Raw genomic sequence first — 49,893 nt, 5'->3', positions numbered from 1 at the left:
GAAGTCTCCCTCCCCCTTGTGGGGAGGGGTTAGGGGTGGGGGTACGTCGTAGAGCGAAAGCCTCGGCGTTCCATCTGCGATAGCCCTGCCCTCGAGGGGGAGATGTCGCCGAAGGCGACAGAGGGGTCGCCTATCCACGCGCGACGACCCCCTCTGGCCTGCCGGCCATCTCCCCCTCTAGGAGGGAGATCGATGCGCCATGGCCTTCGCCAATCGCCAAGGGCATTTTGTGCCGGCCGCAGCAACTTTGTTCTTGCTTTGTGCCGGCAGCTATGCTACTAATTTGGATATGGTGCCAATTGGCTCCAACGACCCGCCTCCCGAGGCGGGTTTTTCTGTTATGGCGCCATTCACGGCAAAATGGCCAAGCGGAATGCGATTCCGTTGCGGCCAATCAGCTTTCGTCTGGTTAGAGGATCCTTCTGAATCGACGGTCGCGGAGTTCGACGCACTCGTTCCGAGCCTTCAGCCGGTTCAATCAATTCGATCCCGAACTGTCATTTCTTGCTCGGATCGTCTGCCGGGTTGACGTAGGTGATCTTGAATGGCCCCTCGCCATGAACCTGGATGATCGTGTCGCTTGTCGTCCAGGCGAAGTGATTCATTCCGGCCGGCGCGACGCCGAAGCCGCCAGCAGTCAGTTCGACACCTTTCGACTCGTCGAGCTTATCGCCCATTCCAATATGGAAGTTGCCGGAAAGCACCGTTACGTATTCCGTGGTGGGATGATTATGTGCGGCAATTTTGTAGCCGGCGGGTGTCTTCAACCGCAGCACAAAGGCGCCGTCCTTTGAGGGGTCTCCAGCGACAACAGCCATTTCCGCGCCAGCGGGAATGACAGCAGGAGCAGGACCCCATTTGATGTCTTTGGCGTTCATCGGCATCTCATCGGCAAACAGAGGCGCCGTCCCAACAAGCAGCAGTGCCAGGGCAGAGGCAAGCTTGAGCATGACAATCTCCCAGTGTCTGTAGAGGACGGCGTCGAGTATCGGCGCGCCGATCCACTTGCCAATTGGAGTCTATCAGGGCAGAGCGCCCGAACGCATCCTGCGAACGGGGGACGCGCATTCGCGGTAGCCGCGGAAGCTGCCGCTAAAAACATTTCCAGGTGAAACGATTTTGTTTGTATAACTGTAGGTGATCGGCCTCGCTAGCTTCCAGATTTCTCTACGGCAAAAGACGGCTTGACGGCCCCTGCCCGGCATCTGAAAAGGACTGGCCTGCGGATGTGGCGGAATTGGTAGACGCAAGGAACTTAAAATCCCGTCCTAGTCCTTTGCACCCTCGCAACTAACCCCTCAAGGCTTGTAATTCCCCGGTTTGCGCCGGGGTTTTTCATTTCACCACTCGTGCAACGGATTTTGTGGGAAACACGCCGTTGTGGGAATCGTGTGGGAAAAGGAGAACCGACGTTCATGGCCAAACCAATCCACATGAATCTGCAGGCCGGCACCGACGACGAGTTAGACAACTACGCCAAGGGTGGCTCCAGAAGAGGAAATCGAATTAAATCAGCACAATCTTAGAGGTGCGTGAGGCGGTTTCTCAAGCACCAGCACATGACTGCCAAGAGGTGATGTGTGAGTGCTCTTAACCTTGAACCCCTCGTCAGAAAGCGTTTCGATAAATTCGCCATCCGTTCCAGGCGGAACGCGGGCAACGACGTTCGAGGTGCGCCTCACAATATTGGAAAGCACCCTTCGTGCCTTGTCCGGGCCGATGTTGCGCTGCATGTGCTGATAGACGGCCAGCAGCAGGACGATATCGTATTTCGGTAGAAGGATATTACCGAGGCGCCGGCTGCCGAGATTCAGGCGATCGAACCGGGCATGCACCGGGGAGCCGCTCAACAACATCTTTGCAGTCTCGATATGCGGCTTGGCAACGTCGATCCCATGGATCGAACTGGGTTTCAGCTTGGATATCTCATAGGCGACAACACCCATATTGCAGCCAACATCGAGAATGGATTTCCAAGCATAGTCGATCTCCAATGAGAATATCCCGTCCAGTCTATCCTCCCATGTTCCTGCAAAACCTCTTTTGAACCTTGACCACCACAAATCATATACTCGTAATATTAGAGATCGCCGAAATATAGCGCTCGTTACCTTCTACTATTCATAAGTCGTGGCCAAGAAAAGCCTGCCCCCCACAAAAACACAGAAAAACATCATGGACACCACGTTCAAGCGCGCTGCGAGGCGCCTTGCTGATCTCAACTTGCGGGAAACTAGGCGCCCGCATTGGAGTAGGAGAGGACGGTGTTTAGGACATCGCCTTCAAAGCTAGTCCAGCCAACCCCATTAACGCATCACGACTACGATCTCCTGGCAGTCGCCTGATGGCTCAGAACCGCAAGGGCATCCACCGTCTGATGCAGCACAGCGACGTCTGCGACATCGGCAAGTGGGAGGTCATAGAGGTGTGGCGCAGCATCCGCGAACACATCCCAGGACTGTCCGACACCGTGGTCTACACAACGCGGCATACGTGCTGCTCGTGGCAGATCATCCGTGGCATCGACATCCGGCGCGTCCAAATCTGGATGGGCCACAAGTCGATCCAGACCACCCTGAACTACGCCCACCTCGCACCCAATCACTTGCTCGACAACCTGACCGCCCTCGAAGGTGGCGCGGCTCCGAGGCTCGTGGTAGTGAACGGCAAATCCTAAGCCGACCGTGTGGGAAAGCCATGTGGGAGACCGGTGGGATTTCCCCACAATGTGGGAAGTGGGCGTGGCGGAACTGGTATACGCAGCAGACTTAAAATCTGCCGGTGTTTCAAGCACTTACGGGTTCAAATCCCGTCGCCCACACCAAGCCTCGCAAGGGACTTAATATCCCTCGATCTCTGATCGTACGGGTTCGATTCCCGTCGTCCGCACCAGCAACATCGGCGCCATTGCGGCCTAAAGCGTGTCGCGTTCGATCGGCCTCATGCGACGCGCTTTAGGTTCTTGTTTTTATGCATATCGTTATCGCAAAACCGCTGCACACTTTTGCGCGACATGCATTAAGCAAGAGCGTGAACTCGCCGCATACAGGCTGCCACATGCCATTTCTCGACCAGGAGCCGGCGAGCCGATGCGGGATCTGCGATATGCGTATTCCGGCGTCCGCATGTTCGTTTGCCAGCTTCCAAAGCGCACTCAGGCAAGGGCGGCGGTATCGGTCACACGCATCATCGCCAGCAATTTCGATATGATCTTGTCACATCGGCTGCTGTATGGTGGAAAAGGAGTCCGCCCATGCGAACCACCCAGCCGATAAGTATCACCCTCCCGCGCGACATGGCCGAGGCCGTCGCGCGCAAGGTCGAATCCGGCGCCTACGCCTCCGCCAGCGAAGTGCTGCGCGAGGGCGTGCGCGCGCTGCTCGACCGCGACGCCGCCGTTGAACGCTGGCTGCGCGAGGAAGTCGCCCAGAGCTACGACGAGTACAAGGCGAATCCGTCCAGCGCCATCCCTGCCGAGCAGGTGATGCTGCGTATCCGCGACCGCGCCGCCGCGCGGCGCGACGATGCCAATAAGGAATGACGCGCAGGGTTGTATTTTCCGCGCAAGCGGAGCACCGGTTGGGTGCGCTGTATCGCTACATAGAGGAATATTCCTCCACAGCCCGTGCGGAATCGTTCGTTGGCGGCATCGTGGCCTATTGCGGGGCTCACCCACCAATCGGGTTCAGCTTCAAATGCTGGATCAGGATAATCGTCTTGGCGTCGATGATCCGACCATCGTGGATGCCGGCCAGCGCCTCGTCGAGCGGCATTTCCAAAACCTCGATGTCCTCGCCTTCGTCATGGGCGCCGCCGCCGTCGGAAATGCGGTCGGCGGGCGAATAGCGGGCGACGAAGAACCAGAGCCGCTCAGTGACGCTGCCGGGGCTCATATAGGGCGAAAACAGCCGCTGCACGTGCTTCAGCCGGTAGCCGAGTTCCTCCTCGGCCTCCTTGCGGATGCAGGTTTCGGGATCGTCTTCGTCGAGCAGGCCGGCGCAGGCCTCGATCAGCGGCTCCTTGTGGCCGGTTACGTAGGCCGGGTAGCGGAACTGCCGCACCAGAAGCACCGTCGAACGCTCCGGATCGAAAGGCAGGATCACCGCGCCGTCGCCGCGATCGTAGGTCTGGCGGGTGTGCGTTTCCCATTTGCCGTCGCGCCGGCGGTAGTCGAAGACGGTCTTTTTCAAAACCGCCCATTCGTCGGAAAGGACTTCCTCGGAGCGGATGCGAATGCGATCTTCCATGGTGGACTCCCTGCTGCCGCGGCAAGGCGTAGCCGCGAACGGCGGTTCGTGCAATCGGGTCAGCAATTGGTCCAGGCATGTTGATATTCAGGTGATGCCGGCCTGACCTGAATTTCAAACATGCCTAGTGCGCCGGTTCACCGTCTCGTGTCTGGCGCTGGCACAATCGGCTGCCTAAATAGCGGCAACCCTCTCCGGAGTTTTTTATGACCTCATCGCTTTTCCAGCCGATCACCCTCGACGGCCTCACCTTCCCCAACCGCATCGCGGTCGCGCCGATGTGCCAGTATTCGGCCGAGGACGGCTCGGCCAGCGACTGGCATCTCTATCACTGGATGAACCTGGCGATGTCCGGCGCCGGCATGGTCACCGTCGAGATGACCGATGTCGAACGGCGCGGCCGCATCTCGCATGGCTGTCTCGGCCTTTATTCCGAGGACAACGAGGCGGCCGCGCGACGCACGCTGGATGCAGCCAAGCGTGTCGCCGCACCGGACACGAAATTCGGTACGCAGCTTGCCCATGCCGGGCGCAAGGCCTCGAACCGGAAACCCTGGGAGGGCGGCGGCCCGCTGCATGCCGATCAGGATCCGTGGCCGATCGTGTCGGCCTCGGCGATCGCCTACGACACCGGCTGGCAGGTGCCGCGGGCGCTGGAGGACGACGAGATCCTGCAAATCATCGAACGCTTCGCAGAAGCGGCACGGCGGGCCGAGCGCGCCGGCTTCGACTTCATCGAGCTGCATGCCGCGCATGGCTATCTGATCTTCCAGTTCCTGTCGCCGCTGTCCAACCGGCGCACCGACCGCTGGGGCGGCTCGCTGGAAAACCGCATGCGTTTCGCCGTCGAGATCGCCAAGGCGGTGAAGAAGGCGGTGCCGAGACTGATGCTGGGCGCGCGCCTGTCGATCAAGGAATGGGTCGATGGCGGCTTCGAGGTCGAGGATGCGATCGAAGTGGCAAAGGCGCTGAAGGAAGCCGGCGTCGCCTATCTCTGCTGCTCGAGCGGCGGCAATTCACCGTTGCAGAAGCTGCCCTCCGGGCCCGGCTACCAGGTGCATCTGGCCGAAGCGGTGCGCAAGGCCGTCGGCATCCCGACGCGGGCCGTCGGCCTGATCGACGATCCGAAACAGGCCGAGGCGATCGTCGCCGACGGCCGCGCCGACATGGTGGCGCTGGCGCGCGCCTTTCTTGCCGATCCGCGCTGGGGCTGGCGCGCCGCGGCCACCTTCGGTGAAAAAATCCACCCGGCGCCGCAGCTTGCCCGCTCGGTGACGACGATGCAGCACTGGATGAAGGCGGCGAACTGACGGCGGGTTCGTCTCGCTGGACGGGCCAGCACAGCTTCGCATGGATCCTCTGCCGGAGTAGAGTGGCCGGGGGCCGCGGCTGGGCGCGGCGGGTTGGGGGAGCAGAGACATGTCGTTCAGGGGGATTTCCATTGCGGCCGCCGCCGCGGTTGTGGCCGGGCTGTCGTTCGCCGCGCCGACGCCGGCCGGGGCGCAATATTGCGAAGGCACGGTGCACGGACTTTCCAGGCACTACAATCTAGCGACGGGAAGCGGCTTTCTCGCCGTTCGGGCCCGGCCGAACTCGTCGTCGCGCATGGTCGGGCAATTGTTCAACGGCGACCAAACCGAGATCTTCGACCGCCGCGGAAACTGGTACAAGGTCGATTTCGGCGGCCGCACCGGCTGGGCGAATGCACGCTGGCTGCGCAACGACTGCGGCTATTGAGCTATTTTCGCCTGAGCTAAAATAGCTGTTGCAACCAAATCGGCCGCTCCGCGTTGGCGGCGATGATGGACAGCAAGCCATTTGAAAAGCCGGTCGTGGTCGAACTCGGCCATGTCGGCAAATATCGGCAGATCCGCAGCGCCCAGGAGGCGGCGGAGTGCTTGATGACGATCTGGCCACTCAACCGCGGGCCGCGTCATCGTGATGCCCTCGACACTTGCCTAAAAGTGCTGGAAGGTTATCGTTCGACGGCGGATGCGCGCCGGGCACTGATCGAAGCCGCCAGGGAATCGGACGTGCTGGTCGCAGATGACAGGCTGCCAGACGACAGACTGGCCGACGACAGGCTGCATTGAGGCAACGGGCTTTCAACCGGAGGGTTTCATGGCGAAACTGACCTACAAGATCGTCGAGCATGACGGAGGCTGGGCCTACAAGGTCGGCTCGACATTCTCCGAAACGTTCCCCACCCATCAGGACGCGTTACGCGCCGCCGAGATCGCTTCGGCCGAACAGCAGGTCGCCGGCAACACCGACGGCATCCAGTACGAGGACGCCGACGGCAAATGGCACGACGAGCTCGCCGACGGCCGCGACCGGCCGCAGACCGAGGTTTCGGATTAGAGTGTGCGCCGATATCCAGGTGATGCCGGCGTGCTTTACAGGTCGGTTTGGTAGCGCTACCGTCTCACATCGCGCGTGACCGGGGAGGAGCCTGGGCGCCGTCGCGGGCCAGGCAGGAAAGCGGTTTCCTTCGAAGTCGTTGCAGGAATCAATCGGGAGGAGATCGATGGCGTCTGTCGCAATCGGCGATGTCTACAAATCATTTGGGACCGTCGAGGTCCTGCACGGGGTCAGCGTCGACATAGACGACGGCGAGTTCGTCACGCTGGTCGGTCCTTCGGGTTGCGGAAAGTCGACCCTGCTCAGGATGATCGCCGGCCTGGAAAAGATCTCGCGCGGCCAGATCGCGATCGGCAAACGTGTCGTCAACAACGTTGCGCCAAAGGAGCGCGACGTCGCCATGGTCTTCCAGAACTATGCGCTCTATCCGCATATGACGGTCGCCGAGAACATGGCGTTCTCGCTGATGCTCAAGGGCGTTCCCAAGACGGAGAGCGATGCCGGCGTGCGGCGCGCGGCCGAAATCCTGGGACTGGTGCCGCTGCTCGACCGCTATCCGCGCCAGCTTTCCGGCGGGCAGCGCCAGCGCGTCGCCATGGGCCGGGCGATCGTGCGCGATCCGCAGGTCTTCCTGTTCGACGAGCCGCTGTCGAATCTCGATGCCAAGCTCCGGGTGCAGATGCGCGCCGAGATCAAGGAACTGCACCAGCGCCTGAAGACGACGACGGTCTACGTCACCCACGACCAGATCGAGGCGATGACCATGGCCGACAAGATCGTCGTCATGCATGACGGCATCGTCGAGCAGATCGGGCCGCCGCTCGAACTCTACGACCGGCCGAACAACCTCTTTGTCGCCAGCTTTATCGGCTCGCCCGCCATGAATATGCTCAGGGGCGAGATCGTAAGCGACGGCTCGCCGTCGTTTCGCGGCGCCGGCGGGATTTCGGTCCCGTTGGCGTCTGCACTTTCCATCGGCAATGGTGAGCCGGTCGTGCTGGGGATACGGCCCGAGCATTTACGGCTGTCCGACCATCAGGGCATCCCGGTCACCGTCGTGGTGGTCGAGCCGACAGGGTCCGAAGTGCAGCTCATCGGCCGCACCGCCGGCGGCGAGGAGATCGTCGCCAACTTCCGCGAACGCCATTCCTTCACGCCGGGCGAAACCATCCGGCTTACGGCCGAGCCTGGCCTCATCCATCTCTTTCACGGCAAAACCGGACAGCGGTTCGAAACACCCATCGAGCAGTAGGACGGCAATGAAAATAAGCAGGAGGAAGCGAGCATGAAATTCACCAGACGCGACGTGATCCGCACCACCGCCGGTGCGGCGGCGGGAGCCTTGGGAAGCCGGCTCATCGGCTCTCCCGCCTTTGCCCAGGAGGGGTTGAAATACAAGCCCGAGGACGGCGCCAAGCTAAGGCTGTTGCGCTGGTCGCCTTTCGTGAAGGGCGACGAGGACCAATGGCTGGCCAACACCAAGCGCTTCACCGAAGCGACCGGTGTCGAGGTTCGCGTCGACAAGGAAAGCTGGGAGGACATCCGCCCCAAGGCGGCGGTCGCCGCCAATGTCGGCTCCGGCCCGGATCTCATGTTGGTCTGGTTCGACGACCCGCATCAATATCCCGACAAGCTGCACGACGTGACGGAATTGGGTGAATATCTGGGCTCGAAATATGGCGGCTGGTACGACGGACCGCACCAGTATGCGACGCGGCAAGGCAAATTCCTCGGCCTGCCTCTCGCCACCATCGGCAATGCCATCGTCTACCGCGAGAGCTGGGTGAAAGAAGCGGGTTTTTCGGAGTTTCCCAAGGACACTCAAGGCTTGCTCGAACTTTGCAAGGCGCTGCAGGCGAAGGGACATCCGGCCGGCTTCACGCACGGCCACGGCGTCGGCGACGGCAACAACTACGCTCACTGGCTGCTGTGGAGCCACGGCGGCCAGATGGTCGACGAGAGCGGAAAGGTAACGATCAACAGCCCGGAGACGCTCAAGGCGATCGAATACGCGCAGCAACTCTACAAGACCTTCATTCCCGGCACCGAAAGCTGGCTCGACGTCAACAACAACCGCGCCTTCCTGGCCGGCGAAGTCAGTGTCATCGCCAATGGGATTTCCGCGTACAACACGGCCAAGATCAACAAGGACAATGATCCGAAGCTGGCTGAAATAGCCAAGGACATTCGCACCACCAACCTGCCGATCGGCCCGGTCGGGAAATCCGTCGAGCTGTTCCAGGTGACCACGGCCGTGATCTTCGACTACACGCCCTACCCCAACGCCGCCAAGGCCTACCTGCAGTTCATGTTCGAGGATCCGCAAATGTCGCAGTGGATCACGTCGTCGGCAGGCTATTGCTGCCAGACGCTCAAAGCCTTCGACAACAACCCGGTGTGGACGGCCGATCCGAACAATGCCGCCTACGCCAAGGCCTCGGCGACGCTGCGGCCCAACGGCTATGCCGGCCCGCTTGGCTATGCCTCGGCAGCGACCATGGCCGATTATGTGCTGGTCGACATGTTCGCCAAGGCGGTGACAGGCCAAGCGACGCCGCAAGAAGCGATGGAAGAAGCCGAGAAGCGCGCAAACCGCTACTATCGCGTTTGAGCCGGGTTAAGCCGGGCAGCCATGCTGCCCGGCTTCGAATCGCGCATGGCCGCCCGGCCGTTCAATGAGACCTTAGAGGAGCCGACCCATGGCCGTGACCTCCGCTGCCGCTCAGCCACGCCGGTCGGCGCTGTCGCGCATTCTGACGTTCGTGTCCGAAAGTCATAACGCGCTTGGCTTCGGCTTCATGCTGCCGGCGGCGGCGCTGCTGCTGGTCTTCCTGACCTATCCGCTCGGACTCGGCGTCTGGCTCGGCTTCACCGATGCCCGCATCGGCCGCCCCGGCATCTTCATCGGTATCGAGAACTACGAATATCTGTGGGATGACGCCGTCTTCTGGCTCTCCGTCTTTAACACCTTGCTCTACACGATCAGCGCCTCGGTCCTGAAGTTTGTGCTCGGCCTGTGGCTGGCGCTTATCCTCAACCAGAACCTGCCGTTCAAGTCGTTCTTCCGCGCGATCGTCCTGCTGCCCTGGGTGGTGCCGACGGTGCTGTCGGCGATCGCCTTCTGGTGGATCTACGATTCGCAATTCTCGATCCTGTCCTGGGCGCTTATGGAAATGGGCCTGATCGACCATCGCATCAACTTCCTCGGCGATCCCGAGAATGCGCGGGCTTCGGTCATCGCCGCCAATGTCTGGCGCGGCATTCCTTTCGTGGCGATCACGCTGCTTGCCGGCCTGCAGACGATTCCGCAGTCGCTCTACGAGGCCGCCACGCTCGACGGCGCCAGCCGCTGGCAATTGTTCCGCTATGTGACGCTGCCGCTGCTGACGCCGATCATCGCCATCACCATGACGTTTTCGGTGCTGTTCACCTTCACCGATTTCCAGCTGATCTATGTGCTGACACGCGGCGGGCCGGTGAACGCCACGCATCTGATGGCGACGCTGTCGTTCCAGCGCGGCATTTCCGGAGGCCAGCTTGGCGAAGGCGCCGCGATCGCAGTCGCCATGATCCCGTTCCTGCTGGCGGCGATCCTGTTCAGCTATTTTGGCCTGCAGCGCCGCAAATGGCAGCAGGGCGGCGGAGATTGACATGACCGCGATCGAAACGAGCAAACGCCCGGAACTCGACGAAGGCGGCATGGGCTACCTGCAGAGTTTGCCGCGCCGCGTGGTGACGGTCTACCTGCCGTTGCTGATCTTCGTCATCGTGCTGTTGTTTCCGTTCTACTGGATGACGATCACGGCGGTTAAGCCCAACCTCGAGATGACCGACTACGCCAATTTCAATCCGTTCTGGGTGGTGCATCCGACGCTCGAGCATATCCGCTATCTGCTCTTCGAGACGTCTTATCCGGGCTGGCTGCTCAACACGATCATCATCTCGACCGCCGCCACGTTCCTGTCGCTGCTGGCTGCGGTGTTCGCTGCCTATGCGATCGAACGCTTGAGGTTCTCCGGGGCGCGGCAGGTCGGCCTCGCGGTGTTCCTCGCCTATCTCGTGCCGCCCTCGATCCTGTTCATTCCGCTGTCTGTGATGGTGTTCAACCTTGGGCTTTACGACACGCCCTTCGCGCTCATCCTCACCTATCCGACCTTCCTGATCCCGTTCTGCACCTGGCTGTTGATGGGGTACTTCCGCTCGATCCCGTTCGAGCTGGAAGAATGCGCGCTGATCGACGGGGCGAGCCGTTGGCAGATCCTCACCAAGATCGTGCTGCCGCTATCGGTGCCGGGCCTGATTTCCGCCGGCATCTTCGCATTCACGCTGTCATGGAACGAGTTCATCTACGCCTTGACCTTCATCCAGTCGTCCGAAAATAAGACTGTGCCGGTCGGCGTGCTCACCGAGCTGGTGCGCTCGGACGTCTATGAATGGGGGGCGCTGATGGCGGGAGCGCTGATCGGCTCGCTGCCGGTGGTGGTGCTCTATTCGTTCTTTGTCGAGCATTATGTTTCCTCGATGACCGGAGCCGTGAAGGAATAGCCGACGTGATTAAGTTCGGAGGTATTCCCGGCGGCCGGGATGCCCGGGGCGGGCACCCTGCCGGCCGAGACCGCGTTCCGGGAGGGTGTCAGCTGCTGGTGTCGGACTTCGGCGCAAATGCGCGGTCGGCAATGCGTTCTATGAAAGCGACGACCCGTTCCGGCTCGACGAATTGCGGCATGTGGCCAAGCCCCTCGACAGGCTCGAAATGCAGCCCGCTGATCTTTTCCATCACCGGCCAGCCGTGGATATCGATGCCCAGCACGCGGTCGGAAGCACCAAACAGAATGCCGGCCGGCAGGGTGATCTCGCGATAGCGTTGCTCGATGCGGCCAAGGTCATGCTCGATGGCCACGACATCGGTCGACGTTGCATAGAAATGGCTTGGCCTCAGCCCGCACCAGCCGCCGCCCTCGACCATATAGTCGGCCGGCGCCGTCTGCGGCGCGAAAATGAAGGCAAGCGTCGCTTCGGCATATTTGAGAGCCGCCGGGATCGCCACTGTATAAGCCATGATCCGGCGCCGCAGCGGCGACTTGACATATAGCGGGCCGAACTTCTCGCGCGCGTCCGGCTCCAGATGGGTCAGCGGTGCCAGCAAGGCGATACCGGAAATCGCCGTGGGATGCTCGATAGCCAGCGTCAGCGCGATGGCGCCACCCAGCGAATGACCGACGACCAGAGGCTTTTCCAGCCCAAGCGCGTCGATAAAATGCCGCACGACCTCGGCCTGCTCGGACAGCCGTCCGCTGGCGCCCCTGGCCCGCACCGAATAGCCGGAGCCCGGACGGTCGAGCGCGATCAGCCGATAGTTCGGGCCGAACCGTCCGAACAGCGTGTGGCCGAATTGATGAAGCTGCGCGCCGAGGCCGTGCAGGAAGACGATCGGCCGCCCCTCGCCCGTCTCGACATAATGGATGCGGTTGCCGTCGATCTCGATGAATCTGCCACTGGCCGGCACCAGCCTTTCGGCCTTCGCCGCGATCCGCAGCGTCGCCAGCATCGGATAGGCTGCCACGACGAGCGCCAGCAGAAACAGCGCGCCGGGTAGCCATAGCAGAATCGATGCCGGCATGTCTTGCTCAGGGCTCCAAACCGGCACGCAGCATCACCCGCCAACGGGTGTACTGCAAGGGAGGTGGCACAGGTAGATCCGTCGTTTGGCGGCATTGCCGCCGGCCGTTTGCCGCGCTATCTCAGGCGACCCGTTTGCCGGAGCCAGTCATGACCGAAATCGTCACCGCCGCCATGCTCGTCATCGGCGACGAGATTCTGTCCGGCCGCACCAAGGACAAGAACATCGGCCACCTCGCCGACATCATGACGGCGATCGGCATCGACCTGAAGGAAGTCCGCATCGTTCCCGACGAAGAAGACGAGATCGTCGCTGCGGTGAATGCGCTGCGCACCCGCTATGCTTATGTCTTCACCACCGGCGGCATCGGCCCGACGCATGACGACATCACCGCCGATTCGGTTGCCAAGGCCTTTGGCGTGCCATGCGAATACGACGCCAAGGCCTACGCCCTGCTGGAGGCAAGCTACGCCGCCCGCGGCATCGAATACACCGAAGCGCGCAAGCGCATGGCGCGGATGCCGCGCGGGGCAGACCACATCGATAATCCAGTGTCGGTTGCACCGGGCTTTCGCATTGGCAACGTCCATGTCATGGCCGGCGTGCCGGCGATTTTCCAGGCGATGCTCGACAATGTCGTGCCGACATTGCGGGCCGGCACCAAAATGCTGTCGGCAACCGTGGAATGCCCGTTCGGCGAAGGCCTGATCGGCGGGCCGCTGGGCGACATCCAGAAGGCGCATCCGGACACGATCATCGGCTCCTACCCGAAATATGGCGACGGCAAGTTCTGGACGGAACTGGTGGTGCGCGCCCGCAGCCAGCAGGCGCTGGACTCCGCACGCGCAGACGTAGAGGCTATGGTGGCGGGCTTGATCAAGGCAAGCCGAGTGGGCTGATCGGCCGGCCTGACGGAACCAGCATCGCGCAGTGACGTTTGTCACGGATGGGATCGCCGTAAGAAGTGAGGGACTGCCATGCGCTTCAAGACCATCGTCGCCATACTACAGAACGAACAGGATGCCGAGCGCGTCCTCGACTGCGCGATCCCGCTGGCAGGCCGGTTCCAGAGCCATCTGATCGGCATCCATGCCGAGGCGCTGCCCGTGCCCTACACCTCTGCCACCGGCTTTCCGGACACCGAGTTCCTGCAGGTTTCCGCCGATATGAACCGGGAGCGCGCCGAGAAGTTGCAGGCCGCCTTTCACAAGCGCATCGAGAATTCCGGCCTGTCGTTCGAGTGGCGCAGTCTCGAGAGTTTTTCCGGCGACAGTGCGCTGACCGGCATCTCGACCGTTCGCACCGCGGACCTGATCATCGCCGCGCAGCGCGAATCGGGCAGCGACCCGAGCGCCGACGTCGACACGCTGGTCTACGATGCCGGCCGGCCGGTGCTGGTGGTGCCGCATTCGGGTCCGCTCGTCACTAGCTTCAAGCACGTGCTGCTCGCCTGGAACGGCAGCAAGGAAGCCGCGCGCGCGGCCTTCGATGCCCTGCCCTTCATCATCGAGGCCGAGAAGACGGACATCGTCGTCATCGACCCGCCAGATACGCTGGACGAGGCGCCGGAAACAGCCGGCGCCGAGATCGCCGCCTCGCTGTCCAGGCATGGCGCGACCGTCAGCGTCTCGGTGCTGAGGTCCGGCGGCGCCTCGGTCGACGACATCATCCAGACCAGGGTCGCCGAGTCGGGTGCGGACCTGCTCGTGCTCGGCGCCTACAGCCATTCCTGGCTGCGCCAGCTGCTGTTCGGCGGGGTGACGCGAACGGTGCTGCGCACCGCCCCGGTGGCGGCTTTCCTGTCGCGGTAGGTTCACAGGGATAGCTGGCAGGACAATAGCTTTGCCGCGCCCTTGCCAAGGCCAAGCCTTTCCAGTTAATTCCGCGCGCATTCCATAGTGTCTGCGCGCGATGCGCGCTTTGCGGAGTGCGCGAAAGATGTCCCTGCCCGAAAAAGCCTTCCCGGTCTCCTGGGACCAGTTCCACCGCGATGCGCGCGCGCTCGCCTGGCGGCTTGCCGGCGCCAACAAGGGGCAATGGAAGGCGATCGTCTGCATCACGCGCGGCGGCCTGGTTCCGGCGGCTATCATTTCGCGCGAACTTGGCATCCGCATCATCGAGACGGTCTGCGTCGCCTCCTACCACGATTATACCAGCCAGGGGCAATTGCAGGTGCTGAAGGAGGTCACGCCGGCGCTGCTCGCCGATGACGGGGCCGGCGTGCTGATCATCGACGACCTCACCGACACCGGCAAGACGGCGGGCATCGTGCGCGCGATGATGCCCAAGGCGCATTTCGCCACCGTCTATGCCAAGCCGAAAGGCAGGCCGATGGTCGACACTTTCGTTACCGAGGTCAGCCAGGACACCTGGATCTATTTCCCCTGGGACATGGGCTTCACCTACCAGAAGCCGATCGCCGACGACCACGCCGGCTGATTCGCGGCAACGCCGCTTGATGCACCGAGTCCGCCCAGGGGACCTCCGCACACCGATAAAGGCGTGGCGCGACGCTGCTGCAGTCGCGCAATTAGGCTGAGATCGGCGCAGATTGACGGAATCTGGCCCATCCGTGAAACATTTTTTACTTTCATTGCTTATAATTAGCCGTAAGATTCGTAAGACGGCAAACGATTCTGGAAGCTGGGGCAAGCTTCTCCGATGTTGACGAGGCCAACCACGCACAACCATCTGGCCGAACGGGTCCGGCGACTCTTCGGCACGGTGCCGTCCCGCCTGCAGGTTGCAGCGCTGCCCTGGCGCGATGGCGGCGACGGCGTCGAAATCATGCTGATCACCAGCCGCGATACCGGCCGCTGGGTGCTTCCCAAGGGCTGGCCGGAAGCAAAGGAGCCGCTTTGCGAGGCGGCGGCGCGCGAAGCCGGCGAGGAGGCCGGGCTGCGCGGCACGATCTCGCATCACGAGGCCGGCCGCTATTTCTATGCCAAGGTGCTGGATTCCGGCGAGGAAGTGCCGTGCGAGGTGCTGGTGTTCCCGCTGCAGGTCGACAAGGTCGCCGACCGCTGGAAGGAAAAGCGGGCACGCATCCGCAAGTGGGTCAGCGCCGCCGAGGCTGTGCGCATGGTCAACGAACCCGACCTCAGCCAGATCATCGCCCATTTCTGCGCGGATCCGCATCGGTTCTCCTGAGTCTCAGTCGAGCATAGCCTATCGCTCAGGTGCTGTGAACGTCGTTGCCGAAGCGCCTCCACCCAGAGCCGAACCTTCTTCGCTGCGCTCCGCTTCTATCCCCGTTATCCACATATGTGACACACAAGATGTTGGGGTCATAAAAGCTACGCAAACGAATCCTTGACGGCGCAAAACGAGTCGCCTTTTATAGGCCATGCGCTCCTGTTGAGAGTGCGACCGGAAAAGTTTCGAGGCCGGTCTTTTTCCCGGAATATGTGCGTTTTGAGCCGCATTCCCGCCTGTTTACGAGGCCGGCGAAGGCGTGGGATTTTGAAGCCTTGGGGGGCGAAAGGGGAGGATTGTCGGACTTGAATAAATTGTCTGTTAATACTATATTTAGTGTTTGCAGGTAGGTTCGACGCTAGATAATGTGAATTTCCCTCGATCGAGGGCGTTACAAAAAGTTTTCAGTTTTGAGGGACCCACAGGGTCCGTGAGCGCGTTGGACAGCGGCCTCGCAAGAGGTTCGACCGGCAGGGCGGCGGAGACTGTGACGATGAGAGCCGGCGGTTTTCGAACGCCGGCAGATGGCGGACATGCGCGTTTCGTCAGGAGGGCAGAAATCCTCTGGGAAAAGCGCTATATGTAGACAAAAGGGACCGGACCAATGCGCATCGAGCGTCGTTTCACCAAGCCAGGACAATCTGCCTATTCGGAGATCGAATTCCGCAAGGCGCTTTCGGAGATCAAGAATCCGGATGGTTCGGTGGTGTTCCGCTTGGACAACATCGACGTGCCGGCGCAGTTCTCCCAGGTTGCCGCCGATATCCTGGCGCAGAAATATTTCCGCAAGGCGGGCGTCCCGGCACGGCTGAAGAAGGTCGAAGAGACGCAAGTCCCCTCCTTCCTGTGGCGCTCCGTCGCCGACGAGGCTGAACTGGCCAAGCTGCCGGAAGCCGAGCGCTACGGTTCCGAGATCGACGCCCGCCAGGTCTTCGACCGGCTTGCCGGTACCTGGACCTATTGGGGCTGGAAGGGCGGCTACTTCAAGTCGGAGGAAGACGCGCGCGCCTTCCGCGACGAGCTCGCCTATATGCTGGCCACCCAGCGCATCGCGCCGAACTCGCCGCAATGGTTCAACACCGGCCTGCACTGGGCCTATGGCATCGACGGCCCGAGCCAGGGCCACTTCTATGTCGACCCGTTCACCGGCAAGCTGACCAAGTCGAAGTCTTCCTACGAGCATCCGCAGCCGCATGCCTGCTTCATCCAGGGCGTGCAGGACGACCTCGTCAATGAAGGCGGCATCATGGATTTGTGGGTGCGTGAGGCGCGCCTGTTCAAATACGGCTCCGGCACCGGCTCCAATTTCTCGTTCCTGCGCGGTGAAGGCGAAAAGCTGTCGGGCGGCGGTCGTTCGTCGGGGCTGATGAGCTTCCTCAAGATCGGCGACCGCGCGGCGGGCGCCATCAAGTCGGGCGGCACGACGCGTCGCGCCGCGAAAATGGTCATCGTCGACGCCGATCATCCCGATATCGAGGAATTCATCGACTGGAAGGTCAATGAGGAGCAGAAGGTCGCCTCGCTGGTCACCGGCTCGAAGATCGTCAAGAAGCATCTCGAAGCGATCATGAAGGCCTGCATCAACTGCGAAGGCAATGGCGACGATTGCTTCGATCCGGCGGTCAACACCGCGCTGAAGCGCGAGATCAAGGCGGCCAAGAAGGACGCGGTGCCGGAGAACTACATCTACCGCGTCATCCAGTTTGCTAAGCAGGGCTACACCTCGATGTCGTTCAAGACCTACGACACCGACTGGGATTCGGACGCCTATCTCACCGTTTCCGGCCAGAATTCCAACAATTCGGTGTCGCTGAAGGACGATTTCCTGCGCGCGGTCGAGCAGGACGGCGACTGGCATCTCACCGCCCGCAAGGACGGCAAGGTGCTGAAGACGCTGAAGGCACGCGATCTCTGGGAAAAGATCGGCTATGCCGCCTGGGCGTCGGCCGATCCCGGACTGCACTTCAACACGACGATGAATGACTGGCACACCTGCGCCTCGGCCGGTGCGATCCGAGCGTCCAATCCGTGCTCGGAATACATGTTCCTCGACGACACCGCCTGCAATCTGGCCTCGATCAACCTTTTGCCCTACCGCAACGCCGACGGCACTATCGACATCGCCGCCTACGAGCACACGGTTCGGCTGTGGACCATGGTGCTGGAAATTTCGGTGATGATGGCGCAGTTCCCGTCGAAGGAGATCGCCAAGCTTTCCTACGAGTACCGCACGCTCGGCCTCGGCTATGCCAATATTGGCGGCCTGCTGATGACCTCCGGCATTCCCTATGATTCCGACGAGGGCCGCGCCATCTGCGCCGCCCTCACCGCGATCATGACCGGCACGGCCTATGCCACTTCGGCCGAAATGGCCGCCGAGCTCGGCGCCTTCCCCGACTACGACCGCAACGCGCAGAACATGCTGCGCGTCATGCGCAACCACCGCCGCGCGGCCTATGGCGAAAGGGACGGCTACGAGAAGCTAGCCGTCAACCCGGTGCCGCTGGTCGCCTCGGATCTCAAGCAGCAGGAGCTTGCCGACCATGCCAAGGCCGCCTGGGACCGCGCCATCGAGCTCGGCGAGGAGCATGGCTACCGCAACGCGCAGGCAACGGTGATCGCGCCGACCGGCACGATCGGCCTGGTGATGGATTGCGATACCACCGGCATCGAGCCCGACTTCGCGCTGGTAAAATTCAAGAAGCTGGCCGGCGGCGGCTATTTCAAGATCATCAACCGCGCCGTGCCGGAAGCGCTGCGCACGCTCGGCTATTCCGAGGCCCAGATCGCCGAGATCGAGGCCTATGCCGTCGGCCACGGCAATCTCAACCAGGCGCCGGGCATCAATCCCGGCTCGCTCAAGGCAAAAGGCTTTACCGACGACAAGATCGCAGCGCTCAATGCGGCATTGAAGTCGGCCTTCGACATCAAGTTCGTCTTCAACCAGTGGACGCTGGGCGCCGACTGGGTGAAGGAGACGTTCGGCTTCACCGACGAGCAGCTAAACGATTTCTCGTTCGAGATGCTGCCGGCGCTGGGCTTCTCGAAGAAGGACATCGAGGCCGCCAACATCCATGTCTGCGGGGCGATGACGCTGGAAGGCGCGCCGTTCCTGAAGGCCGAACACCTGCCGGTGTTCGACTGCGCCAGCCCGTGCGGCAAGATCGGCAAGCGCTCGCTGTCGATCAACAGCCACATCATGATGATGGCGGCGGCACAGCCCTTCATTTCCGGCGCCATTTCCAAGACCATCAACATGCCGAACGACGCAACGGTGGAAGATGCCAAGGGCGCCTACATGCTGTCGTGGAAGCTGGCGCTCAAGGCCAACGCGCTCTATCGCGACGGCTCGAAGCTGTCGCAGCCGCTCAACGCCTCGTTGCTTGCCGACGTCGAAGACGACGAGGACGAAGCCATCGAGCAGCTGATCGCGGCACCGGCCGCGCAGCGCGCCGTGCAGGTGACCGAGAAGATCGTCGAGCGCGTCGTCGAGCGTCTCTACCGCGACCGCGAGAAACTGCCGAACCGGCGCAAGGGCTATACCCAGAAAGCGGTCGTCGGCGGCCACAAGGTCTATCTCAGGACCGGCGAATTCGATGACGGCCGCCTCGGCGAGATCTTCATCGACATGCACAAGGAAGGTGCCGCCTTCCGGGCGATGATGAACAACTTCGCCATCGCCATCTCGCTCGGCCTGCAATATGGCGTGCCGCTCGAGGAATTCGTCGAGGCCTTCACCTTCACCAAATTCGAGCCGGCCGGCATGGTGCAAGGCAACGACGCCATCAAGAACGCCACGTCGATCCTCGACTATGTGTTCCGCGAACTCGCCGTCTCCTATCTCGGCCGCAACGACCTCGCCCATGTCGACCAGTCGGACTTCGACAAGACTGCGCTCGGGCGCGGCATCAACGAAGGCAAGGCAACGCCCTTCTCCAAGGGCCTGACCCGCGGCGCCTCGCCGGTCAAGCTGGTGTCGGGCATGGGCGCCGAGCCGAAAGGCTTTGCGGGTTCCGGTTCCGGAACTCCGGCCCGTACCGCCCCGACCGCCTTCTCCGGCTCCAACGTGCTGACGCTGAAGCCGGCCAGCGACGAAGCCATCGCCTACAAGCGCGACTACGAGGAGCGCGCCAGGGAACTGGTCGAGGACATCGTCTACGCGGAAGCCTCCGACCCGACGGAGCTGTTCACCGACGAGGCCGCGAAAGAAGCAGCCGAAGCCAAAGCGCTCGCCGCCAACCGGCGCCAGCAATCATTGATGCAGGGCTACACCGGCAACGAATGCTCGGAATGCCATAATTTCACGATGGTGCGGAACGGCACTTGCGAGAAGTGCGATACTTGCGGGGCCACGAGCGGGTGTAGTTGAGACCAACAGCGCCTCACTGCAGCGGATCTGCGGCAGTGAGGTTTTTTTTCGAGGGAGCGTTTCACCTGCCGGTGAAAAAAGAAAGGGAATCAAAATGGCGGAAAAAACTCTGACGGCGTTTGGGTCCGCATGCCGGGAAATCAGAATGGCACGAAAGCTGCGGATGATTGATCAAGCAAAGGAGATCAAGTGCTCGCCTTCTTTTATCTCAGCTGTTGAGACTGGAGGAAAACAGGTTCCAGAAGGGTACGTTGAAAACTTTGGAAATTGGCTGAAATTGGACGTGATTACAAGAAAGCACTTACAAGCTCTCGCTGATGCTCGAATAAACGTTATTCGATTTACACCGATCAACAAAGAACGCGCCGCTCTCGCTAGAAGATTGTTTAGGAAGATCAACAAGATGTCTCCAGACGAGATTCGAAAACTTGATGCGGAACTTCCAGGAGACGAAAGATGAGCCACGACTATTGCGTGTCCGCCAAGAGCCGCGCTGATATTGAGATACTAGCAGCGGCATGGCGCCAAGCACTGCACATAGGAACGACTTGCCAAGCCCCTGATATGGCTAGTGTCCTTGAAAATGAAATGCCACGGCTTTTTGGCGATTTCGCACTTGTCGTGAAAGACGATCATCTTATGGACGATGCAGAAGGATATACCGAATTTGATCCGCCTCGCATTGTCTTGTCAGCAATAACATATCAAGCTGCAGCGGACTTCGAGGGCCGTGGCAGGTGGACGGCTGCGCACGAGCTGGGGCATTTGGTCCTTCACAAGTCTGCCGTTCCTCTGGATCGAGCTCCCAAACGATACTCTCAAATGAAGGAGTTACCTGCGTACGCGAGCGCAGAGTGGCAAGCTAACGCGTTTGCGGCCGCATTTCTCATGCCGGAGACTCTAGTTCGCGATTTCACCGACATCTCGGAAATTGTGACGTTCTTCGCAGTCAGTCGGAAAGCTGCCGAGAACCGCCTCAAAACCCTTGGGATTTCAGAGCCAATCATAGTTCCGCATCAGGTCAAAGCGGCAATCGGACTGCTGCAAACCAAGGCTGAAGAAACACCAAAGCCGGCTCGTTAAGGCCGGCTTTGGATACCGCGAAGAAGCCGAAGCCCACGCGGGGCGAAGAGGTTTGATTTCCCTCTCCTGTAGCAAGGTTATTATAGGGGAATATCATTCTCGGAGTCGAGGTAGCTTTGGCGCATCACACCTATGAGAAAATGCAATGTCAGACAAAGAGCGTAAAACCTTCGACGTAGGCAGGGACTCCAAATCTGGTCATTTTGTGCCAGTGAAAGAGGCCGAACGCCGGCCTAGCACTACGACCGTTGAGCGAGTTCCGAAGCCCGGATACGGTGACACGAGAAACGAGCCGTCCAGGAAAAAATAAGCCGCTGCGTATATCGAGTCCCTTCTCCCCTAGTGGGAGAAGGTGGATCGGCGCGCAGCGCCGAGACGGATGAGCAAGGGGTGTTCCAGCTTGGCATAGAGGGGCACTTCGTCCTACACCCTCATCCGTCTTGGCGCTTCGCGCCATCACCGCCAAGCCCGTCTGAAGAGGTTGCGCCAGGAACACTGAACAGCATCCTCAAGCAGTCCGGTCTGAAGGAGCGATGACATGCGATACGCGGTGGTGATTGAAAAAGCCGGAAACAATTTTTCCGCCTATGTGCCGGATCTGCCCGGCTGCATCGCCACCGGTGCGGACGGTGCCTGAGGTTGAAGCCGAAATTCGTGACGCAATACGCTTTCATATCGAAGGCCTGCGGGCCGATGGGCTGGATGTGCCCAAAGCGGTCAGCCTGGCGGGATATGTAGAGGCGTAGAAGGTGCGATCTCCCCTTCTCCCCTTGTGGGAGAAGGTGGCCTCGCGAAGCGAGGTCGGATGAGGGGTGCTCCAGCTTGGCACCGGCGGCGCTCCGTCCAACACCCCTCAACCGTCTCGGCGCTCCGCGCCGAGCCACCTTCTCCCACAGGGGGAGAAGGGAAGAGCGCGCTACCGCCAAGGCTGCAAACTCTCGTCCCGTGCGTAGGCGATGATGGTATCGCAGACGGCGTTCAGATCCCGCAGCACGTCATCGTTCCAGAAGCGCAGCACGCGAAAGCCCCTCGCCTTCAATTCGGCATCCCGCTCCCGATCATAGCCCGAATCCGCGTGCTGGCTGCCGTCGATCTCGACAATCAGCCTGCCCTCGGCGCAAACAAAATCGGCGATGAACCGGCCGACCGGGACCTGACGCCGGAATTTGATGCTGTCGAGCTTGCGTCCGCGCAGCTCATGCCACAGGCGGTCTTCCGCCTCGGTCGGCTCGCGTCGCATAGAGCGGGCGAAACGACGCTTAGTCGGCGCGACGGGCTGGTGCGGCATGGGACGAGGGTATCCAATCTGGGCATGACGTCCAAGGAATTTGAGACCAAGTGTGGAAAACCGAGCGCTATCCCTTCTCCCCTTGTGGGAGAAGGTGGCCTCGCGAAGCGAGGTCGGATGAGGGGTGTTCCAGCTTGGCACCGACGCACTCCGTCCAACACCCCTCAACCGTCTTGGCGCTGCGCGCCAATCCACCTTCTCCCACATGGGGAGAAGGAAGAAGCTGCCGCGCTACTCCGCCTCGGCCACCATCTGCCTTCCACCAACCCAGTCGCGCCACGCCTTCTCATCGCCGTGGAACACGTTGAGGTCGATACGGCCCCTCACCCCGTGCGACAGGCCGGAGCCGGAATATTGCCAGAACAGCCATTTGCGGTCGGGATAGACCTTTGATGGGTGCGCCGCCACGGCGCGCAGCCAGAATGGATAATCGGGGAAGGCGCCCCTGAGATTGTCACGGTAGAAGTCGGGCGCGGTGTAGATGATCGGGCGCTGGCCGTAGTAGCGCTCGAGCTTGTCCATGAACACCTGCATCTTCTCCAGCACCTTTTGCCGCGACGGGCGGCGCTTGCAGCTGGATTCGCCGTTCCACTCGACGTCGATCACCGGCGGCAGCGCGCCCTCGACCCTCGGCACATTGCGGATGAACCAATCGGCCTGCTCGCCGGCGGTGCGGCACCAATAGAAGAAGTGATAGGCGCCGCGCTTGAGGCCGGCGGCGTCGGCACTGCGCCAGTTTCTGGTGAACATCGGGTCGAGATGGTCGCCCCCGTCGGTGGCCTTGATATAGGCGAAGTTGGCGCCCTGGGCACGCAGCTTTCCCCAGTTCACATTGCCCTGCCAGCGCGAAACGTCGACGCCGTGGACGGCGAGACGCCTCGGCGAGGATGCCTTGCCGAAATTGATCGGCTTGGCATCGCGAAAACCATAGCGCGTGACCGGTTCGGCAAGCATTGCTGGTGCCGGGCGTGTCAGCCGCTTCGGCGGCGACATCAGCGCGATCACCTCGGCCGGCGGTTCGACGTCCTGATCGGGTACGTCCATCGCGACCTGTTGTTCGTCCTGCTCCTGTTCCGCGAAGGCTGGCGCAGCATCAGTTTTCGCCACGGATGCCACCGGCGCGGGTGGCCGCACAACCGAGCTGGTGGTCTCACTGGACGGCACTTGCAGCGCATCGACGCCGGAGGTCGACGTGCAGCCGGCAAGGCACAGCGCTGCGATCGAGAAGATGACGACGCCTGATAACCGCATCTGGACCTGTACGCAAAACACAACAGACCGTAGGCAGGACAACGCCGCCGGACAAACCAAGCTGGATTCCTAACAAGAAACTACCAACAAAGTTTGAATCGAATTGTTAGGGCTTTGCATCGGGACGTTGGCCCGGACGGAGGTGCGCTATCCCCCAGCGTTCGGCCACCTGGCTGCCTCGCAATCCCGCTTGACAACTCACGGCATGAGATTAGTCTCCACTAATCTTACGGTGTAAGGCCATACTTGGGAGGAAGTCATGCAGCCCGCCGCCTTGTCAGAATTGCAGCCCGTAGCCCCGCCCGAGCCACACTCGCCCGCCATCGGGATCGACGAGATATCTGGCGATCTCAGCCGCGTCATCGAACGCGCCGAGGTCGATGCCTGGCTCGATCTCTATCGCGCCGCCCCGGCAGACTTTGCCGCAAGGCAAGGCCTTGCCATCGCCGAAGATGGCGATCTCGTCTGGACCACCTGCACGACGATCCCGTTCATCCATTTCAACTGCGTCAAGAATTTCGGTGTCGATAGCGCAGCCACCGAGAGCCGGCTTGACGCGCTTCTGGCGCATTATCGCGAGGCCGGTATTCTGAGGCCCTGGTTCTACACCAATCCACATACCGAGCCGGCGACGCTCAGCTGCTGGCTCGAGGCGCGCGGCCTGCAGCGTCAGGGCGGGTGGGAACGCATCTTTCGCGACGCCGCCCCATTGCCAACGGAGCCGCTTTTCCCGAAGAAGAATGTCTCGGTCGAGCGGGTGACGCCGGCAACGGCAAGGGAATGGGCTGGGTTCATCGACAGCCAATATCGGTTGCCGACCTCACCGTGGTTGCTGGCGCTGGCCGGCCGACGCGGCTGGCATCATTACATGCTGCGGCGGGACGGCGCGGTGGCGGCGGTGCGCTCGATGTTCATCGGTGTCGACGGCATGGCCTGGAGCGGCATCGACGCGCCGGTTCCCGGCATCATGGCGCCGAGCTTCGACCTCGATGCAATGCTCGGCGAAGCGATGGTGCGCGACGGACTTGCGGGCGGTGCAAAACTGTTCGTGGCCGACATCGAGGCGCCGCGCGCCGAACGCGACGGGCCGGCGTATCGCAACTATGCGCGCCTCGGCTTCAGGCTCGCTTATTTCCGCAGCCATTACAGCTATTTGCCGGCAAATTCCGGCTGACCGCTTCAAGACCCTAGCCGCACAGCCACAGCTTGTGGCAGGTCGTGGCCATCAGGTGGGCCGGCGGTACAAAACGATCGTTGACCGCCACATCATCGTCCGCCCGGCGGACCTTTTCCTCGAGCAGCGTACGAAGTTCTGCCGGCTGCACGCGGTCGCGCTCCATCACCAGCTTGATCATCGGATCGCTCAAGAGCTCGTCCAGGGTGTTGATGCTGTCGTTCATTCCGTCGCCTCCTCGACTGCCGCCCGCACGCAATAGATAGGCAGCAATGATGGCCCGCCAATGACGCTTTGCCGGCTATCTCGTGTCGCTTCGGATTAAATTTTGTCCAGATTTGACCTCAAGCCGGAGGTGGCGCGCCTTCATAGTGCGGCAGGCCGTCATCAATCTGCACCCAGGGCTGCTTCGAGGCGGTCCAGATATGCATCTCAGGCCTGAACACCGAGGGATCATCGAGGGAGCCGGTGGTGATGCCGATGATACCGGCGGAATCGCGTCGGGAAAACATCGTCGTGCCGCAGCGGGGACAAAAGCCGCGCTTGAGATCGGGCGAGGAATTCACCGTCGCCAGCGGTCCGTCGACCGTCACATCGTCGATGCGGAACAGCACGCGCGCGTTGAAGGCGGCACCCAGTGCCTTCTGGCAGAGCCGGCAATGGCAGACGCGCTCATTGATCGGTGCCGCCTCGGCACGGTAGCGCACCGCGCCGCACAAACACCCGCCCTGATATCTTGCCATTACCCGCATCCCTGCCCTGTGAGGATAGGCGGCATACCTATCGATAGGCGTGGCAGCGTCAATTGAAAAGCTTTGATGGCGCCATCTATAGCTGTGATGCGGCCAATACACGATTGGCCGATGCGCCGGGCCAAGGCCCCATGGGCGAAATGCCGGCCATCTCGCGGAAGACGGCCGGCAGACAATTGACTGGGCGTCAGTTCGTTTCGTTGACGACCTCATTCCAGGTCTTGACCTTGGTCTCGCCATTGAGGAACGGCAGCGTGGCAGCTGTCAGTTCCGGCGCGAAGAACACGTCGTAGTGGGTGCGGTTCGGCACGATCGCCAGGCGGTTTTGCGACAGGTTCTCGCGCATCCAGCCGGCGTCCTTCAACCCGCCGCCAAGCATCTGGTAGAACTTGATCTCGTGCTCGGGCTGGTACATGTCGCTGTCGCCGAACACCAGCATGACCGGCATTTTCAGCTTCGGCACGTCGGCTGAATAATCGTAGTCCTTGCGCATATAGGCGCCGAGCTGGTCGAGCAGTTTCGGAAAATCCTCCGGATGCGGCGCGACCGCGACATAGGATTTGTACATCGGCGTGTCCTTCATCATGTCGGCCATCGCCGCGCCGACTTGTGCCTGCTGGCCACGCATTTCGGCGTAGAAGCCGTCCGCGGCGTAGCCGGTCGAGACCAGCACCAGGCGGCGCACCGTTTCGGGATGCTGCACGGCCATGCGGAAGGCGACGCCGCCACCCTGCGAATAACCCATGACGTCGACCTTGTCGTAGCCGAGTGCCTTGACGATCGCCGCCATGTCGTCGCCCATCGCCTCCAGGCTGAGCGGCCGGTCGCCGAGCGCGGTGCGGCCATGGCCCTGCAGGTCGACCCCGATCACGGTGCGGTTCTCGGTAAGCTTCGGCAGGATCGGCGCGAACATGTCGATCGTGCCGAGACCGCCATGCAGCAGAAGCAGCGGCTCGCCCTTGCCATAGACGGCGTAATAATAGTTCAGGCCGTTGATCGGCAGCAGGCCGGATTTTTCCGGCGTCGGCAGTGTTGCGGTTGCGGTCGTCATGGCGGGCTTGGCCTCCTCTGCGTTGATGGTGCCCGGCGCGGCAAATAGCGCGGCGGCCGAGGCGAAAATGGCGAAAAATACCGATCTGGACATCAGTCTCCCTCTCCCGTTTGCATCAAAGTCGCTTGGCGACCTCCTCAAGCTGGTCGACGCACTGGCCCCAGCCGTCGTGAAAACCCATTTTCTCGTGCTGTTCGCGGTCGGCGACCGACCAATGCGCGACGCGGGCAATGTAGCGGGTCTTGCCCTCGCCCTCGTCCTCGAAGGTCAGCGCGACCGTCATGAACGGCTTTTCGGACGGCTCCCACGCCTTCGTATAGGCATCGGTGAAGACGAGCTTTTTGCCCGGTACGACTTCGAGGAAGATGCCTGGATTCGGGAACTCCTTGCCGTCGGGATCGGCCATGACGACAAGGAGCCACCGGTCCGCACATCCAATTCGGCGCGCGGCGTCATCCACGGCTTCGGCGAGAACCATTGCGTCAACAGCTTTGGCTCGGTCCAGCAGCGATAGACGTTCTCGTGCGGCGCATCGATGATGCGCGCGAGAACCAGCTCGCGGTCGGAGTTGGGGGCGATGTCGAGCTTGGTGGTCATGGTGTTTCCTCACACGTCGGTTTTGGCTTCCGTGTCTAGGACGAACCGACAAGACGCAAGCCGACACGGTTCGCGAAAAAATCCGCGGGACAGGAGATTCGAACGACGGAAATAAGTGGCTTCAGTGGCGCTTGGCTTGCACCAGATAGGCGTCGATCTCGGTCTCGCCGAGCCACTTGGCCGCTTCCAGCCGATGCAACCCTTCGACCAGGATATGGCGCTTGCCGTCATGGCGCACTTGGATCGGCATCTTCATGCCGTTTTCCAGAATGTCCTCGGCCAGATGGCGGACGGTCTCGGGATGCAGCGTCTTCTTGCGCGCCGTCGGCACGTAAATGTCGTTGACCCTGACCTTTTGCACTCTCAGCATGTCGGCTCCCGTGGCGGACAAGGCCGCGTTTTGTGAGATAGTCTGTTTGTCCGGCAAGGCCAAGGGGAGCGCCGGGCAATGGCTGGCCCGATCGTTTCCAATTGACGCTTGGCCGGCGGATGGCCGAAATGGCGGCCTTCGAGCTTAGCGGTGTGCATGAACCATCTGCCGACCGAGTTTCCCGATTTCGGACTGACGCCGGAGCAGCGACGCCAGGCGGTGCGCAGCCATTACTGGGAATGGCCGGGGATGGATGGCGGGCGCGGCGAAATCTGGTGCTACAGCGACCGTTTTTCCTATCGCCCCGGCGAGATGGTGGCGCTGCATGTCAGTTCGACGGCCGTCAGTTTCGGCATCGCGATCATCCGCGACGGCGGCGCGGAAACGACAATGTTCGAAGGGACCGGAATCGCGGCGCGCTGGCAAGATACGCCGGACCAATGTTCGGTCGAAGGCTGCGGCTGGCAAGCGTCGTTCGAGTTTCGCATCGGCGACGACTGGCCGTCCGGCGCCTATCGCGTGACGCTGACAGCAGATGGCCGGGACGGCAAGCCGATCCGCTGCCACCATCTTTTTATCGTCGCGCCACAGCCCGGCAAGAAGCCTGGCCGTGTGCTGCAGGTGGCGGCCACCGGCACCTGGCTCGCCTACAATACGTGGGGCGGTTCCAACCATTACGAAGGCATCACCGGGCCAGGCCGGGACCAATATGCACGAATGGTGTCGACCCAACGGCCGTGGTGCCGCGGCTTCGTCGTGCTGCCCAGGGAAGCGCCGCGCGTGCCGCTCGAAGTCGCCGTGCCGCCAAAAACCGTGCCGCGCTATCCGCACATGGAATGGGCCTTTGCTACCGGCCATTCGAAGAAATACGCCTCGTCCGGCTGGGCAAGCTACGACAGCCATTTCTTCCGCTTCGCCGAGCGTGCCGGCTACGCCGTCGATCTCGCCAGCCAGCACGATCTGCATTTTTCGCCCGACATTCTCGACGGCTATGACTGCGTCGTCCTGGTCGGCCACGACGAATATTGGACCTGGGAAATGCGCGATGCGGTCGACACCTATGTCGAGCGCGGCGGTCATGCGGCGCGCTTTGCCGGCAATTTCATGTGGCAGACCAGGCTGGAGGACGAAGGCCGCCGGCAGGTCTGCTACAAATACCGCGCTCGCGCCGAAGACCCGGCCTATCGCGGCGGCGATATAAGGCGCGCCACCAATTCCTGGGAAGCGCCGGAAATCGGCCGGCCGGGTGCCGCGACCTTCGGTCTCAACGCGACAAGAGGCGTCTATGCCGGCTGGGGCGGCTGCGCGCCGCGCGGCGTACGCGGCTTTCCGGTCTACCGGCCGGAGCATTGGGCGTTTGCCGGCACCGGCATCTACTATGGCGATCTGCTCGGCGCCGACAGCCATGTCTATGGCTACGAGGTCGACGGGCTCGATTTCGAGATCCGCGGCGGCCTGCCCTACCCCACGACCACTAGCGGTGCGCCGGACGGCCTGCAGGTGCTCGCGGTCGGCATGGCGAGCCAGGTCGAGGAAAGCGCCGACATTGCGTTCGAGGACCAGTTTCTCGGCGACGAGGACGGACGCTTCACCGCCGAGACGCTGTTCGGCGAGGCAAGCGATGCCAACCTCGACAAGGTCAAACGCGGCAACGGCATGATCGTCAATTTCCCGCGCGGCAAAGGCGAGGTGTTTCACGCCGGAAGCTGCGAATGGGTTGCCGGCCTGCTAAGGCAGGATGCGATTGTCGAGCGCGTCACCAGAAATGTCCTTGACCGCTATCTTGGAAAGCCATGACATGTTGAAGTCTCCTGCCCCGGAAACTCGCGAAGCCTCGCATCTGTTTTATCTATCCAGCCTGCGCCGGCCGATGATCGACCGCGCCGAAGGCATCTACATGTGGACGCAGGATGGCCGCCGCTTCATCGACGGATCGAGCGGTCCGATGGTTGCCAATATCGGCCACTCCAATCGCAACGTGCTCGACGCGATGAAAAGGCAGATGGACCGCGCCACCTTCGCCTACCGTCTGCATTTCGAGAACGAACCGGCAGAGGAGCTCGCGCGGCAGCTGGCGGCCAAACTCCCTGAAGGCATGGACCGCATCTTCTTTGTCTCCGGCGGCTCGGAAGCGACCGAATCCTGCATCAAGCTGGCGCGGCAATGGGCGGTCGCCACCGGCCAGCCCAGCCGTTGGAAGGTGATCTCGCGCTTTCCCTCCTATCATGGCGGCACGCTCGGCGCGCTCGCCGTTACCGGCGACGATGCGCTGTCCGAAACATTTGTGCCGATGATGCAGATGATGCCGACCGTGCCGGCGCCCATCGCCTGGCGCGACCGCGACAATCTTTCGATGGAACAGCGCGGCATCCGCTACGCCGACATGCTGGAGGAAAAGATCCTCGCCGAGGGACCGCAGAGCGTGCTCGCCTTCATCATGGAGCCAGTCGGCGGCGCTGCCACGGCAGCACTGGTGGCGCCCGACAGCTACTATCCGCGCATCCGCGAGATCTGCGATCGCTACGGCATCCTGCTCATCCATGACGAAGTGATGAGCGGTGCCGGCCGCACCGGAAAATTCCTCGGCGGCGACCACTGGAACTGCAAGCCCGACATCGTCGCGCTGTCGAAGGGGCTGGGCTCTGGCTACGCGCCGCTCGGCGCGCTGGCGGCACCGATGCGGCTGGTGCAGCCATTGCTCGCGTCGGGCGGCTTTCAGCACGGCCACACCTACGCTGGCAACCCGCTCGCCTGCGCCGCCGGGCTCGCCGTACTCGGCGAAATGGACCGTCTCGGCCTGATCGCCAATGCGGCTGACATGGGCGAGCTTTTGATGGACGAGTTGAAGCGATTGGCGAAGCGGTTTCCATTCATCGCCGACGTCCGTGGCAAGGGCCTGCTCACCGGTGCCGAGATGCTTGCGGATCCCGACACTCTGAGGCCGATCGAGCCGGCAAAGAAGGCCACCCAGCGGCTGCTCGACCTCGCCTATGAGCGCGGCCTGATCATCTACGGACGCAAGGTCAAGGGCGGCGTCGACGGCGACAATTTCATGGTCGCGCCGCCGATGATCGTCACCGCCGCGCAGATCGGCGAGATCATATCCATCATCGGCGACTCGCTCGAGGTGCTGGCCGGCGAGCTCGACCTGCCGGTCGAAGGCTGAGAGGCGAACCATGGCGTCGCGAAAAGTCATCATCACCTGCGCCATCACCGGGTCGGTGCACACCCCGTCGATGTCGCCGCATCTGCCCGTGACGCCGGACCAGATCGCCGCAGACGCGATCGCCGCCGCCGAGGCCGGCGCTTCGATCCTGCATCTTCATGCCCGCGACCCTAGGGATGGGCGGCCGACCGCCGACCCCGAGGTGTTCATGCAGTTCCTGCCGCGCATCAAGCAGGCGACCGATGCGGTGATCAACATCACCACCGGCGGATCGTCGCTGATGACGCTCGACCAGCGGCTGGCCGCGCCGCTCAGGGCCGAGCCGGAAATGTGTTCGCTCAATATGGGTTCGATGAATTTCGCGCTGTTCCCGATGCTCGAGCGGCCGCGAGAATGGCAGCACGAATGGGAGCCGAAGCTGCTCGAGGCTACCCGTGACACGATCTTCAAGAACACCTTTGCCGACATGGAGACGGTGCTCGAGAAGCTCGGGCGTGGTTGCGGCACGCGCTTCGAATTCGAGTGCTACGATGTCGGCCATCTCTATTCGCTGGCGCATTTTCGCGATCGTGGACTGGTGTCTGGACCTTTATTCATCCAGTTTGTTTTGGGCATTCTTGGCGGCATCGGTGCCGATCCAGAAAACCTGATCCATATGAAGCGCATCGCCGACAAACTGTTCGGCGACAGCTACCGGTTTTCGGTGCTGGCCGCCGGACGCCACCAGATGCCGATGATCTCGATTGCGGCGGCGATGGGCGGCAATGTCCGCGTCGGGCTGGAGGACAGCCTCTACGACGGGCGCCAGCTCGCCAAGTCCAATGCCGACCAGGTGCGCCGGATCCGCGGCGTGCTCGACGGATTGTCGCTGGACGTCGCGACGCCGGCCGAGGCGCGGCAGATGCTGGCGCTCAAGGGCGGCGACCGCGTGGCGTTCTGAGATGCGGCCGTGACCAACCCACCGTCAAGAGACATTGTCATCCGGCCCGGGACCGTCGAGGACGTCGAAACCATCCACGCCGCGCTCCTGCGGCTCGGCGCGCATGTCGGCGCACATCAGGAGATCACCTCGACAGCTCAGGATCTCCGCACCTATGGCTTTGGCGAAAAGCCTGCCTTCTCGACCCTGATCGCCGAAATCGGTGGCGAATTTGCCGGGCTTTGCCTGTATTTCCCGATCTTCTCGACATGGATGGGACGGCCCGGCGTCTATGTGCAGGACCTCTATGTCGAGGACCGTTTTCGTGGCCGCAGGATCGGCGAACGCCTGCTGCGCCGGGTCGCGGCGCAATGCCGGAAGAACGGCGGCGCCTATCTCAGGCTGTCCGTCGATACCGACAACGAGACCGCCAAGGCTTTTTACGAACGATTGGGCATTGCCTGGTCGAGCTACGAGCAGGTGCAGAAGATCGTCGGCGACGCCTTTTTCGCCTTTGCCGATGCACCGGAGGAGCCAACATGAAAGCCTTCTATGCCGAAGAACAGAAGCGCCACGACCCGAAGGCGTTCCTCTCAAGCGGCGCGCCGCAGCCCAATCCGGAAAGGCCGGAACGGGTCGAGCGATTGTTGGCCGGCGCAAAGGCTGCCGGCTGCACGATCGAACGGCCGCGGGATCACGGGCTCGGCCCGATTGCCGCGGTACATACGCCGGAATATCTCGATTTCCTTCAGCATATCTTCGCGCGCTGGCAGCGCATCGAGGGCGCCTCGGCTGAGGTCATCCCCAACATCCACCCGATCGCGCGGAACGGCTCCTATCCGGCCTCGGCGGTCGGCCAGGCCGGCTATCACATGGCCGACACCGCCTGCCCGATCTCCGGCGAGACGTGGCAGAGCGCGCTTTGGAGCGCCTGGAGCGCGGTTGAAACCGCCGAGGCGGTGATGTCGGGAGCGCCGGCCGCCTATGCGCTGTGCCGGCCGCCCGGCCATCACGCCTTTGCCGATGTCGCCGGCGGCTTCTGCTTCATCAACAATTCGGCCGTCGCTGCACAGGTTCTGCGCAAGCAGGCGGCGCGGGTGGCGATCCTCGATGTCGACCTGCACCACGGCAACGGCACGCAAGGCATCTTCTATGCCCGGCCGGACGTGCTCACCGTGTCGCTGCATGCCGACCCGGTGCGCTTCTACCCGTTTTTCTGGGGCTATGGCGACGAGCGCGGCGAAGGCGCCGGCCTCGGCTACAATCTCAACCTGCCGCTGCCGCGCAAATCCGGCGATGCAGCGTTCCTCGAAGCGCTGGAGGCATCGTTCCAGCGCGTCAACACCTTCTCGCCCGATGCGCTTGTGGTGGCGCTGGGGCTAGATGCCTTCGAAGGCGATCCGTTCGGCGGGCTGTCGGTGAGCACGCCTGGTTTTTCGCGCATTGGCGAGGTGATCGCCGGGCTCGGCTTGCCAACGGTCATCGTCCAGGAAGGCGGCTATCTCTGCGACGAGCTCGGCGACAATCTCACCGCCTTCCTCACCGGTTTTGGCGGCGCCCACAAGCGATGATCCGCCCGCGAGGGCCGCTCAGGATCGTTCCTGCCTCAGCATGGCGACAACGCGGTGCACGCTCTCCAGCGTCTCGTCGATTTCGGCTGAAGTGTTGTAATGAGCGATGCCGATGCGCACCACCCCCTGCTCGGCCGGAATGCCGAGCTGGTGGACGATCTCCCAGGCGTAGTTGTGGCCGGACCACAGGAAGATGTTTTCGGCATTCATCTGCCGCACGATCGTCTCCGGCACGATGCCTTCGACAGTGAACGACACCGTCGGCACACGCTCATTGATCCGCTTCGGATCGGTGATGCCGTGGATGGTCAGGCCGGCAATATCCGACAGACAGTCGATCAGCTGTTGCGCCAGCGGGTTCTCGTAAGCGATTGAAACTTCGAAGGCCTTGGCGATTTTCAGCCGACGCGATCCTTGCGCGCCGGCTGCCGCGCCCAACTCGGCAAAATAATCGACAGCCGCCGACAGGCCGGCCATCAATTCAATTTGCGGCGTGCCGAGCTCGAAGCGCTCCGGCAAGGCATTGGACGAGCAACGGCATTTATACGGCTTAAGCGCATCGATAACGTCCAGCCTGCCCCACAAAATCCCCATATGCGGGCCGAAGAACTTGTAAGCCGAGCAGATCAGGAAATCGCAGCCGAGGTTTTGGACGTCGATCAGGCCATGCGGCGCGAACTGGACGGCATCGACGTAGACCAACGCACCAGCCCGCCTGGCGATGCCGGTCAACGCCTTCACCCGGTTGATCGACCCGGTGAGATTGCTGGCGTAGTTGAGCGCGACGAGCCGCGTCCTCTCGGAAAGCAGCGCGGCGAGCGCCGCCTCTTCGATCTGCCAGCTCTGCTGGTCGAAGGGCAGCCAGCGCACGACAAGGCCAAGGTCTTCTGCCAGTTGCAGCCAAGGCGAGACGTTGCCCTCATGGTCCGTGCGGGTGAGGATGATCTCGTCCCCGGGCTTCATCGTGCGGCCGAGCGTTCGCGACATGTGGTAGGTCAATGTCGTCATGTTGGCACCGATGATAATTTCCTGCGGGCTCGCAGCGCCGAGAAAATCCGCCATCGCCAGATGGGCCTCGTCCACGATGTTTTGTGCGGCAACGGTGGTCTCGAAGAAGCCGCCGAGGTTAGCATTGGTGGTCAGCAAGCAACGCGATACTGCGTCCGCCACCGCCTGCGGGACCTGCGTGCCGGCAGGATTGTCGAGATAGATGCGCCGGCGGCTCTTGTCGGTCAGCGACAAAGCCGGAAATTTCGCGCGCACCGCGTCGATCCGGAAGTCCATGGCTGTTCCCCCTCCTTATGACGATCGGACAACCGCGTCCCGACGCATCAAGGGCACGGATTGCCAACGCGCTGGTGGATCGCATCAACGGCTTTCTGCATGTCCTCGGTCCAGACCACGTCGGCGGAAGAGAGCGCCATTTCGAGTTGCGAAATGGTGGTGGCGCCGATGATGTTCGAGGTGACCAAGGGCCGGTTCGAGACATAGGCATTGGCAAACAGCGCCGGCTCCATGCCGAAGGTGCGCGCCAATCGGTTGTATTCGAGCTGCACCTCGGCAGCATTCGGAGTCTCGTAGCGCTGGCCGCGGTTGAACAACTGCGAGCGCGAGCCCTGCGGCCGCGCGCCATGATCGTATTTGCCGGTTAAATAGCCTTGCGCCAGCGGCGAATAGGCAAGCAGCGACACCTGCTCGCGCTCGCAGACTTCGGCTAGGTTCACCTCGAAGGTGCGGTTGACGAAATTATAGGCGTTCTGCACGGAGGCGACGCGCGGACCGAGGCCCTTGTCGGCTTCGCCAATGAAACGCATGACGCCCCAGGAATTCTCGTTCGACAGGCCGAAATGGCGGATCTTGCCGGCCTTCACCAGTTCATCGAACACGGCAAGCGTCTCGGCGATCGGCGTCTCGCCCTCCGGCACGCCGGCGGCATCGGAGCGTCGCGGCACGGCGCCGATCCGGTTCGGATTGGCGCCCCACGGCACGTCGCGTTCCGGCCAATGGATCTGATAGAGGTCGATGTAATCGGTGTTGAGCCTGGCGAGTGACTTATCGATAGCGTCGAAGATATCGGCGCGCACCAGCTTAGACGGGCGGTCGCCGCGAAACCAGGTGTTGGCGGTGCGACCAACTGCCTTCGAGGCGATGATCACCTGGTCGCGATTGCGCTTTTTCTTCATCCAATTGCCGATGAATGTCTCGGTACGGCCTTGTGTCTCCGCCTTGGGCGGGATCGGATAGAGTTCGGCGGTGTCAATGAAATTGACGCCGCGAGCAAACGCCAGATCCATCTGGGCGTGACCGTCCGCCTCGGTGTTCTGCTGGCCCCAGGTCATCGATCCGAGGCAGATTTGCGACACGAAAAGATCGGTCTGGCCGAGACGGCGTTTGTGCATGGAGTTTCTCCGGCGGGAATTTTTGCGCGGCTGCGCGAGGAGGAAGCAATAGCATACAGGAAAGCGCCGCCCGCTTCCAAGCCCACCGACGGCAGGCCAGGCGACTTTCCCAGGACGCCGGCGGACGGAGTTTATCCCTGCGGCTAACAAAAAAGCCGGACTGCATGTGAATGCAGTCCGGAAGTTCGCCAGGAATGGCGAGGAAAAACCGGCCAAGTGCCGGCACTGAGGCCTACGGTCGAAGCGCCACAGAAGTTTCGCCGGAACAGCCGAATTATGTCAAAAAAGATCAGGGCAGCATGGCTGCCACGCGAATGCTGCACTGCACAATCGTCATGATCTGCTTATATTGACCGCCTTGGAGGTTCAATAAGGGGCTTGAATCATGGGATTCTTCACTGAAATGTTCGCTCGTCCGCGTCCGCGGGAACAGCTGCGCTATCGAGCGGCGCTGGCGCTGCTCCATTCGATGAGCAATGCCGATCGCGCCGATATCGGCGTCAAGCCGGCCGATTTCCCGCGCATCGCCCGGGAAATGTCCCTGCGCTAAACAACCGTGAGATATCCGCCGTGGCGGATATCTCCCGAGCGGATCTCAACGCGATCCGAGGAAGATCGACTTGCCCAATGGCACGCCGTTGTGGCGCAGGATGTCGTAGGCGGTGGTCAGGTGGAAATAGAAATTGGGCATGGCGGCATGCAGTAGATACTGCATCCCCGGCATCGAAACCTCGCGTCCCGCTAGCCGCAGTTCGACTATCCTGTCATCTGAACCATCGAATTCGGCCGCCGAAAATGTCGCGAGATAGTCGAGCGTCTTGGTAAGGCGGGCCTGCAGATCAGCGAAGTTCGCCTCATTGTCCTCGTATTTTGGCACCTCGCGTCCCGCAAGCCGTGACGGGGCGCCTTTGGCGTGATCGGTGGCAATCTGTACCTGCCTGGTCAGGGCAAACATGTCCGGCGCCAGCCTCGCCGTCAGATACACCTGCGGATCAATCTTGCGATCAGCCGCATTTTGCTCGGCAATGTTCAGCACATTGGCTAGTGCCTTCAGCCTCGCCGAAAATACCGGCACGGATGCTTCATACATTGATATGGTCACAAGAAATCTCCACGCGGCCCGACTGCCGAGGGCGAGAGGTAGCGCCTTCGCAGGCGATTGTTCAAGCGTCACCACGTCGCCGCAATCGATATGATAGGATTTTTCATCGAGTGGAGGTTCCCGATGAGACGCGCCCTTTTTGCAGCGACCGTTTTTGTGTCTCTTGCCATTGCCGGCCAATCGGCGCTCGCCGCAGACGCGCCTTATATCGACGACAGGTCGAATGCCGAAGCGGTCATCCGGTCACTTTATAGTGCCATCAGCCGGCACGAATTCGCGCGCGCCTGGGACTATTTCGGCGACACCAAGCCGGCCAAGGATTTCAATTCCTTCGTCAAAGGCTATGACAGCACGGACACGGTCGAAGTCAAAACCGGTGGCGTATCCGAAGACGGGGCTGCCGGCAGCATCTACTACAGCGTTCCGGTCGCCATCCGGGCGACGGCCAAGGGCGGCAGCGAAAATGTCTTTGCCGGCTGCTATACGCTGCGCCAGATCAACGCCTCGATCCAGGAACCGCCATTTCGCTCGATCTTCATCGATAAGGGTGCGCTGAAACCCTCAAAGGCCGATTTCGAGGATGCCGTGCCGGCAAGCTGCGGCGAAGGACCGCCGCCGCCGAAGAAGGACGCAGCGCTTGAGCAAGCCAAAAAGGCGTTTGCCGCGACTTATGGCGACCAGTGTGACAAGGATCTTTTGGCGCAGGAGCCGGACATTTTCTCGATCCACTATAAGGGCAAGGATGCGTCTGCCAGTGATCCCGAAAGCGAAACGCGGCTTTTCCATTTCGCCTGCTCGGCCGCGGCCTACAACGAAAACTCGATCTATTACATGAGCGACGACGTGCTTGGCGTGAGACAATTGCAGTTCGCCGAACCTGAGATGGACATCCGCTACGAGAACAATGACAGCGACGGCAAATTGCTGGGCATGACCATAGTTGGCTTCCAGACCTCCGGCTGGGCAACTAATTCCGATTACGACGAAGACACCAAGACGATCACCAGCTTCGACAAATGGCGTGGAATCGGCGATGCCTCTTCATCAGGGACCTATCTGTTTCGCAACGGCGATTTTTCCCTGGTCCAGTACGATGTCGACGCGTCTTATGACGGCGAGGAAAATCCGCAGACGGTCGTCGACTACAATACCGCGCCTTAAGGAGCCTTCGACAACATCCAGTTGAGCGTGCCGCGCCAGTCGGTCATGCGGATAGGGGTGCCATGCGTGCCGGTCTCGAAGCGGACGAAGCGGGTCGGATAGGCTTTCGATTTGGCCAGAATCGATCGGAAGAAGGCTTCCTGTTTCTCGATTGGAAACACCGGGTCCTTGCTGCCCTGGCCGAAGAAGACCGGCACACGACGCTTGAAGGCGGGGCTTGAGAAGAAACTCTCGTCCCATAGCGAGCCGAGCAGCAGCAGCCCGTCGATGCGCCCGCCGGTGTCATGGCGGGCGGCCAGCTTCCAGCATATTGAGCCGCCCATCGAGCCGCAGGCGACGAAGATTTTTGCGCTCGGCGATTGTTCGGCATAGTGGTTGATCAGCGCGGCGATCTGGGTGGCACCGGTGTCGCCGAAATCGGAAAAATCCGGCGACAGATAGAGGCCGCCATTGCCGGCCATCAGGTTCTTGATGCGGTTGAAATTGCCGCCGAAGGTGAAGTCGTCGCTGCCCTGCTTACGGCTGCCGCCCTGCCCGTGCAGATAAAGCACGATGATGCTGGCGCCCCCGGTCTTGCCGACGGCAATATGGCGGACATCGCCTGCATCGGTCGGCAGCAAGAGATCGTGCTGCACCTTACGCACACCGGTGTCGGTGTATTGCGCGTGCACACGACGCTCAGGCACTTCGTCACGAGCGTTGATGTCGCGCAGCTCACGATAATCGACAACCGTATAGGCGCCGTTGCTCTCGGACGAGAGCGTGCCCGGGTAGGCGAACAGATCGTCCTTGAAGGGTTTGAGTTCGAGAGCGTTGGCGTAGGCGGCACAAGAGAGCGACAAAAGAATCGCCATCAGCAGGGCCGGGAGGCCGGAGGAAGGCAAGCGGAACCGGAAGCAGGAACGAAAGGCCATCCCTCAGCCATGCGTTTTTCGGCTTCGGTTTGTCAATCCTGCAGCACGCCGCCGGCGCCTTCCAGCGCCTCGCGCGTGTCGACGTCGACGGCTGCCCCTTCGCCGATCTCGACATCGATGACATCTAGCCCTTCGGCCTCGACCAGATGGCGGGCGCCGGTATCGCCTTCGAGGTGAGCGATCGCGGCAAACAGCGAACGCGGCAGCAGCACCGGATTGCCGCGCCGCCCGTCGTGCGAGGCCCGCACCACCGATCGGCCTTCGGACCTGCGGAACGCCTCAATCAGCCTGTCGAGGTCGGCCGAGGCGACGCCGGGCATATCGCCGAGGACAATCATGGCGCCGGCGGCGTCGCCGGAAATCTTGGCGATGCCGGCCTTCAGCGACGAAGACAGACCCTCGCCGAAATCCGGATTGTCGGCGAAGGTCACATCGAGGCCAGACAGTGCATCGCGCACGCGCTCGCGCTGGTGGCCAGTGACGACGATAGTGGCCCCGGCTTTCGAACCGACCGCGCGTTCGGCAGTGCGACGGACCAGCGGCTTGCCATCGAAGAGCGCCAACAGCTTGTTCGGCCCGCCCATGCGGCTGGAGCGGCCGGCGGCCAGAAGCACGATCTCGACCTTTGGTTCGGCTTTGGCCGGCAATGGCTCGCGCGGCTGCGGCCGCGTCGGAATTTCCATCAACAGCCCGCCGACACCCATGCCGGCAATATCCCTAGCGGTCACGTCGAGACCGGCGATCAGCCGGTCGAGCACCCAGTCGAAGCCGTTCTCCTTGGGACTGCGGGCGCAGCCCGGCGCACCGATGATGCGCTTGCCGCCTAGAGTGCCTAGCACCAGCAGATTGCCGGGATCGACCGGCATGCCGGCGCGGATGACAGTGCCGCCTGCCTTTTCGATAGCAGCGGGAACGACGTCGCCGAAATCGGCCATCGCCGAGGCGCCGAAGATAACCACCATATCGTTGTCGCGGATCAGCGAGGCCGCAGCCTCGGCGACGGGGATAATTTCATGCAGGGTTCGACGCTCCACCGTCAGCCTGCCGCCCGAACGCGCCAGGCGCGCTTCGGTGACGCGCAGCGTCTTGTCGAGCACGCTGGGTTTGATGCCGGGCAGCACCGTCTGAATGACGCCGACGCGCACCGGCTGATAGGCGTTGACCGCAAATATCTCGCCGCCGGCGCAGATCCTTGCCACGGCATCGACCAAAGCGGAGGCGACCGCGAATGGGATGATCTTCACCGTTGCTACCATCTGACCTTTTTCGACCGGCGCATGCTGCGCGAGCGTGGCGATGGTGATCGTCGGATCGACGGCGTTGATGGCGTTGATCATCGCCGCGTCGACGGTGAACATGCCGGCAGCCTGCGCGTGGAGGTTGACCCTACCTGTCGCGGCGGGCTTCGCCTCGATGTTGCGATGGATCATGGATGCGGCGATCTTTTCGGCGGCGACGTCCTCGCTGAGATCATCGGGCGCCAACACCGCCGCTACGACCTCGGAAATGCCAGCGGCCTTCAACAGGGACAAATCCCCGGCGCTTAGCCTGTGCGCCTTGCGGAAGCGGCGCTCTCCGACCTTGGTGGCGTGCGCAAGCACTGCCCCTTCGGCCGTATCGATCGCAACGGGACCAAATTTCACGCGACCGCACCTTTGGATTCGAGGCCGCGGGAGCGAAAGGCGTGGATCGCTTGCGCCAACACCGCGACGGCGATCTCGGCCGGGCTGGCAGCCCCAATGTCGAGGCCGATCGGGGCATGAATGCGGGCGATCTGGTCGGCGGTCGCTCCCGAAGCCAGCAGGCGTTCCACACGTTTGGCGTGGGTCTTGCGGCTGCCGAGCGCGCCGACATAGAAGCAGCCGGCGTCGAGCGCCGCCTTCAGCGCGAAATCGTCGATCTTCGGATCGTGGGTGAGAGCGGCCAGCGCCGTATAGCCATCAAGCGGCTGACGCGTCAGCACATCCTCTGGCCATTCGGCATGCAGCGCGATATCGGGAAAACGATCGGGCGTGGCAAAGGCCGTTCGCGGATCGATGATCTCGACAGGATAGCCGGCGATCCTGGCCATCGGTGCCAGCGCCTGGCTGATGTGGACGGCGCCGATGACCACCAGGCGAGGCTGCGGCAGATGTGCGTTGAGGAAGAAGGTCCGTCCCTCAGCTTCGACCGAACCGGAATTGCCCGTGCGAAATGCCTTGGCGACGGCCGCCCCGAGTTCGCCGGCTACCCGGTCGCCCTCGCGCACGACACGGTCGCGGCCGTCGCCGAGATCGGTGACCAGGATTGCCGCGCGGCGGGCGCGGCGTTCGGCGTTGAGTGCCTTCAGCGCATAGGGATCCATTCGAGATCAACCCAATCTTTCTACATAGACCTTGATGCGGCCGCCGCATGACAGGCCGACTTGCCAGGCGGTCTCGTCTGCGACGCCGAATTCGAGCATTTTGGCCTTGCCGCTATCGATAACATCGACCGCCTCGGCGACCACGGCGCCTTCGACGCAGCCGCCCGAGACGGAGCCGTGGAAATTGCCTTCGGCGTCGATGACCAGGTGGCTGCCGACCGGGCGCGGCGCCGAGCCCCAGGTCTCGACCACGGTGGCAATGGCGACATCCTTGCCGTCCTTCATCCAGCCCTCCGCGATGATCAGCGGGTCGCGGGCCTCATCGAGATAGATACTGCGTTCCATGATTTTCTCCCTGGCAGACATGTGGTTATGCGACGCGCTTCACGCCAGCCTCGATCCACGGGCGCGTGTCGACCGAACGCATAAAAAACAGCACGGTTGCCAGCGACCGGTCCGCCACATAGTCCGCACCGGTCAACAGATCGAGCGTCTCGTCGATCGTCCGCGGCGCCGGACGCGGTTTTCAACTCGGTCATCCTGTCTTCGCGGACGCGGCCATCTGAAAGCCTCTACAAAGCCTGGTAACCGCGGTTGTGATAGATCAGCGGCCGCAAATTATCGCCGATGCGCAAACCTGTAACCTTGCCAAAAAGCACACGGTGGGTGGCCAGATCCTTGGAGTCGATCAGTTCGCAGTCGAAGACGGCGAGCGCACCCTTCAGCGTCGGCGCGCCGGTCGAGATCACATCCCATTCGGCCAATGCGAAACGCTCCTCGACCGGCAGGCCGGTAATGCCGGAAAAGCCGATCGACAGCGGCTCCTGATCCGAAGCCAACGTGTTCAGGGCAAATTTGCCGTTTTCCACGAACGGCTCGTTCTTGGGATTCTCACGATTGAGGCAAACCAGGATGGTTGGCGGCGTGTCCGACACCGAGCAGGCCGCGATCACCGTCGCGCCGCGCCTGCCGGCAGGGCCATCGGTGGTGACTACATGCACATGGCCAGCAAAATGGGCCATCGCGTCGCGGTAGGCCTGCGGCCCGATGTCATTCTTCTTCAGCACCGATGATTTTCCACTAGTCAGAACCAACCGTTATATATGGGGGGATATTGCAGGCCACAAGCGAAGTGCTTGACCTATATCCCGAATTCGCGTGTTGCGCCAAAGCTGGCCAGCCTTTAGGTCTTGACGGCATTGGCGCCGGCAACCACGCGACCGGCGCGGAGGAATTCTTCGCTCGCATGCGACCTTGGACAACCACAATAGCGGTGCTGGCCTGGCTCTCGGTCGCCTGCAGTGCAAATGCCGAGACGCTGCGGGTCGGCGTCGCGGCACCTTTGTCGGGGCCGTCGGCGATCCTCGGCAAACAGATCGAGGCCGGCGCGACAATGGCGGCTGAAGCTGACGGTACCGAGATCAGGACGATCGATGACGCCTGCACGGCCGACGGTGGCGCCGCCGCCGCGCGGGAATTCACCGCGGCCAAGGTCAACGTCGTCATCGGGTTTTTGTGCACCGACGCAATCGAGGCGGCTCTGCCGATCCTCAAGGATGCCGGCATACCGGTGATCACAGTCGGCGTTCGCACGGAAAGCCTGACCGACCGGCGCGCCAAGACCGGATGGCCGATCTATCGTCTCGGGCCGCGCGGCGACGACGAGCGCAATGCCGTCGCTGCCATCCTCACCCGCCTATGGCAGACCGAGCTGTTCGCCATAGTCGACGACGGCACGATCTATGGCCGCGAAATGGCCGAGACGTTTCGGGCAGCCGCCGAGCAAGCGGCGCTGAAGCCGGTTTTCGTCGACACGTTCCGGCCGCAGCTCGATAACCAGATTGGCCTGATCGGCCGACTTAGGAAAGCCGGCGCAACGCATGTCTTTGCCGGCGGCGACGGCGATGATGTCGCCATTATGGGCCGGGATGCTGGCCAGCTAAATACCGGCATGGTGTTTGCCGGCGGCGAAGCGTTGCGCGCGCCGCTCGGCGACATGCCTTATGCCGTCGGCACGCTGATGATCGCGCCGCCCGAATGGGCCGATGTCGCCGACCCCAAGGTGCTGCAGAGCTTTGCCGGACAAAACATCGTGCCGGAAGGTTACACGCTGCCCGCCTATGCCGCGGTCGAGATCGCCAAGTCGGCTTCAGCATTGACGCAAAGCTCCGGCGAGAGGCTGGCCAACGTGCTGACCGCGCATGACTTCACCACGGCGATCGGACCGATCCGCTTTGACGAAAAAGGTGACCTGACGCAAAATTCTTATCGAGCCTTCCGTTTCGACGGCGGCCGTTTCGTGCCGGCGGAGAGCCAATGATGTCCAGCACAGGGATGTTCCATACGGGTCCGCGCAATCTCATCACCGACGTCGCCGGCCTGCGTGTCGGCAATGCGGCGAATGCCAAGCTGAAATCCGGTGTGACCACCGTCATCTGCGACGAACCGGCCGTGGCCGGCGTGCAAATCCTGGGCGGTGCGCCGGGCACCCGCGAAACCGACCTGCTCGAGCCGCACAATTCGATCCACGCCATCCATGCCCTGGTGCTTTCGGGCGGGTCTGCTTTTGGCCTCGACGCCGCGTCGGGGGTGCAGGCGGCACTGCGTGAAAGGGGCATCGGCGTCGAGGTCGGCGGCTTTCGCGTGCCGATCGTGCCGGCGGCGATCCTGTTCGACCTGCGCAATGGCGGCGACAAGGATTGGGGCCGGTATCCGCCTTACCGTGACCTTGGCTACGAAGCCGCGCAAGCCGCTGCGATAGACTTTGCGCTCGGCACTGCCGGCGCAGGTAGCGGGGCTTTGAGTTCCGGCCTGAAGGGCGGGCTCGGCTCGGCCTCGACAGTGCTGGACAGCGGCGTCACCATCGGCGCGCTCGCCGCCGTCAACCCGACCGGCTCGGTGACGGTCGCAGGGACCCGCCATTTCTGGGCGGCGCCGTTCGAGATCGGCGACGAGTTCGGCGGGTTAGGCTATCCCCACCCGATGCCTGACGATGCCAGAAAGGTCCTGCTGAAGTTCCGTGACAAGCATGCGGCAGAACAGGCGGAAACCGGCGCCAACACGACCATCGCCGTGATCGCCACCGATGCGGTACTCACGAAGGCCGCCGCCAAACGTCTGGCGATATCGGCGCATGACGGCTTTGTCCGTGCCATTTGGCCGACACACACGCCCGCAGACGGCGATCTGGTCTTCGCGCTGGCAACGGGCAAGAGTGGCATTGAGCTCGCACCCAACGATGCCGTCGATCTCTACGCCGCGGCCGGCGCCACGATGGCACGCGCCATCAGCCGCGGCGTCTTTGCCGCGACGCCGGCCGAGGGCGATCTGTTCCCGGTCTGGTCGTCGCGCTGAACGCGCAACGCTCATTCGGGTGAGCCGTAGTCAGACTGGATTATGATCAGGTGGGTTCGGATTTTTCTTCCTCGAACGTGACCGCAACATCCGAGTTTGCCGACAGCCGCACCTTCTGGCCCTCGACCTCGGCGACAAGGCTGAGAGGAATGAAGTGGTGATGGCCCCTGTGAGCGCCCTCGCCGCTGTCGCGCTTGGTCAGCTTTATGCGATCTCCGTCAACCTTGTCGACGGTACCGACATGGACGCCGTCGGCGCCGATCACTTCCATACGTTCGCGAATCTTGGCTGCATCAATCATTGGGGGTCTCCCTTAGAGCGCCGCGCGTCCCTTTGAACGCGCAAAGGACGCTCTAAACATTTTTGAATCAATGCATCGCGCCTTCCGAAAATCGATCCTGATTTTCGGAAGGCACGATGCGGTGAAGTTGCCGACAATAACAAACGACGGCCGGATTGGATGCATCGACTTTGTGTTTCAGTCAGCACGATCTTTTGACGGCATCGTGATAGGAATTTGAGGGCGTCGACCGTCGGAATGGAAAGCCCCATGCGAAATCTTGCCCTGTTTGCAGTCTGCCTGCTTGCCCCGCTTGCAACTTTGGCCGCCGCCTTCGCAGGCGATGTCGCCGAGCTTGAGATCCTCGGCTTCAGCAGTGATGGCGGGGTCTTTGCCTTCGAGGAATACGGCGTCCAGGACGGATCGGGATTTCCCTATGCGACACGCTATTATATCGACACGGCCGACGACAGTTTCCTGAAGGGCTCGCCGATACGTGTCCGGCTCGACGACGAGAATGCCACGGTGGCCGCAGCGCGGCTGCAGGCCCGGCAAAGGGGCGAAGCGATCGTCAGTCAGGCGGAACTCACGGCAGATCGCGGCATCACCGCCGGCTTCAACCCGGTGACCGAGCTTTCTGCCGATCCCTTCCGCATGGTGGTCAATCCGCGCCCGATCTTCTCGCCGGTCGACGATCCGCTCGAGTTCCGGCTCGACCAGATCGGCATGAATGACACCGAACGCTGCCAGAGCCAGGGCGAGATCAACGGCTTTCGCCTGCTGCGCATCGAGGCGAAGGATGGCGGCCAGACGAGGATCATTCACGAGGACAAATCGATCCCGCAAAGCAGAGGCTGTCCGAATGGCTACCAGATCGGCGCGGTTCAGACATTTTCGCTGGATAGCCTCAGCGCCTATGCCGTGCTGATCGCGGTGCGCCAATACGGCTTCGAAGGGCCGGACTATCGCTGGATCGCGGTAACCGGTCGCCTGTGAAGTTCCCCGCCATGCGCTATCGCGCCCTGCATCGTCTCCGCCGCTCCTTGCCGCCGCTGCGCACGGCATTTGCCGGTGCCTTGTTGTGGGCCATGGCGATGGGCGCCAGCGCGCTGCTCAATCTGCTGTTGTACGATTGGGAGACCCCGGCGAAGGTCCGCTTCGTCTCGCTGCTTTATGCTGCCGGCGGCGCGCTGGCCTTCCCGGTTGGGCTGTTTCTGGCGCGGCTCGTCTCGCTCGGACGCCACTGGGAAATCGCCCTCGCCGCCGCCTTCGTCTGCCTTCTCGCCGCGACAATTACCTTCACCGGCGGCCCCTTTGGGCTGCAATACCGCTCCTACTATGTCCAATGGCATGCACCCGCGCTCACCATCACCTGGGTTTTCCAGTTCGTGTTCACGATGTTGACGGCGCTTTACCAGTTCGTCGTCCTCGGCATCCGGCTGTATTTTCCGCTCGGTTTCGTTGCACTCGCTGTCGCCAGTGTCTGGTTTGCGCGCCAGCAACGTTGAGCATTTTGCCTGCCTCTGTTACGACGCGGGCAAATGCTCTCACAAGTCAGGACCGACTGATGATCCCTCGCTACTCCCGGCCGGAAATGGTGGCCATCTGGTCACCCGAAACCCGGTTCCGTATCTGGTTCGAGATCGAGGCCTACGCCTGCGACGCATTGGCCGAGCTCGGCGTCATCCCGAAGGAGGCCGCCAAGACCATCTGGGAGAAAGGCGGAGCGGCGAAGTTCGACGTCGACGCCATCGACGAGATCGAGCGCGTCACCAAGCATGACGTCATCGCCTTTCTCACCCATCTTGCTGAATTCGTCGGGCCGGATGCCCGCTTCATCCACCAGGGCATGACATCCTCCGACGTTCTCGACACCTGTTTTGCCGTGCAGCTCACCCGCGCCAGCGACATCCTGCTGGCCGACATTGACGGGCTGCTTGCGGCGCTCAAGCGCCGCGCCTTCGAGCACAAGGACACCATCACCATCGGCCGCAGCCACGGCATCCATGCCGAGCCGACCACCTTCGGCGTCAAGCTGGCGCAGGCCTATGCCGAATTCTCGCGTTGCCGCGAGCGGCTGGTGCACGCACGCGAGGACATCGCCACCTGCGCCATCTCGGGTGCGGTCGGCACCTTCGCCAATATCGACCCCTATGTCGAAGAATATGTGGCCAAGAAACTCGGACTGAAGCCCGAGCCGGTGTCGACGCAGGTGATTCCGCGCGACCGCCATGCGATGTTCTTCGCCACGCTCGGCGTCATCGCCTCGTCGATCGAGCGGCTGGCGATCGAGGTGCGCCATCTGCAGCGCACCGAGGTACTCGAAGCAGAAGAGTACTTTTCACCCGGCCAGAAGGGCTCGTCGGCGATGCCGCACAAGCGCAACCCGGTGCTGACCGAGAACCTCACCGGCCTTGCCCGCATGGTGCGCTCCTTCGCATTGCCGGCAATGGAGAATGTGGCGCTCTGGCACGAGCGCGACATCTCGCATTCCTCGGTCGAGCGCATGATCGGGCCCGACGCGACGGTGACGCTCGATTTCGCGCTCTCACGCCTGACCAGCGTTGTCGACAAACTGCTCGTCTACCCCGACAACATGCTGAATAACATGAACAAATTCCGTGGCCTTGTGCATTCGCAGCGCGTGCTGCTGGCGCTGACGCAAGCCGGTGTTTCGCGCGAGGACGCCTACCGGCTGGTGCAGCGCAACGCCATGAAGGTGTGGGAGCAAGGCGCTGATTTTCTTGAGGAACTTCTGGCCGACAAGGACGTTGTCGCTGCCCTGCCCGAGGCCGAGATCCGCGAGAAATTCGATTTGGGCTATCATACCAAGCACGTCGATACGATCTTCAGCAGAGTGTTTGGAGAGGTCTGATGATTTCGTCGGCCGAAGATTTCGATTTTCTTGCCCTGCCCGGGCGCGGCAATTCCGGGCCGGATCATTGGATGTCGCATTGGTGCCGGGTGTTCCCCAATTCGAGCCGCGTGCTGCAGGCCGAGTGGGACCGGCCAAAGCCTGAAGACTGGATCGGCCAGGTGGATGCCGCGGTGGCCGCCGCACCGCGCCGCGTCGTGCTGCTTGCGCATTCGCTGGCGGTGGCGACGGCGGTGAAGTGGGCTGCCGGCGCCAGTCAAAGCCAACTCGACAAGGTCGCGGCGGCATTCCTGGTCGCCGCGACCAATGTCGAGGATACCGATCCTTCATTCGACGCGGTGCGCCCGTTCGCGCCGATGCCGCTGAAGCGCCTGCCCTTCCCGACATTGGTGGTGGCGAGCCGCAGCGACCCACGCGTCACCGTCGACAAGGCGACCGCCTTTGCCGGAGCCTGGGGAGCGGACATCGCCGATGCCGGCGATCTTGGCCATATGGGAAACGAGGCCCGCCTCGGCTTATGGCCAGCGGGCCTGCTGATGCTTGGACGCCTGCTTGAGAAGGCGAACCTCTAGCCTACGCCTTACCGGGAACCGTCCTTATCGCCGTGCCCCACGGATCCTCGCGGGTGGTCTCGCTTGCGGCATTGTCCGAACGCATCTCGACCCAGGCCAAGCCGGAGCGGGCGGGATCGCGGTGACCGGCGCCCGCGCTCTGCCACGCATTCGCGCCAATGTGGTGATGATAGCCGCCGGACGACAGGAACACCGCCGCGCCACCGTATTTTGCCACAGTGTCGAAACCGAACTCCTGATGCCACCATGCTTCGGCTTCTTCCGGCCCGCCGACCCGCAGATGGACGTGGCCGATAATGCTGTTTTCCGGCGCGCCCTGCCAGCCGGCGTCACCGGCCGGCACTTCGGCAATGACCGACGGAATGTTAAGCCGCTCCGTCGCCATCGCGATCTTGTCGCCATTCCATTTCCAATCCTGGGGGCGGCGGTCGGCATAGATCTCGATGCCGTTGCCTTCCGGATCAGTCAGATAAAGAGCCTCGCTGACCAGATGGTCGGATGCGCCCTCGATGCCGATCTTACCGGCGATGGCGTGATTGATCCAGCGGCCGAGATCGGCCCGGCTGGGTAGCAGGAAGGCGGTGTGGAAAAGACCGGCGCTGCGCGGATCATCGGGTTTCGCAGCCGGATCCGCTTCGATGTCGAGCAAAGGGCGATTGACTGCGCCGAGCGTAATCGTGCCGCCGGAGCGGCTCAGTTCCTGCAAACCGACGACTTTGCGATAGTAGGCAGCGAGATTTTCTGCATCGCGCGCCCGCAAGCCGACACGGGCAACGCTGACCGGGGTCGTCGCGGCAAAAGGCAGTTCGCTCATCAAAGTGCTCCGTTCAGCCGGCGCTCGACAAGCTTCCAACGGAGGAACCCGGCGCCATCAATCATTCTACGCCGTGTCCGTGCCAAAATCTCGGAACAGCCATTCTTTCCCTGCTACAGATCGTCGATCGCGATCGTTCACACAAGAGCGCAAGAAGCGAACATGGTGTTCACAATAGCGAGCAGAACCGGGCTGATGAGAGGCCGTTTGCGTGTCGCTGTCGAGTTCATACCCGGTTGCACCCGACAGCGCCTCTCGCTACATGCGCGCCATGAAAGTCAGGGAAGCAGATATTCTCATCGTGCCGGGCTACACCAATTCCGGCCCCGATCATTGGCAGAGCCGCTGGCAGTCGAAACTATCGACAGCGCGCCGCGTCGAACAGACGGAATGGTCGAAGCCGGTGCGCGAGGATTGGACGGCCGGTGTCGCCAAGGCGGTTAATGAGGCCGAGCGGCCGGTCGTCATTGTCGCTCACTCGCTTGGCGTCGCCGCGGTCATCCAGGCATTGCCTCGGTTCGAGCGACCGGTCGCCGGCGCTTTCTTCGTGGCGCCGCCCGATGTCGCCAACCCTGAGATAAAGCCGAGGCACCTGATGACCTTCGGCCCCTACCCGCGTGACCCGCTGCCATTTCCGTCGGTGGTGATCGCAAGCCGCAACGACCCGTTCTGCGCCTTCGGCGTCGCCGAGGACATTGCCGCGGCGTGGGGCTCGCTGTTCATCGACGCCGGCGATGCCGGTCATCTCAACGCGGATTCCGGCTTCGGCCCATGGCCCGAAGGTTCGATGACGTTCGCGAAATTCCTGACGGATCTCTAGAGCGGTTCATCGTTTCACGGAAACGGCGAACCGCTCTATCTCTTTGTTTTGACGCAATTCCGGACGGAAAACCGTTTCACACTTTTCCTGGAATTGCTTGTCTTATGACTTTCGGCGCCGAATGGGTCAGAAAGGAACGCTGAGAGAGGGTAGCCGCCCCCCTCAGCGGCGAGGGTCGGATCGGTGGAATTGCTGACCGTTTGACGGGTCGAGCTAGAGTCGGATCGCCCTCGTCTTTCCCTTG

General features: G+C 62.2%; 52 protein-coding genes, 1 tRNA gene and 3 pseudogenes. 34 read left to right on the top strand and 22 right to left on the bottom strand.

Annotated features, from left to right (window positions below):
• Positions 1-497: 497 nt before the first annotated feature.
• Complete coding sequence (locus NKH41_RS28555) at positions 498-950, bottom strand: cupin domain-containing protein (RefSeq protein ID WP_352619135.1); 453 nt, start codon at positions 948-950, stop codon at positions 498-500.
• A gap of 561 nt (positions 951-1,511) precedes the next feature.
• Positions 1,512-1,994, bottom strand: coding sequence for a class I SAM-dependent methyltransferase (locus NKH41_RS28550; RefSeq protein ID WP_352935153.1), 483 nt, complete (start codon positions 1,992-1,994; stop codon positions 1,512-1,514).
• Between the two features lie 350 nt (positions 1,995-2,344).
• Here NKH41_RS28550 and NKH41_RS28545 point away from each other — a divergent pair, with 350 nt between their 5' ends.
• The 3 genes from NKH41_RS28545 (at position 2,345) to NKH41_RS28535 (ending at position 3,541) form a co-directional block, all read left to right on the top strand.
• Entirely contained in the window at positions 2,345-2,677 is a 333-nt protein-coding gene (locus tag NKH41_RS28545) for a tyrosine-type recombinase/integrase (protein WP_352837089.1), read from the top strand.
• Positions 2,678-2,735: 58 nt separating this feature from the next.
• Positions 2,736-2,824: transfer RNA gene (locus NKH41_RS28540), tRNA-Leu, on the top strand.
• Positions 2,825-3,253: 429 nt separating this feature from the next.
• Complete coding sequence (locus tag NKH41_RS28535) at positions 3,254-3,541, top strand: ribbon-helix-helix domain-containing protein (protein WP_352935150.1); 288 nt, start codon at positions 3,254-3,256, stop codon at positions 3,539-3,541.
• Positions 3,542-3,668: 127 nt separating this feature from the next.
• Here NKH41_RS28535 and NKH41_RS28530 read toward each other — a convergent pair whose 3' ends face one another.
• A complete protein-coding gene (locus NKH41_RS28530) occupies positions 3,669-4,247 on the bottom strand; it encodes an NUDIX domain-containing protein (RefSeq protein ID WP_352935148.1) in 579 nt (192 codons plus the stop codon).
• A gap of 206 nt (positions 4,248-4,453) precedes the next feature.
• On the opposite strand from NKH41_RS28530, the gene NKH41_RS28525 reads away from it, so the two are divergent.
• The 8 genes from NKH41_RS28525 (at position 4,454) to NKH41_RS28490 (ending at position 11,153) form a co-directional block, all read left to right on the top strand.
• The gene (locus NKH41_RS28525; RefSeq protein WP_352935146.1) at positions 4,454-5,557 is read left to right on the top strand and encodes an NADH:flavin oxidoreductase/NADH oxidase; all 1,104 of its coding nucleotides are present in this window, start codon (positions 4,454-4,456) and stop codon (positions 5,555-5,557) included.
• A 109-nt stretch (positions 5,558-5,666) separates the two neighbouring features.
• Entirely contained in the window at positions 5,667-5,984 is a 318-nt protein-coding gene (locus NKH41_RS28520) for an SH3 domain-containing protein (RefSeq protein ID WP_352935143.1), read from the top strand.
• A 62-nt stretch (positions 5,985-6,046) separates the two neighbouring features.
• Entirely contained in the window at positions 6,047-6,340 is a 294-nt protein-coding gene (locus tag NKH41_RS28515; RefSeq protein ID WP_352749379.1) for a DUF982 domain-containing protein, read from the top strand.
• A 28-nt stretch (positions 6,341-6,368) separates the two neighbouring features.
• Positions 6,369-6,608: a DUF2188 domain-containing protein gene (locus NKH41_RS28510; RefSeq protein ID WP_023674770.1), complete on the top strand. Its 240-nt coding sequence runs from the start codon at positions 6,369-6,371 to the stop codon at positions 6,606-6,608.
• Positions 6,609-6,774: 166 nt separating this feature from the next.
• A complete protein-coding gene (locus tag NKH41_RS28505) occupies positions 6,775-7,860 on the top strand; it encodes an ABC transporter ATP-binding protein (RefSeq protein WP_352749380.1) in 1,086 nt (361 codons plus the stop codon).
• A gap of 33 nt (positions 7,861-7,893) precedes the next feature.
• Positions 7,894-9,219: an ABC transporter substrate-binding protein gene (locus NKH41_RS28500; RefSeq protein ID WP_352935141.1), complete on the top strand. Its 1,326-nt coding sequence runs from the start codon at positions 7,894-7,896 to the stop codon at positions 9,217-9,219.
• 187 nt (positions 9,220-9,406) lie between these two features.
• Complete coding sequence (locus tag NKH41_RS28495) at positions 9,407-10,258, top strand: carbohydrate ABC transporter permease (protein WP_502893743.1); 852 nt, start codon at positions 9,407-9,409, stop codon at positions 10,256-10,258.
• Position 10,259: 1 nt separating this feature from the next.
• Complete coding sequence (locus NKH41_RS28490; protein ID WP_023674766.1) at positions 10,260-11,153, top strand: carbohydrate ABC transporter permease; 894 nt, start codon at positions 10,260-10,262, stop codon at positions 11,151-11,153.
• An 88-nt stretch (positions 11,154-11,241) separates the two neighbouring features.
• Here the strand turns inward: NKH41_RS28490 and NKH41_RS28485 are convergent, their stop codons facing one another.
• Entirely contained in the window at positions 11,242-12,228 is a 987-nt protein-coding gene (locus tag NKH41_RS28485) for an alpha/beta fold hydrolase (protein WP_352935139.1), read from the bottom strand.
• Positions 12,229-12,377: 149 nt separating this feature from the next.
• Here NKH41_RS28485 and NKH41_RS28480 point away from each other — a divergent pair, with 149 nt between their 5' ends.
• From NKH41_RS28480 to NKH41_RS28445, 8 genes and pseudogenes are all read left to right on the top strand, one after another.
• On the top strand, positions 12,378-13,127 hold the full coding sequence (locus NKH41_RS28480; RefSeq protein WP_352935137.1) for a competence/damage-inducible protein A: 750 nt from the start codon (positions 12,378-12,380) through the stop codon (positions 13,125-13,127).
• Between the two features lie 78 nt (positions 13,128-13,205).
• Positions 13,206-14,039: a universal stress protein gene (locus NKH41_RS28475; RefSeq protein ID WP_352699960.1), complete on the top strand. Its 834-nt coding sequence runs from the start codon at positions 13,206-13,208 to the stop codon at positions 14,037-14,039.
• A gap of 127 nt (positions 14,040-14,166) precedes the next feature.
• Positions 14,167-14,667 (top strand): xanthine phosphoribosyltransferase, encoded by a 501-nt coding sequence (gene gpt, locus NKH41_RS28470; RefSeq protein ID WP_023674762.1) that lies wholly within the window; start codon positions 14,167-14,169, stop codon positions 14,665-14,667.
• Positions 14,668-14,889: 222 nt separating this feature from the next.
• On the top strand, positions 14,890-15,378 hold the full coding sequence (locus NKH41_RS28465; protein WP_352766771.1) for an NUDIX hydrolase: 489 nt from the start codon (positions 14,890-14,892) through the stop codon (positions 15,376-15,378).
• A 649-nt stretch (positions 15,379-16,027) separates the two neighbouring features.
• Positions 16,028-19,792: a vitamin B12-dependent ribonucleotide reductase gene (locus tag NKH41_RS28460; protein WP_352935135.1), complete on the top strand. Its 3,765-nt coding sequence runs from the start codon at positions 16,028-16,030 to the stop codon at positions 19,790-19,792.
• Positions 19,793-19,937: 145 nt separating this feature from the next.
• A complete protein-coding gene (locus NKH41_RS28455; protein WP_352724718.1) occupies positions 19,938-20,252 on the top strand; it encodes a hypothetical protein in 315 nt (104 codons plus the stop codon).
• Positions 20,249-20,875 (top strand): ImmA/IrrE family metallo-endopeptidase, encoded by a 627-nt coding sequence (locus NKH41_RS28450; RefSeq protein WP_352818163.1) that lies wholly within the window; start codon positions 20,249-20,251, stop codon positions 20,873-20,875. The genes NKH41_RS28455 and NKH41_RS28450 overlap by 4 nt, the downstream gene beginning before the upstream one ends.
• 538 nt (positions 20,876-21,413) lie before the next feature.
• A pseudogene (locus tag NKH41_RS28445) lies at positions 21,414-21,621 on the top strand (type II toxin-antitoxin system HicB family antitoxin).
• Between the two features lie 170 nt (positions 21,622-21,791).
• Here the strand turns inward: NKH41_RS28445 and NKH41_RS28440 are convergent.
• On the bottom strand, positions 21,792-22,163 hold the full coding sequence (locus NKH41_RS28440) for an endonuclease domain-containing protein (protein WP_352935132.1): 372 nt from the start codon (positions 22,161-22,163) through the stop codon (positions 21,792-21,794).
• A 231-nt stretch (positions 22,164-22,394) separates the two neighbouring features.
• Entirely contained in the window at positions 22,395-23,414 is a 1,020-nt protein-coding gene (locus NKH41_RS28435) for a glycoside hydrolase family 25 protein (RefSeq protein ID WP_352935129.1), read from the bottom strand.
• Between the two features lie 259 nt (positions 23,415-23,673).
• Here NKH41_RS28435 and NKH41_RS28430 point away from each other — a divergent pair, with 259 nt between their 5' ends.
• Positions 23,674-24,588: a hypothetical protein gene (locus tag NKH41_RS28430; protein WP_352935127.1), complete on the top strand. Its 915-nt coding sequence runs from the start codon at positions 23,674-23,676 to the stop codon at positions 24,586-24,588.
• A 13-nt stretch (positions 24,589-24,601) separates the two neighbouring features.
• Here NKH41_RS28430 and NKH41_RS28425 read toward each other — a convergent pair whose 3' ends face one another.
• The 5 genes and pseudogenes from NKH41_RS28425 to NKH41_RS28405 all read right to left on the bottom strand — a co-directional run bounded on the left by NKH41_RS28425 (position 24,602) and on the right by NKH41_RS28405 (position 27,358).
• A complete protein-coding gene (locus NKH41_RS28425; protein WP_023717422.1) occupies positions 24,602-24,814 on the bottom strand; it encodes a hypothetical protein in 213 nt (70 codons plus the stop codon).
• Between the two features lie 118 nt (positions 24,815-24,932).
• A complete protein-coding gene (locus NKH41_RS28420; protein ID WP_352474034.1) occupies positions 24,933-25,331 on the bottom strand; it encodes a GFA family protein in 399 nt (132 codons plus the stop codon).
• A gap of 196 nt (positions 25,332-25,527) precedes the next feature.
• Positions 25,528-26,484 carry an alpha/beta fold hydrolase gene (locus NKH41_RS28415; protein ID WP_352935124.1) on the bottom strand — a complete coding sequence of 319 codons (957 nt, stop codon included), beginning with the start codon at positions 26,482-26,484 and terminating at the stop codon, positions 25,528-25,530.
• Positions 26,485-26,506: 22 nt separating this feature from the next.
• Positions 26,507-26,988 (bottom strand): annotated as a pseudogene (locus NKH41_RS28410) (SRPBCC family protein).
• A 121-nt stretch (positions 26,989-27,109) separates the two neighbouring features.
• The gene (locus NKH41_RS28405) at positions 27,110-27,358 is read right to left on the bottom strand and encodes a ParB N-terminal domain-containing protein (RefSeq protein ID WP_023674751.1); all 249 of its coding nucleotides are present in this window, start codon (positions 27,356-27,358) and stop codon (positions 27,110-27,112) included.
• 156 nt (positions 27,359-27,514) lie between these two features.
• On the opposite strand from NKH41_RS28405, the gene NKH41_RS28400 reads away from it, so the two are divergent.
• Genes NKH41_RS28400 through NKH41_RS28380 form a run of 5 tightly spaced genes read left to right on the top strand, consistent with a single transcriptional unit; the run spans position 27,515 to position 33,014 of the window.
• Positions 27,515-29,155, top strand: coding sequence for a N,N-dimethylformamidase beta subunit family domain-containing protein (locus tag NKH41_RS28400; protein WP_352935122.1), 1,641 nt, complete (start codon positions 27,515-27,517; stop codon positions 29,153-29,155).
• 1 nt (position 29,156) lies between these two features.
• Positions 29,157-30,524 (top strand): aminotransferase family protein, encoded by a 1,368-nt coding sequence (locus NKH41_RS28395; RefSeq protein ID WP_352501606.1) that lies wholly within the window; start codon positions 29,157-29,159, stop codon positions 30,522-30,524.
• Positions 30,525-30,534: 10 nt separating this feature from the next.
• On the top strand, positions 30,535-31,464 hold the full coding sequence (gene kce / locus NKH41_RS28390; protein ID WP_352935119.1) for a 3,5-dioxohexanoate:acetyl-CoA acetone transferase: 930 nt from the start codon (positions 30,535-30,537) through the stop codon (positions 31,462-31,464).
• 9 nt (positions 31,465-31,473) lie between these two features.
• Positions 31,474-31,986 (top strand): GNAT family N-acetyltransferase, encoded by a 513-nt coding sequence (locus NKH41_RS28385; protein WP_352501604.1) that lies wholly within the window; start codon positions 31,474-31,476, stop codon positions 31,984-31,986.
• Entirely contained in the window at positions 31,983-33,014 is a 1,032-nt protein-coding gene (locus tag NKH41_RS28380; protein ID WP_352935117.1) for a histone deacetylase family protein, read from the top strand. Before NKH41_RS28385 ends, NKH41_RS28380 begins: the two co-directional genes overlap by 4 nt.
• 18 nt (positions 33,015-33,032) lie before the next feature.
• Here the strand turns inward: NKH41_RS28380 and NKH41_RS28375 are convergent, their stop codons facing one another.
• Positions 33,033-34,298, bottom strand: a complete 1,266-nt coding sequence (locus tag NKH41_RS28375; RefSeq protein WP_352935114.1) for a cysteine desulfurase-like protein — start codon at positions 34,296-34,298, stop codon at positions 33,033-33,035.
• 47 nt (positions 34,299-34,345) lie between these two features.
• The gene (locus tag NKH41_RS28370) at positions 34,346-35,413 is read right to left on the bottom strand and encodes an aldo/keto reductase (RefSeq protein WP_352935112.1); all 1,068 of its coding nucleotides are present in this window, start codon (positions 35,411-35,413) and stop codon (positions 34,346-34,348) included.
• A 385-nt stretch (positions 35,414-35,798) separates the two neighbouring features.
• On the opposite strand from NKH41_RS28370, the gene NKH41_RS28365 reads away from it, so the two are divergent.
• Complete coding sequence (locus NKH41_RS28365; RefSeq protein WP_023674744.1) at positions 35,799-35,963, top strand: hypothetical protein; 165 nt, start codon at positions 35,799-35,801, stop codon at positions 35,961-35,963.
• Between the two features lie 45 nt (positions 35,964-36,008).
• Here the strand turns inward: NKH41_RS28365 and NKH41_RS28360 are convergent, their stop codons facing one another.
• Positions 36,009-36,515, bottom strand: coding sequence for a DUF1993 domain-containing protein (locus NKH41_RS28360; protein WP_352766959.1), 507 nt, complete (start codon positions 36,513-36,515; stop codon positions 36,009-36,011).
• A gap of 123 nt (positions 36,516-36,638) precedes the next feature.
• Between NKH41_RS28360 and NKH41_RS28355 the strand changes: the two genes are divergently transcribed.
• Positions 36,639-37,676 carry a DUF1176 domain-containing protein gene (locus tag NKH41_RS28355; protein ID WP_352935109.1) on the top strand — a complete coding sequence of 346 codons (1,038 nt, stop codon included), beginning with the start codon at positions 36,639-36,641 and terminating at the stop codon, positions 37,674-37,676.
• Here the strand turns inward: NKH41_RS28355 and NKH41_RS28350 are convergent.
• The 6 genes and pseudogenes from NKH41_RS28350 to NKH41_RS28330 all read right to left on the bottom strand — a co-directional run bounded on the left by NKH41_RS28350 (position 37,673) and on the right by NKH41_RS28330 (position 42,001).
• Positions 37,673-38,530, bottom strand: coding sequence for an alpha/beta hydrolase (locus NKH41_RS28350; protein ID WP_352935107.1), 858 nt, complete (start codon positions 38,528-38,530; stop codon positions 37,673-37,675). The two genes, NKH41_RS28355 and NKH41_RS28350, sit on opposite strands and share 4 nt — an antisense overlap.
• A gap of 92 nt (positions 38,531-38,622) precedes the next feature.
• Entirely contained in the window at positions 38,623-40,233 is a 1,611-nt protein-coding gene (locus NKH41_RS28345; RefSeq protein ID WP_352935104.1) for an NTP transferase domain-containing protein, read from the bottom strand.
• Positions 40,230-40,934 carry an XdhC family protein gene (locus NKH41_RS28340; RefSeq protein WP_352935101.1) on the bottom strand — a complete coding sequence of 235 codons (705 nt, stop codon included), beginning with the start codon at positions 40,932-40,934 and terminating at the stop codon, positions 40,230-40,232. The genes NKH41_RS28345 and NKH41_RS28340 overlap by 4 nt, the downstream gene beginning before the upstream one ends.
• 6 nt (positions 40,935-40,940) lie before the next feature.
• Positions 40,941-41,279 (bottom strand): XdhC family protein, encoded by a 339-nt coding sequence (locus NKH41_RS28335; RefSeq protein WP_352474017.1) that lies wholly within the window; start codon positions 41,277-41,279, stop codon positions 40,941-40,943.
• Positions 41,280-41,364: 85 nt separating this feature from the next.
• Positions 41,365-41,473, bottom strand: a pseudogene (locus tag NKH41_RS34270) (AAA family ATPase); the annotation flags it as partial.
• A 33-nt stretch (positions 41,474-41,506) separates the two neighbouring features.
• The gene (locus NKH41_RS28330) at positions 41,507-42,001 is read right to left on the bottom strand and encodes a flavin reductase (RefSeq protein WP_352935098.1); all 495 of its coding nucleotides are present in this window, start codon (positions 41,999-42,001) and stop codon (positions 41,507-41,509) included.
• 179 nt (positions 42,002-42,180) lie between these two features.
• Between NKH41_RS28330 and NKH41_RS28325 the strand changes: the two genes are divergently transcribed.
• Together NKH41_RS28325 and NKH41_RS28320 are read left to right on the top strand one after the other, a co-directional pair.
• A complete protein-coding gene (locus tag NKH41_RS28325; protein ID WP_352935095.1) occupies positions 42,181-43,254 on the top strand; it encodes a branched-chain amino acid ABC transporter substrate-binding protein in 1,074 nt (357 codons plus the stop codon).
• 14 nt (positions 43,255-43,268) lie between these two features.
• A complete protein-coding gene (locus NKH41_RS28320; RefSeq protein WP_352541458.1) occupies positions 43,269-44,288 on the top strand; it encodes a P1 family peptidase in 1,020 nt (339 codons plus the stop codon).
• Between the two features lie 46 nt (positions 44,289-44,334).
• Here the strand turns inward: NKH41_RS28320 and NKH41_RS28315 are convergent, their stop codons facing one another.
• On the bottom strand, positions 44,335-44,589 hold the full coding sequence (locus NKH41_RS28315; protein WP_352474015.1) for a DUF2171 domain-containing protein: 255 nt from the start codon (positions 44,587-44,589) through the stop codon (positions 44,335-44,337).
• A 249-nt stretch (positions 44,590-44,838) separates the two neighbouring features.
• On the opposite strand from NKH41_RS28315, the gene NKH41_RS28310 reads away from it, so the two are divergent.
• From NKH41_RS28310 to NKH41_RS28295, 4 genes are read left to right on the top strand one after another with little or no spacing between them, the layout of a single operon-like run.
• Positions 44,839-45,564: a DUF2259 domain-containing protein gene (locus NKH41_RS28310; RefSeq protein ID WP_352935092.1), complete on the top strand. Its 726-nt coding sequence runs from the start codon at positions 44,839-44,841 to the stop codon at positions 45,562-45,564.
• A gap of 11 nt (positions 45,565-45,575) precedes the next feature.
• Complete coding sequence (locus NKH41_RS28305; protein ID WP_352935089.1) at positions 45,576-46,076, top strand: hypothetical protein; 501 nt, start codon at positions 45,576-45,578, stop codon at positions 46,074-46,076.
• 59 nt (positions 46,077-46,135) lie between these two features.
• Complete coding sequence (gene purB / locus NKH41_RS28300; RefSeq protein WP_352501593.1) at positions 46,136-47,443, top strand: adenylosuccinate lyase; 1,308 nt, start codon at positions 46,136-46,138, stop codon at positions 47,441-47,443.
• A complete protein-coding gene (locus NKH41_RS28295) occupies positions 47,443-48,015 on the top strand; it encodes an RBBP9/YdeN family alpha/beta hydrolase (protein ID WP_352935086.1) in 573 nt (190 codons plus the stop codon). The genes purB and NKH41_RS28295 overlap by 1 nt, the downstream gene beginning before the upstream one ends.
• A 1-nt stretch (position 48,016) precedes the next feature.
• On the opposite strand, the gene NKH41_RS28290 is transcribed toward NKH41_RS28295, so the two are convergent.
• The gene (locus NKH41_RS28290) at positions 48,017-48,829 is read right to left on the bottom strand and encodes a VOC family protein (protein ID WP_352935084.1); all 813 of its coding nucleotides are present in this window, start codon (positions 48,827-48,829) and stop codon (positions 48,017-48,019) included.
• Positions 48,830-49,100: 271 nt separating this feature from the next.
• Here NKH41_RS28290 and NKH41_RS28285 point away from each other — a divergent pair, with 271 nt between their 5' ends.
• Positions 49,101-49,649, top strand: a complete 549-nt coding sequence (locus NKH41_RS28285; RefSeq protein WP_352474656.1) for an RBBP9/YdeN family alpha/beta hydrolase — start codon at positions 49,101-49,103, stop codon at positions 49,647-49,649.
• The last annotated feature ends 244 nt before the right edge of the window (positions 49,650-49,893 follow it).

The organism is Mesorhizobium sp. M1169 (assembly GCF_040318345.1).
Classification (GTDB): domain Bacteria; phylum Pseudomonadota; class Alphaproteobacteria; order Rhizobiales; family Rhizobiaceae; genus Mesorhizobium.
The sequence above is the reverse complement of the archived record's forward strand: the minus strand, read 5'-3'. Positions and strand labels throughout refer to the sequence as shown.

Bases quoted from the DNA above. Each gene is read 5' to 3' on its own strand.
- NKH41_RS28555 (WP_352619135.1), bottom strand. From the start codon at position 950: ATGCTCAAGCTTGCCTCTGCCCTGGCACTGCTGCTTGTTGGGACGGCG.
- NKH41_RS28545 (WP_352837089.1), top strand. From the start codon at position 2,345: ATGGCTCAGAACCGCAAGGGCATCCACCGTCTGATGCAGCACAGCGAC.
- NKH41_RS28535 (WP_352935150.1), top strand. From the start codon at position 3,254: ATGCGAACCACCCAGCCGATAAGTATCACCCTCCCGCGCGACATGGCC.
- NKH41_RS28530 (WP_352935148.1), bottom strand. From the start codon at position 4,247: ATGGAAGATCGCATTCGCATCCGCTCCGAGGAAGTCCTTTCCGACGAA.
- NKH41_RS28525 (WP_352935146.1), top strand. From the start codon at position 4,454: ATGACCTCATCGCTTTTCCAGCCGATCACCCTCGACGGCCTCACCTTC.
- NKH41_RS28520 (WP_352935143.1), top strand. From the start codon at position 5,667: ATGTCGTTCAGGGGGATTTCCATTGCGGCCGCCGCCGCGGTTGTGGCC.
- NKH41_RS28515 (WP_352749379.1), top strand. From the start codon at position 6,047: ATGATGGACAGCAAGCCATTTGAAAAGCCGGTCGTGGTCGAACTCGGC.
- NKH41_RS28510 (WP_023674770.1), top strand. From the start codon at position 6,369: ATGGCGAAACTGACCTACAAGATCGTCGAGCATGACGGAGGCTGGGCC.
- NKH41_RS28505 (WP_352749380.1), top strand. From the start codon at position 6,775: ATGGCGTCTGTCGCAATCGGCGATGTCTACAAATCATTTGGGACCGTC.
- NKH41_RS28500 (WP_352935141.1), top strand. From the start codon at position 7,894: ATGAAATTCACCAGACGCGACGTGATCCGCACCACCGCCGGTGCGGCG.
- NKH41_RS28495 (WP_502893743.1), top strand. From the start codon at position 9,407: ATGCTGCCGGCGGCGGCGCTGCTGCTGGTCTTCCTGACCTATCCGCTC.
- NKH41_RS28490 (WP_023674766.1), top strand. From the start codon at position 10,260: ATGACCGCGATCGAAACGAGCAAACGCCCGGAACTCGACGAAGGCGGC.
- NKH41_RS28485 (WP_352935139.1), bottom strand. From the start codon at position 12,228: ATGCCGGCATCGATTCTGCTATGGCTACCCGGCGCGCTGTTTCTGCTG.
- NKH41_RS28480 (WP_352935137.1), top strand. From the start codon at position 12,378: ATGACCGAAATCGTCACCGCCGCCATGCTCGTCATCGGCGACGAGATT.
- NKH41_RS28475 (WP_352699960.1), top strand. From the start codon at position 13,206: ATGCGCTTCAAGACCATCGTCGCCATACTACAGAACGAACAGGATGCC.
- gpt (WP_023674762.1), top strand. From the start codon at position 14,167: ATGTCCCTGCCCGAAAAAGCCTTCCCGGTCTCCTGGGACCAGTTCCAC.
- NKH41_RS28465 (WP_352766771.1), top strand. From the start codon at position 14,890: ATGTTGACGAGGCCAACCACGCACAACCATCTGGCCGAACGGGTCCGG.
- NKH41_RS28460 (WP_352935135.1), top strand. From the start codon at position 16,028: ATGCGCATCGAGCGTCGTTTCACCAAGCCAGGACAATCTGCCTATTCG.
- NKH41_RS28455 (WP_352724718.1), top strand. From the start codon at position 19,938: ATGGCACGAAAGCTGCGGATGATTGATCAAGCAAAGGAGATCAAGTGC.
- NKH41_RS28450 (WP_352818163.1), top strand. From the start codon at position 20,249: ATGAGCCACGACTATTGCGTGTCCGCCAAGAGCCGCGCTGATATTGAG.
- NKH41_RS28440 (WP_352935132.1), bottom strand. From the start codon at position 22,163: ATGCCGCACCAGCCCGTCGCGCCGACTAAGCGTCGTTTCGCCCGCTCT.
- NKH41_RS28435 (WP_352935129.1), bottom strand. From the start codon at position 23,414: ATGCGGTTATCAGGCGTCGTCATCTTCTCGATCGCAGCGCTGTGCCTT.
- NKH41_RS28430 (WP_352935127.1), top strand. From the start codon at position 23,674: ATGCAGCCCGCCGCCTTGTCAGAATTGCAGCCCGTAGCCCCGCCCGAG.
- NKH41_RS28425 (WP_023717422.1), bottom strand. From the start codon at position 24,814: ATGAACGACAGCATCAACACCCTGGACGAGCTCTTGAGCGATCCGATG.
- NKH41_RS28420 (WP_352474034.1), bottom strand. From the start codon at position 25,331: ATGGCAAGATATCAGGGCGGGTGTTTGTGCGGCGCGGTGCGCTACCGT.
- NKH41_RS28415 (WP_352935124.1), bottom strand. From the start codon at position 26,484: ATGTCCAGATCGGTATTTTTCGCCATTTTCGCCTCGGCCGCCGCGCTA.
- NKH41_RS28405 (WP_023674751.1), bottom strand. From the start codon at position 27,358: ATGCTGAGAGTGCAAAAGGTCAGGGTCAACGACATTTACGTGCCGACG.
- NKH41_RS28400 (WP_352935122.1), top strand. From the start codon at position 27,515: ATGAACCATCTGCCGACCGAGTTTCCCGATTTCGGACTGACGCCGGAG.
- NKH41_RS28395 (WP_352501606.1), top strand. From the start codon at position 29,157: ATGTTGAAGTCTCCTGCCCCGGAAACTCGCGAAGCCTCGCATCTGTTT.
- kce (WP_352935119.1), top strand. From the start codon at position 30,535: ATGGCGTCGCGAAAAGTCATCATCACCTGCGCCATCACCGGGTCGGTG.
- NKH41_RS28380 (WP_352935117.1), top strand. From the start codon at position 31,983: ATGAAAGCCTTCTATGCCGAAGAACAGAAGCGCCACGACCCGAAGGCG.
- NKH41_RS28375 (WP_352935114.1), bottom strand. From the start codon at position 34,298: ATGGACTTCCGGATCGACGCGGTGCGCGCGAAATTTCCGGCTTTGTCG.
- NKH41_RS28370 (WP_352935112.1), bottom strand. From the start codon at position 35,413: ATGCACAAACGCCGTCTCGGCCAGACCGATCTTTTCGTGTCGCAAATC.
- NKH41_RS28365 (WP_023674744.1), top strand. From the start codon at position 35,799: ATGGGATTCTTCACTGAAATGTTCGCTCGTCCGCGTCCGCGGGAACAG.
- NKH41_RS28355 (WP_352935109.1), top strand. From the start codon at position 36,639: ATGAGACGCGCCCTTTTTGCAGCGACCGTTTTTGTGTCTCTTGCCATT.
- NKH41_RS28350 (WP_352935107.1), bottom strand. From the start codon at position 38,530: ATGGCGATTCTTTTGTCGCTCTCTTGTGCCGCCTACGCCAACGCTCTC.
- NKH41_RS28340 (WP_352935101.1), bottom strand. From the start codon at position 40,934: ATGGATCCCTATGCGCTGAAGGCACTCAACGCCGAACGCCGCGCCCGC.
- NKH41_RS28335 (WP_352474017.1), bottom strand. From the start codon at position 41,279: ATGGAACGCAGTATCTATCTCGATGAGGCCCGCGACCCGCTGATCATC.
- NKH41_RS28325 (WP_352935095.1), top strand. From the start codon at position 42,181: ATGCGACCTTGGACAACCACAATAGCGGTGCTGGCCTGGCTCTCGGTC.
- NKH41_RS28320 (WP_352541458.1), top strand. From the start codon at position 43,269: ATGTTCCATACGGGTCCGCGCAATCTCATCACCGACGTCGCCGGCCTG.
- NKH41_RS28315 (WP_352474015.1), bottom strand. From the start codon at position 44,589: ATGATTGATGCAGCCAAGATTCGCGAACGTATGGAAGTGATCGGCGCC.
- NKH41_RS28310 (WP_352935092.1), top strand. From the start codon at position 44,839: ATGCGAAATCTTGCCCTGTTTGCAGTCTGCCTGCTTGCCCCGCTTGCA.
- NKH41_RS28305 (WP_352935089.1), top strand. From the start codon at position 45,576: ATGCGCTATCGCGCCCTGCATCGTCTCCGCCGCTCCTTGCCGCCGCTG.
- purB (WP_352501593.1), top strand. From the start codon at position 46,136: ATGATCCCTCGCTACTCCCGGCCGGAAATGGTGGCCATCTGGTCACCC.
- NKH41_RS28295 (WP_352935086.1), top strand. From the start codon at position 47,443: ATGATTTCGTCGGCCGAAGATTTCGATTTTCTTGCCCTGCCCGGGCGC.
- NKH41_RS28290 (WP_352935084.1), bottom strand. From the start codon at position 48,829: ATGAGCGAACTGCCTTTTGCCGCGACGACCCCGGTCAGCGTTGCCCGT.
- NKH41_RS28285 (WP_352474656.1), top strand. From the start codon at position 49,101: ATGAAAGTCAGGGAAGCAGATATTCTCATCGTGCCGGGCTACACCAAT.